Origin of the sequence: Nostoc spongiaeforme FACHB-130, assembly GCF_014698475.1 — a bacterium.
GTDB classification, from domain to species: domain Bacteria; phylum Cyanobacteriota; class Cyanobacteriia; order Cyanobacteriales; family Nostocaceae; genus Nostoc_B; species Nostoc_B spongiaeforme.
Map to the genome: position 1 here is coordinate 1 of NZ_JACJTB010000051.1, position 45,782 is coordinate 45,782.

Consider the following 45,782-nt stretch of genomic DNA (forward strand, 5'->3'; position numbering starts at 1 on the left):
TCAACAGGGTCGAACCGTCTACCATATTCATTGGGAGACCTCAAGCTTTGGTGTCGTTACCTTTATCTTGTGGTTTCCCCTTCTTTTTTGCTACCCCATCTCACATAAGGCGTAAATTAGAACCTTTTATCAATCTTTCTCCATTTCTTTGCTCCCGATCACTTGACTTTTAAGACAGTCGCTAGTGGTAGCAAGTTTTTGAGTCTCATTAGACACCAGCTTTATCTATGTTATTATCGGGTTTTAACTTTCAAGATTGAAGAATTAGCCATCATCAACTAAAGAAAAGCACTGGAAAACTTAGTATTTCTGACTCATTAACCAGCACTTTTTATACAAAGGCTAACAGGCTAGGGCGCTGCTATGGCAAAAGTAAAATCAAAAGTCCAGAAATCAAAAAACTCGAAAAAGCAGCCTAAAAAGGACGCACCGACTCTTAGCCTCCAAGAAAGGTTAGCCCAAAAGCGTCAAGCAAATAAAGCCCGCAAAGAATTTATGGATTTGCTGACTAAATCCTTATCTGGTGCGTTATTTTTAGGTTTTTTGCTGTTTTTATTTGCCGGTATTAAGGCTGCATTACCTGCTGTCTTGGGGGTATTGGTTATGTCTTTTTCTTATAAATACCCCCGTCAGGCGCTAATTGGCTTTATCATATATGTCCCCTTTGGCGGCACCATTACCTATTACATTGGTAATAGTCCGATTCTCCAATTGGCTAAAGATTCATTTTACATTCCAGCCGCGATCGCTCTTTGGCAAATCTGCCGCCAACAAAAGCTGCCATTTGTTATCCCCAAAGCAATTCAAATTCCTTTGTATTTTGTCTTGGCTTCCAGCTTACTAACGTTGGTATTTATTAATGGTGGACAGCAACTTAACCCCCCACCCGCAGGTTTATTCAAAACACCTGTTAAAGAAATACCCATCGGCTTAGGAATTTTAGGTTTAAAAGTATTTTTAGGTTATGTACCTTTAATCACTTGTGCCTATTATCTCATTCGTGATAAAAAAGATTTTCTGAGGATAACACGCTTACAAATTATTCTCATCATCATTTGCTGTGCATTAGGATTTCTGCAATACATACTATTAGTAGTTGGCATTTGTGAAGGTACAAGAAATTTAGAAGGTGCGGCTTTATTTAAAGCTACACTTGATGCCCGATGTTATTTTGGTGGAGCTTTAGTTTATAGTCCCAGCCAAGGAATTATTCGTCTACCTGGAACATTTGTTGCACCTTGGCAATGGGCATGGTTTTTAATTTCTAGTACCTTTTTTGCCTTTGCTACAGGTTTTTCTGATCCGTCAATTTTTTGGCGGTTAACAAGTTTAGGTTCTTTAGCTTTAATCTTCGTCAATGCAGTAATTTCGGGACAAAGAATCGCTTTAGCTTTAGTACCGACTTGCTTTGTGATGCTGCTATTACTTACTGGTCAAATTGCTAACTTTAAAAGGTTTATCCCTATTGGGGTAGGACTAGCATTAATTTTGGGAATTGCAGTTGTGACTAACCCGGTAGTTGTGCAAGAACGACTTGATAGTTTTCTGGTACGCTGGAATGCTTCACCGCCACAAGACTTTATTATTGCCCAATTTGCGGAAAACTGGAAAAATGTAGATACTCCCATAGGAAGTGGTTTAGGTCGAGCAACTAACTCGGCGAGGGCTTTGGGTGAGACTAAGTTAGTGGAGACATACTATCCCAAGGTTTTATATGAAGTTGGGATTTTTGGTGTATTGGGTTTTTTCGCTTTAGTTAATGTCCTGACATTTACGGCTTTTAAGACTTATCGTTCCATAAAAAACCGTAATTTCCGCAGTTACGGAGCATCTCTTTGGGTGTTTATATTGTTTATTAGTTATAACACCTACTACTATCCTTTAGATGTTGATCCGGTAGCTGTGTATTACTGGTTTGTTGCGGGAATACTATTTAAGTTACCCATACTGGATAAACAAGAAAAAGAAGATGCTGATCCTGAAAACACAAACAAAAAGAAACGTCTAAAAATCAAGTTTTAATTGATTTGATTTCTTTGAGATTTTACAAATATAACCACGGGTAATTCTACTATCAAAGTAACCAATTTATTTGAGAATTCAATTACATGAATGATTTGCCTTTAATTTCTGTAATCATCCCAACCTACGGACGAGAAGAACCACTAAAAGATAGTATTGTGGATGTTCTCAATCAAGACTATCCCCATTTTGAAGTTTTGGTAGTAGATCAATCGCCAAAACACCAACCAGAAGTACAAGCTTATCTAGAAGAAGTAGCTGCTTCCGGTAAAATTCAATGGTTTCGGTTGAATTGGGCTAGTTTACCTGGGGCGCGAAATTATGGTGTGCGGCGGTCATCTGGAGACATAATTTTATTTATTGATGATGATGTAAAATTAACGCCTGGGTTTTTAATGGCTCATGGGAGAAATTATCTACAAAACCCAGAAATTGGGGCTGTGGCTGGGCGAGTTTTTGACAGAATGAAGTTAAGCGAATCTGGAGGTAAATTACAGATTGAATACCTTCCTCCCCAAGCCATGAATCCTGGTCTTGCTTGGCATTATCTGGATTTAGTTCATACGATTAAACCCCAACAGGTGCTAACAGCGAGGGGTTGTAATATGTCATTCCGCCGTGAGATTTTTAGTAAGTATGGACTGAGATTTGATGAGAGATTTCGCGGGAGTGCTGTACGGGAAGAATCGGATTTTTGTTTACGAATCAGACAGACAGGATATAAGATTTGGTACGACCCAGAAGCACATTTAATTCATTTAGGTGAAGAAACAGGCGGGTGTCATGATATTAGTACGCGATCGCTAAAATATCAATTCACCTTCTATCACAATAATTTTTTGATGGCGTTGAAGAGCTTGACTTTTAGTGAATTTTTACAACTATCTGCTAGTTTATTTGATTGTCAGGTTTTAGGACATCCACCTTGTAATAAGAGTGGTTCTTTTGTGGCGATTTTGTCCCGTGGGATGTTCTATGTTTTAGGTTTTATGAATGCGTTATCTAGTGTAATTCAATCTATCTGGAATGATGGGCAGATTTATACTAGGTTGGATCAACAATCCCAAATGTTAGTTGTTGATAAACAACCTTCTATATCTGCTAATTGAAAATTGCTGTTGCAGTTTTTAGATCCTCGACTTCTTAAAGAAGTCGAGGATCTGAGCTTCTGAATAAAATTAAATTAAAATGCGTATACTACAAATTGTTCCATCGATTTCTTTAATTTATGGTGGCCCTAGCCAAATGGTACTAGGGTTAGCGCCTGCTTTAGCAAAAGAAGGTATAAAAGTTACTGTTCTGACAACTGATAGTAATGGTGATACTGGTCAACAGCCTTTAAATGTACCTTTAAATCGCCCAATTCAACAAGACGGTTATGAAATAATTTACTTTCGCTGTGCGCCATTTCGTCGCTATAAATTTTCGCTGGATTTACTCAATTGGCTAAAAAGTCATGCTAACGAATTTGATTTAGCACATATTCATGCTTTATTTTCGCCTATTAGTAGTGCAGCCGCGACGGTATGTCGTGAAAAAAAATTACCTTATATTTTGCGTCCTTTAGGTACTCTTGATCCGGCTGATTTACAGAAGAAAAAACAATTAAAAAAGCTGTATGTAGAGTTGATTGAACGCCAAAATTTAGCAGGTGCAGCAGCAATTCATTTCACTAGTCAACAAGAAGCAAAAATATCAGCAAGATTTGGAGTCAATACCAAAGATTTAGTAATTCCTTTGGGTGTAAAACCGACGCAAAGAATTTCATCAAGTGCAGTACGCAGTCAGTTAGGTATACCGGAAGATGTGCCTTTGGTGCTATTTATGTCGCGTATTGACCCCAAAAAAGGCTTGAATTTGTTGATTCCAGCTTTAGAAAAACTCTTGGCAAATGATTGCAAGTTTCATTTTGTTTTAGCTGGGACAAATCCTCAAGACCCAGACTATGAAAACAAAATCAAATTTCAAATCGAAAATTCACCATTGCGATCGCATACTACCATTACAGGCTTTGTCAGTGGTGAATTGAAAGCTGGGTTACTGCAAGCGGCTGATTTATTTGTTTTACCTTCTTACTACGAAAACTTTGGTATTGCGGTGGCTGAGGCTATGGTAGCTGGGATACCTGTAGTGATTTCTGACCAGGTGCATATTTGGCAGCAAGTAGGCGATAGTCAGTCGGGATGGGTGGGTCAAACTGATGTATCTTCGTTGTTGGAGTTATTGCAACAAGCTATGCAAAATCCCCAAGAACGCCAACGTCGGGGACAAAATGCTCAAAAATATGCCTTAGAAAATTTTAGCTGGGATGCGATCGCACGCCAAATGATTCAAGCTTATCAGCAATTGACTGTAAAAATTGGCGTTGCTGATTAAGGGTAGGACTTACGCAGACTCTATGAATTCTTGGCGTTCTTGGCGACTTGGCGGTTCGATAAATTAAGCTTTTTGGCAATTTTTGCGTAAGTCCTGAAGGGGATGAATTTTGTTTCGCGCATTCGCCGCTAGGCGTTCCGCTTGCGGTAGGCGCAAAGGCGCGAAAAATTAATCTTTCATTTTGCTTCGACATCTGAATTCATCCCGCATTTATGCAACACCTAAAAATTTAGTCATGAAATGTTTGGCGTTCTGTTTTCATCACTTTTCCGGCTTCATCAAAGTGTATTGTAAATTCAAACCACGCAAAATCACCAAATGGTGCTGCACCATCTTCACCATAACGCCAAGAAAGTCCATCATCTGATGAATACCTTGGTGCTGATAAAATTTTTGATACTTCAGCTTTGCTCATTCCTGGTTTGATACTGTCGAACTTTTGCAGGGTAAAACCTGGGGGTAATTTAGTATCAATTAAAGGATTGAAGATAAACACACTTTCTGTAAAACATTGTAAGTATATCCCTATAGGTAAAACAAAGATGACAAAAAATACTATCAATCCTTTGGTGAATTCCATTTTTTAACTCACATCCCGCAACTAAAAAAATTTAGGGGTTTAAGTCCCAGACTTCTATCAAGCCACCAGTGTTATGACTCTTTTTAAATTCCCGTTACAAGACGGAAAAAGCGAATTACGAATTGCGAATTGCGAATTGCTTTAATTCGCCCTTTCCCATTGGCGTTGAATTTCTGTAATTGTTTTACTATCGGGTGGTGGAAGAATTTTCACACTCGGCTTGACTTCTACACCAGGAATATTTTGATTCCACGGACTATTCGGTACAGTTTTTAAATCAACGTTATTATTCACCGGACGAAAACCATACTGAACAAATACAGCCTGTTGTTCTGGTTGGGTGAGAAAGTCTAAAAACTGCTTTGCGGCTTTTGCTGTACCTGCGCCTACATCTCGTCTGACAATTGCTGCGGTGGCGGTAGTTTCAATTGATGGGTCTAAATAATAAACTTGGTATGGTCTACCTTTACTGGCTGCTGATTGTTGCCAGCGATATAAAGCTACACTTTCATATACAGTAGCGACATCAGCATCATTAGCACCTCTAACAATAAATTCTTGTAGGAGAATATCTGTAGAACGAGGCGGTTGATAAACGGATTTTTTGATTAAACTAAATAGTTCTTGGACTGATGAATTATTAAAACTATCGGCGTTAATAACACCACCTAACTTTGATTGTGTCCACAGGTTCAAAGTTAACTGACCACTATTAGAACGAGTGGGGTCTGTGGTGACAAAATCAAAACTACCCCAGTTACTTGAACCGCCAACTTTTCCCCAGTTACCAGCTTGCATTGCTTGTTCTAGTTTTGACCATTGAAAGCGTCCATTGGGAAAAAGAACTTTACCCCGTTCTGGCCAAGCAATACCTACTAATAGAGTTTTTGCTAGTGGTTGAGGAGTTTCATAAAACGGTTCGGTTTGGGTGGTAGTGCGGAGGCGATCGCTCAATTCTGTTAAAATTTCCCCATTGGCTGGAATTAACACCGCAGGTTTAAAATCATTTTTCTGGTCAACATAATTGTTAACCATATCTTGAGAACCCTGAAACTTGAGTTCTAACTTGATATTGGGGTTTTCTTGCTCAAATTTTGCTTCTAGTTGTTGCAGTGGTTCTTGTAATTCTGTCCCGCTAACAATGACCACTGTTTGCTGTAAACCAGGAATTGGGGCGTAAGTTAAACCTAATGCAGCTGCGATAATGGCGACGGAGGTAAAAACTTGTTTTCTGCGCTTGAATTGAGATTTTTTGCTTTTCATATTATTTTGTTTTGCTAGAGAAGTGACTCACAGTAACTAGCACCAAGACAAACATAGTCAGAATAATTAAGGAGCATAAAGCTATCGAAAAGATAATAATAATGTTGAGACCTACTAAGGTTGTCAGAAAATCTAAAGCACTCAAATAAGTATCTTTAACTGTGATTTCTAATGATGATTGACCATTATTGCTTAGTAGGGTTTCCAGCCGTTGTTTATCTGCTAATGCCGTTTTTAAATTACTCCCGTAAAAATATAGTTCTTCCCCTTGATTATTGGTTCTGAGATAAATATAAGTACCTTCAGGTAAATCTTCTTTAAAGACATACTCTTCTACTTCCACACCAGTTAATCTAAATGATGTAGGTGCAGTTGACCATGAACCATATAAATGGCTAAACTGCTGCTGACATTTGACATAATTAGGTTCAATTCGTTGACATTTTAAGTTAACTGATTTACCCAGTGTCAATACCAACATAGGGATAACTATCAACGACTCAGCAAAGATGACAGCAAAGGTACAATTTTTGATATGGCTGATTTTTTTCTGCATATATAGGAATCCGCTTTGATTCCTGAAATTACAACTTCACTGTCTTACTACTAAATCCAGATTTTCTGCAAGGCTATTGAGTTCATCAGCAATTAATTGCAAAGCATTAATTTGCTCAGAATCAATTAAATCAGATGTACGTAATTTTGTTTGCAGTTTTTGCAATATACCAGCAAAATCTTGAATTAAAGTAGCAATATTGATGACTCTGGATAGACGGCTATCTTCACCTTCTTGTGCTAACTGTATATTACGTTTGAGACTTTCTGCTAACTGATTAAGATGTCGTTTAGCCACACCAGAACTATTTGGTAATTTGGTTTTGACTTCTGTAAGTTGCTGTTGTAAAGCTTCGATAGAAAGGAGTGAATTTGTGTGGTGTAGACTAACTTCTAATTTATCAAGTTTACTAGGAAGTTCTGCGGCGCGATCGCAACTGATTAAAACCGTTGTCAACAGTTCCATATGAAAGGTATCAGTTAATAGTTTCTGCACCTCTAACCGCATAGCCTGAGATTGGTTAGCTAAAGCCAAAGCCGATGATTTAACCGCTAATATTTCCCGTTCCAAAGCTGGATTATCTAACTCTAATACCTCACCTTCACGAGATTTGAAAAAACTCGCACCAGCCACCGTCACACCAGTCGCCACAGGTAGCATCACCAGACTAGATAAATTTCCCAACCGCACCCCAACAAACAGAGTCAAACCACCAACCAAAACAGCCACCGGATAATACAACGGATTGACTAACTTCACCATAAAAAACTCCGCGTACCTTTGCCTTTAAAACTCCACCTGTAAGTTTGACATAACCTGCGAAATCGTCTCAGGATTACCTTGAGAATAATATCCTCCATTTAACTCAGCAATTTTTTTCAAAACATCAGGTTTAAATTCGCCTTCTTTGCCATAACCAATCGTAAAAAATCCAATTCTTTGGTCAGTTGCAAAACCGCTTTTTTGCAATTCTTCTTCTAATTCATTCAATCTAATATTTGAACCAGCATCTTCACCATCAGTTAATATCAACACAGCGTTAATTGCATCTTGACGCAGATTTTGTTGTAACCAATTTCTTGCTTCTAAAGCTGCATCGTATAATTTTGTCCCGCCATCAGCCCGAAGACCATTGATAAATTGCCAACCGCGATCGCGTCCTTGGGGTGTACCATCGACTAATACAGGCGGACGAATTACCGAATCAAAATCAATCAAGGCAATTTTTTCTTTCGGCCCCAAATTCTTAATATAGTTTTGTAAAGTATTTTGTACAGCAGGCAATTTATCACCCGACATTGAACCAGAAGAATCAACAACCACCACCACTAAAGAAGGTTTTTTCGCTAATTCTTGCCAAGATTTCAACATTGCATCAACAACTTCTGGCTTTGGTGGACGCAGTGAATCATATTTAGCTTGGGCTTCTACACCAAATTCGGGACTAAACTTAGCACCTAATGCGACTCCTGGGGTTCCGGGACGTAAACCCAAATCAGTCGCAATTTTTTGAGTTTCTGGCGATCGCCAATAAGTGATAAACTTTTCCGCAGCAGCCTTTTCATCTGTGCTGACCCAAGGTGCATTCGGGATAATTGCCCGCATATTAGAGGTAAAAGTAGCTTTGGGATAAACTGCTTGATAACGCTGCTGTCCCGTTGCTAAACCGGAATTAGCTACAATTACACTTGATTCGTATACTGAACCAACCGAAGCCCAAAATGGCCCATTCTTGACCATTGCTTGGGCGAGAGAATTAGTCGAAACCCCGTAACGAGTAATTTTGCTTTGGATTTGTTGAATTTGGGGTTGAAACTTCTGTACATCCGCCATTGTAATTTCTTCAGGACGCTTACCTGAGACGCTGGCGTATTGGGCTACCAGAGTTTGCAACCCAGAATTAGAACGAGTCGGGGCAGAATGTACATAATGAACTGTCAAAGGTGGCGAAGTTGGGTCAATATCACGGTGAGTTTTAGCCGTTACCAAAGCTTTATAAGGATCTGCAACTTTCCGCAAACCACTGGCGATGTCAGCTTGCGCCATAAAAACCATTGGCGTGTTCGCAACCAGTGACGACTCTGTGATTTCTGGGATGTAATTTTTCCCCGGAAATAGTTGATTCATCCGGTAAATTAACTGACTGTGATATATATCTCCATCCAGAGAAATAATTGTGGGAAAATCTGCTGCGTCGGCTTGGACTGTACCCTTTTGCAATTGATTGGCTAAAGCAACTACCTCAGTCACAACATCACCACTACCCAAAGATTCACATTTCACTCGAAAAGCTGTACCATTATCTAGCTTTGGTTGGGTAGCATTAAAATTTTTCGCCGCTTGATTACAAAAGTCACCCAAAGCACTACCAACCAGTAACTTGACTGTTAACCCTGAAAAATTATTATCAGAAGTTGAATCAGTGTTACACCCCGTGACTAACACTAAAGTAGAGATTGCTACAAGATTGGTAACAAACCGAGACCTTTGAAAAACCATGCACTTCTCCCAAAATCATGAGTAATCTAGCAATCTCTGCAATCAAATAGTAAATTCTGCTTCTATTGTGCGATCAAAAAGTTAATTTTCAGTTAATTGGTTAAGTGTAAAAGATAAACATTATATCTGTATAATAATCAAGCCGCATCTAGTTACACTGCATCTCTCCCTGCCTCCGTGCTAAAGACTTAAAATTTTGTAACAAATAGCTAAAAGCCGATAGGGAAACCGATGTTTTATGGGATGATGGCAAAGTAGACTACATCTGCCTCTTTATCTACAGGGAATCTTATATGGCTCTCCGTCTTGGTGATACAGTACCCAACTTTACACAAGCCTCTACACATGGCGACATAGATTTTTACACATGGGCTGGTGATAGCTGGGTGGTGCTGTTTTCTCACCCTGCTGACTACACACCAGTTTGTACAACTGAATTAGGTACAGTTGCGAAACTTAAGCCAGAATTTGACAAGCGCAATGTGAAAGCGATCGCCCTCAGCGTTGATGATGTAGAATCTCACAACGGCTGGGTAGGTGACATTGAAGAAACTCAAAACACCACCCTTAATTACCCCATTTTGGCAGACGCAGATCGTAAAGTTTCTGACCTTTACGATATGATTCACCCCAACGCTAACGCAGCTGTCACAGTGCGTTCCGTATTTGTAATTGATCCCAACAAAAAACTGCGTCTTTCCTTCACCTACCCCCCCAGCACCGGACGCAACTTTGATGAACTGTTGCGGGTAATTGATTCACTACAACTCACCGATAACTACAGCGTAGCCACCCCTGCTGACTGGAAAGATGGCGATAAGGTTGTTATCGTCCCCTCCCTCAAAGACCCTGAAGTCTTGAAAGAAAAATTCCCCAAAGGTTACGAAGTAGTCAAACCCTATTTGCGGTTAACTCCTCAACCTAACAAATAATGATTGCTGAGTGAGAATAACTACTCAATATTGAGTAGATAAATTTTTAAGTCAATTTGTTTACAAGACGCAAAGCTTTATCTTTGCGTTTTTTTGTATTTACGTAAGAATGGAAAATAAAGTCAGATGTTGAACTATGATGCTGTCATCTTCCTTAGTGATTCAAATGCCGCCATCAATGCAAATGACAGATGAACAATTCTTTGATTTCTGTCAAGTTAATCGTGACTTACGCATTGAAATGAATCAATTTGGAGAAATTTCAATTATGCCGCCTACGGGTTCAGAAACAGGAAATCGTAACTTTAATGTAGCTTTACAGGTAGGAGTTTGGTCAGAAAAAGACGGTACAGGTATTTGTTTTGACTCCAGTACAGGCTTTACATTATCCACGGGTGCAAAACGCTCTCCTGATGCTTCCTGGATGAAATTAGAACGGTGGAATGCTTTATCATCGGAACAACAACAAAGATTTGCACCTATTTGTCCTGATTTTGTCATTGAATTGCGATCGCCTAGCGATAATCTCCAACCCCTCAAAGATAAAATGGCAGAGTATATGCAAGAGCCAGGGGTACAGTTAGGTTTTTTAATTGACCGCAAACACCGCCGAGTTTATATTTATCGTCCTCATCAACCAGAAGAATGTTTAGAAAGTCCTGAGACAGTTAGCGCAGATCCAGTTTTACCAGGATTTTCCTTGAATATGTCTAAAATTTGGTAGCTATATTACTATCCTAATCGATTAATAATTGTTGTGATATTGCAAGCAATATAACCAATTGCTAAAGGTGATTTATCATTTAAAAGTAATAGAATTTGCTGGAGATTTTGTACGAGATTTGCCCCATAAATCTGCCAGAGTTTTTCTTGTAGTTGATACAAAATGCGATCGCCGACAATATCATCACTACCCGGACGAAGTAACCAATGGGTTCGCAGAACTTTAAAATCAGCGATATCTTGACTCTGCATCACCTGAATTATCTCTTGAGTCCCACGTTCTACTAATTCATCAGTGACAATTTTCATCACCATTGGTTGCAAAGTAAAAGCTGGTGCATCACTACAAATCCATTTTTCTAAAAGCGATCGCCTCTCCAAGCTGACAATAGCATCTAACATTGTAGCTGGGTCAAGAGAAACGAGTAAATGAGTTTGCAAGCGGCTAAAAGAGATTGGTTGTTGCCAAATTGCTAACCAATAGAGAATATTTTGTTCTAAAGCACACAGTTGCTCAAACTGTTGCTTGAGGATAGCACGCAAGCGATCGCCAATTACTATCGTATTTTGACTGAGAAAAGCCGCAATATTCCCACCAAACACAGACTGAATCAATGGCGTAACTAGTTTGAGTGCCAAAGGATTGCCGCGATAAAGTTGAATCAGGGGTGATAATCCGATTTCCTTACCTGTGAATCCTCTCGCTTGCAATAGTTCCACTGCCGCAGCTTTTGGCAATCCTGTTAAAGTTAGACTGCGAACCGTTTTACTATTCGACTCAATAATATTTGGTTGTTCTCGACTGGTGAGGATAATGCAACTTTGATGATGAGTGCGGCTTAATTGCTGGATAAATTGATGATAGTGTTTCTCTGACTCATCCAACCCATCAAGTATTAATAAACACCGACGCTGTTGTAGATGGTGAATGAGTTTTGCGGTATCTTGGGAAAAATCATCAACCGGAGTTTGCTTAAAGGTGTGGAGAAGTCCATCTAACAGCGAAACTAGGGATGGTGCAAAATGAAGCGTTTTCCAGATTAAAGCATCAAATTTTAACTGAAGATAATCAGCCAAAGCCAGAGCCAGAGCCGTTTTGCCAATGCCAGCCATCCCTGTGATGATAATTAGTTTACAGCGATCGCTTACAATCCATTCTTCTAACTGAGTTAATTCTTGATTGCGTCCATAAAAACTTTCAACATCAGGTGCTTCATCCCAGTCGAGGTATTGTGTAGCGGTTTCCTCGAAGTCTGCGTTAGGGATTTCTGCGATACTTTGCCAATTATTAATGCCAACAGCCTGACAGATAGCGATAAAAATTTCTTGTTGAATGCGATCGCCCTGCCAAAATCGCCGTAAACTAGCTCTAGAAGTATGAGCATCTTGCCACCAACGCGCCGTACTAGTTTTCGTCCAACCAAGACGTTTTCGCGCCTTGTCTACAATTGCCAGTCCAGTTGTTGATGCTTTGAGCGAGTTTGACATATATCTGTTAACTGAGCAGATTTTTAAACATCTATTAAAGACCAATAAAGTTCAGTTAAGCATCAGGCAAATAAATTATAAATTATCCAATCTAGATAATTATGGGGAGTTGTATTTTGATTTACCATTTAGGCATAATTTAAACTTCTATCTTATAATTCAAATTTAATTCGTCTCCGGTTGTACCTCTAATACCCCAGTTAGATTTGGGAGTTTCAAAAATGGTGATTTCAATGTCGTTAACAGAGATACCAAAGGTTTCATAAATATCTTTAATTAACTTCCGAATTAGCTCTTTTTTGGTTTCAACTGAGCGTCCTTCAAACATAACAATTTCGATAACTAAATAATTATATGATCTGTCTTGAGGATAGTAAAAATTTTCTGCGTCTAAAGGGAAAAATCGCTGAAATTTCTTTTCATGGGCAATTTTTAAAATTTCAACTAGTGAGGTATGAATAATGTGAGATAAATCTGATTTAATAGGATTTAGTTGATCAGCTAAACCATATACTTTAACTTGTACCATAGCTTTTAAGATTAGTGTTTATATACTGTTTTAAGTGAGTAATTACTCTTTGGATATGAATTACATCGTCGTATAATTTGCTCATCATTATTGCACCTTCTAAAGTAGCAATAATAATAGTGGCGACTTCATCAGGATTCACATCAAAACGAATTTCACCCCGATTAATTCCCTTGGTAATAATTTGAGAAATTAAATTAAGCCAAGAGTTCATTGCTTGTTGCGCCCGATCGCGCAATGCTGGATGAGCATCATCACTTTCAATTGCTGTATTTAACAGTGGACAACCACCTTTAATGGGCGGATACTCAACAAAGCTGCTAAATACTTCCATAATCGCTTCTAGACGTTCTATTGCATGATGTTTACTCCTAATTGCGGCTTTTGTTCGCTGACTGACCAGGGCGATCGCAAAATCAAAGGCTTGGAGTGCTAGTTCATCTTTACTAGAAAAGTGATTGTAAATTCCGCCTTTCTGCAATCCGGTAACACGCATAATATCTGAAATCGACGAACCCGCATATCCTTGTTGGTTAAACAGTTCCGCCGCTTGTTGGAGAATGCGAGTTTTTGTTTCTTCGCCTTTGGACATATAGTAATCCGATTTGATTTCTGAATCTAGTTGTGCAGGCAGGAAGTAGGGAATAGGGAGTAGGGAGTAGGAAAGAAGCTTGATTTGGGTGTACTGATTTTTTTCATAAATCAAATATGAGTCCTATATAGAAAAGTGCTGAGTGGTGAGTGTATATTCAGCATTTTTAAGTCTTTATGTCAATTTTACAGACCGATTGGTCTGATTAAAAATAACATAATAAAAAATTATAAATCAATCATGACAGAGATGATTAACAATAAATACAGTCATGGTGATGAATTATGCTTCCCAACCGTTACCAAAACTTAAATCGGATTCAGCAACTTGACCCAGTAACCGACCATAGCCAGATATATTATCTGATGTCGGGTTATGAATTTTCGTGGGAAATGCAGCGATCGCTCGAAATGGCCTTAATGCGAACTTACTGTGTTCCCAGCATATCTAAATTACTCGATCAGACCAAAGAATTTCATCAGCGTCCACAAAAACGCTATGACGACACATCGATTTTGTTGGTAGAAATTGTTAAATGGGGTTATGAGAGCGATCGCGGTCAACAAGCATTGCAACGGATGAACGCCATCCACGGACGCTTTAAAATTGACAACGCCGATTTTTTATATGTGCTTTCGACCTTTATTTATGATCCTATCGACTGGAATGCTAATTTTGGTTGGCGGTTGATGTGCGAACAAGAAAAATTAGCGTCTTTTTACTTTTGGCGAGAAGTCGGTAAGAAGATGCACATTGAAAAAATTCCCGAAACCTACGCAGAGTTTGAACGCTATAAACTCGACTACGAAAAGGAAAATTTTCGCTATTCTGAAACAAACCACCGTATTGGAGAATCAACACTTGCTTTATTTTTAAGTTGGTTTCCTTGGTGGATGCGACAACCTTTGAAACCAATCATCTATGCCTTACTTGATGAGACAATGCTGGATGCCTTTGGTTTTGAACATCCTTCTCCGTGGCTGCGTTCTGTTATGGTCAAAATCCTCAAATTCCGCGCCAAATTCATCCACTGGCTTCCACCCCGGACTCAGACTAATTTTTATATTGATTCTCCTATCCGCAGTTACCCGAATGGTTACGAGATAGCTAATGTGGGGTCAGAGGTAGGCTTTTGATTCTGTAGCTTTTGTGAGGTGTGGTTCATACACTTATACCCCACACCCTTTCATATCATGTCCGACAAATCAGTTATGAAGGACGCATATCTGTTCTGTGCAGAAAGACGAAACTCTTTCTCCCCCCTGCTCCCTGCTCCCTGCGGTCTATATGATAAGTCTTTTACCGGACAAGATATCACTCTTTTACCTACCCAGTCTCTACAGAAAATCTTTGTGCGTAAGTACTGAGACCATCTATAACCGTAATTTTCCTGAGATACTGAGCTTTATGAATTTAATCTTGAAGAAGACTTCAGTAAATTCATCAAAACTCATTCAAAAAATTACCTTATCTTTGAAAAATTGATTGATACTGATGACTGTCACAGGTAATCTAATAAATAATAGATACATTAACTTCATTGGTCTTGAGAACTTCCATGACCACTCACAGCCTGTTTACTGATTTAGAAGAAGCAAATTTTGTTAAACCCAATCTTCAGCCATTAAATCTCCAACTTGGGCAAGAGAAAATTTATAGCTTCTTCATGGAAATTGTAAATGAAAAGTCTCCAGAAGAAGTCTTGCGAGAATTTAAAAGATTATTTTTTGACTTTCTAGAATCAGGTAGTTTAAATACAGTACCTCTAATTCGGAAAATCCTCTCAACCAACAATGAGCAGGAATTTCGGAATACTATTAAGCGTTGTTGCTATATCATAGTTAATAACTGGGCATCTAAAAGAAAATATGAAGCTATTCAAGAATTAATTAACTTATTAGTTAATTATGATGTTCCCTGCAAAAAAAGCAGTTATACCAGTTTGTATACATATAAAAGCTGGCTCAAAAATTTTGTTAAGAGTGAAGATTATCAAGAATTAAAACTATTTGCTCATAAACACGATCATAAAGGTAAATCTCACTGGAGTAATCGCTATGCAGCTTATTTACTAGTTGCCCAATCTTTAGATGTTAATAACCCAAAAGAGCAACAAGAAGCAGCTAGGCAACTTTCTAAGCAGATGAAGGACAATTTTAAATTTGAACTAGCAATGTATATTGCGCGTTCTCAGTCCTCGGCTTCCAATTCTACACGCTATGTCAATCCTAGCATCCTGGGCGATAATGTTTTACGTTTGATTAAAATGATTATCCTAAAAAAAGGATTATTCAGTTATGAAAATTTAGCCAATATATTTATTAAACAAACACATGAGCAAACATTTAAAGAATTTAAAGAAAGTATACGCAAGTACTTATTTTTCTCTGTTAAAAATCTGGAATTGGTCAAAATATTAAATCAAGACTTAAAAGAAAATTTAGCTAATTGGAAACCAGAACATGATGAAGAAGTTTTAGATAAAAACTTATTTCTGCGAAGCTGTAATCGGTTGATTGATTGTCTAACCACAGAAAATGGTCGAGAACCTTCACAGTTATTTATTTTATTACTTTCTCAAGGTCATCCATTAACTTTAGTAATTATTCTCCTCAAAATCATTTTAATTTGTCAGAATTCTCGTAGCCATTTGGAAATTAGAATTGCTCATTTAATTCACTATTACGAAAAATTACCCAAAGATGAGTGCAAATGGGTTATTAATTTTCTAGAAATTTTTAACATCACTTTTGCAATCTACGCTGAAAACATTGAATATAACTTGATTAAAATTGAAGAAGCCAAACAAAATTCTCAAGGTAAGTATAAGATAGATACTTACCATGTGTTTTCCCAATTAAGGGAGAATATTTATCAATAATTGCTAAACAGATTGTTGGTGGACGCAACTTAGTATTATTGGGAAAATATAGTGTTTTTTTGCTTAACTCATATCTTGCACCAGGCGACTGAAGTCGCGGCTACACAGGCAAAACCCCTTCGGGTTCGGGGGTTCGCAATCGACGGGAACCGCCAAGACTGCGACCCCCTCACCGCCTGCGCGGGTTCCAAACCCTTGATTTCTCGTCAGTCCGCGTAGGCGGACTTCGTTTGTATAGCCGCGAATTCCATTCGCTGGGGCTAGGTGCAAGATGTGAGTTAACCAATAAAGACAATCTGCCGCCATTATTTTTTAATATCTTTTGTTGGGTTTTGCTATCGCTACACCCAACTTTGTATATTGATGCAAGTGATAGGATGAGCGATTGTTCTCATACCAAGTTGCAATCAAAGATAATAATTTGGGACGGGAGTGGAGATTAGGAATACTATTTCTAAACGCAACTTAGTATCAGAACTCATAAATCTACCCTAAGTCTTCAAACAAACACTAATGAGTCTATGTAAATATTTTGACTGTGTGAAGTTTGCCAGCAAACCTCTACAATTTGCTTGACACAAATTTTGGCGATAGTACAATCGACACTAGTTAACGGAAAATCAGGGTAATCAATAGTGTACTTGTACTGAATATCACATAATTAGTACATAGTTACTGAAAATTGATCAGATCGCACTATTCCAAGTTAGGATGATCAGTTAGCGATGCCTTGATTTGGCAATCGATATTGAGTTGTTGAGATTTTATGGACAAAAGTCCACAAGACGGCAGTACGAACCTCCTCTAAGCTGGTGAGCGTGTCTCTCGGCGCGGGGGAGGCACATAGGAGGTATTCATGCTCATACAGGACATTCGTGATTCACTGTTCAATGTCTCTGATTTAAATCAGTTGAAATGCGATTTAAATGGGTTACAACCCGTAGATGTCGGTGAATATATTACACAATTACCAGAAAAACAACGAGCGATCGCTTTTCGGCTGTTAAATAAAGCCCAGGCAATTGACGTGTTTGAATATCTACCCACAGATGTGCAGGAAGAATTAATTAATTCCCTGCATGATGTCCAGGTAGTACAAATTATGGAGGCGATGAGTCCTGATGAACGGGCAGAATTATTTGATGAATTACCGGCTGGGGTAGTTAAACGCTTAATACAACAGCTAAGTCCCGAACAAAGACAAGCAACCGCCACAATTCTGGGTTATCCCGAAGGTACTGCTGGGCGGGTGATGACTACAGAATATGTGCGTTTACAAGAAGGTTTAACCGTTGGTGAAGCCTTAAGCAAAATTCGCCGTCAAGACGAAGATAAGGAAACAATTTACTACGCCTACGTTACAGACAATAACCGTAAACTTGTCAGAGTCGTTTCATTGCGTCAGTTATTGTTTACTTTTCCTGATGTCTATATTCGTGATATATCTAGCGATCGCGTCATCAAAGTTAAAACCGAAACGCCGCAAGAAGAAGTCGCCCAAATCATGAAGCGTTACGACTTAATCGCTATCCCAGTAGTAGACAGGGAAGATAGATTAGTCGGCATCATCACTATTGATGATGTGATTGATATTTTAGAAGAAGAAGCCACCGAAGACATCCAAAAACTAGCCGGGGTGAGTGGTGATGAAGAAGCTTTATCAGCGCCCTTAGTTACCATTCGCAAGCGCCTACCGTGGTTGTTGGCAATTATGGCATTGTACATTGGTGCGGCAAGTGCGATCGCACCTTTTCAATCGGTAATTGCGGCTGTACCAGTATTAGCTGTAATTATGCCGATTTTCTCCAACACAGGCGGGACTGTAGGAATTCAAGCCTTAACTGTAACAATTAGAGGCTTGGGTGTTGGCGAAGTCACACCTAGAGATACTTTCAAAATTCTCCGTAAAGAAGTGCTGGCAGGCTTAGGCACAGCCGTAGTTTTAGCTATCACCATGATGGCACTATCGATGATTTGGGCGAAACCCCAAGAACGCTGGGTTGGTGTGGTTGCAGGTACAGTGATGGCGACGAATACACTAGTGGCTGTGACTCTTGGTACTCTCTTACCAATGGGTTTAAAACGGCTGAAGCTTGACCCTGCATTAGTGAGTGGGCCATTAGTCACCACAATGCTAGATACTATCGGCTTTTTAACTTTCCTGACTTTAATTTCTCTGGCTTTGCATATTTTTCACTTACCCCAGTGATTAAACGCAATTTTACTTAATGTAAAGTTTAATTTCATCACCAAAGAAGTTTGGTATGATATTTTATCGTTAGGACTTAAGTAAACAGCATTTTCAACTCTATTCCCTCCTTTGGATCTGTGTCTTCTATCAAACTCTAGTTATTGGCTACTACTGTAGAGTAAGCGAAGCCTCTAGCGCATCTAAGGTTTTCCTTACTCTGTATATCAGTCCTAATTGTCAATATATTGATGACTCTGACATCTATAGTTTTGGGGTAAACAGCAAATATTTAACACCCCACAGCCATTGCATCAATATTATTAACGCAACCATTCCAGTTTAAATCTTTCAAGAGTGTGAGAGCATCTGTCATCTCATACTACAGAAATTTGTTTGACAATATAGCAATCCTAAATGATTTACCAACATCTCCCTTGTTTACCTTGTCTCCCTTACCCCTGTTGTTCATCCATCAAATAGAACTGCTATATGTGCAACTTATTTGTAAATCTCTATCCTTACAGACGCAATCTAGGAAAGATTTGGCTTTAGTAGGTTTTCCGCAAATTAGTTCTTGAGAATTTTTATTAACATCAATTATTGATGAATATTAGCAGTGAAATTTTGTTAAATCTATTTACTAGTTGGAAGTTATGTGCTGTTTTGCCAAGCAATTATGTATCCGTAAAATGTATCAATTTTGATAACACATAATATTGATTGCGAGTCAACCTAAATAGATACAAAATTTGAATATTGATACTGAGTATATGAGCATTATTGTGTGCTTATATTGCTTGAACAAATCTACAAACAATTAGGGATAGAGTATCTCTAGCTCTGTTGCGTTATGTACTGAGGTAATTCATTTAATTTTGATAAAACTATTGTCTGACAGGTCATATAGTTGACTTAATGAATTTATGTAAAGGAGAGAAATGTCATCCCAAAGCCTTGATTTTGCAGCATTATAGCCTAATGCTCCTGGGTAAATGTCAAGCATATAAGCATTTACTTTGTAACTGCATAATTCTCTCTTGATGATGCCTTATTTAAAGATTTTTTTAACTTCATAATGAAAATAACTGGATTTTAAAGATTACATAAACTGGACTTTAGCGTCACATTAACTTCATAGTATCTTGATTTATTTGAGACAGTTTATGTAGAAATATTTAACAGTATATACTTAATAAAAATTTCCTTTTGCTTTGAAGTTGTAGTAATATACAGTGTAATTAGTTACTCAACTATTTGCGAACTTAAGTTCTAAAGTATTGGGATCAATACTTTGCTTGATTTCTTCGTACTCGTGACGAAAAAGCTACAATTCCTCTACGGAATCGGTAGCCCGGAAATTGTATTACTCCTAATGCGAAATAGACAGCCTTGAGTTTGTATTACTCAAATATTAAATAAGCTTGGAACTTAGTTAATGCGAAAACAACGAAGATTTCTTTTATTAATAGTGGGTTTATCTTTAGGCCTGTCTGTACTGATGGGCTATATCAACCCACAAAAGGTCTTCGGTCAGATTGCCTTACCTGACGAAGAAACCTTATTTGCACGCCGACGAGCCGAAGTTGCAACTAACTTTGTAGTTGAGCCTCCTAATGGGCGTACCCTGCGTCCAGCCGAGCGTGTACGTCGTGATAACTTTGGCGATGTCGGGATTAGCCCAATCACTACCGTGGCTCAATTGGATAAATTAGTTTATCCTTCTCTACCCAACTCAATCAAAGAAAGAGAACTCGAAGGGGCGGAATTCTTTACTACCCCCAACAGAGTTGAGAATGGTTTCGGTTCGATGGCTATGCAAACACGATGTGCAGGTTGTCACCTGAATAACCTGGAGTCAGTTCCCAACGAAGGACTGCTGACAGGTACTTCTACTGTGAGTAGAGCCAACAGAACAACTCCTACTAACTTCAGTTTTGTATCTGGTGATACACAAGTTAATGGTGGTAGAGCGCCTGGTAGACGCTTAGATCCAGTCAATCCAGATGGTTCTGTTGACTTAAATCGTCGGAGTTTAAATACCAGTAACGAACTAGATGCGGTCAATAGTACAGGCAGAACCGCAGCCTTTACAGTATTTGGAGACTTTAACGCTACAGCAACACCTGTCATTTTTGATGCGTTAAATGCTACTAGTCCCAGTGGTCAAGATTTTGGTGGCTTCTTACAGCACGTACGCCCTCCTAGTGAAGAACTGAGAGCGACTTTTGGTCTAGATTGTAAACCAGATGCAATCCCCAGCGTTGCAGAAGATAGAAACCTCGATAATTTTAATCGCACCACCGGACGGAGTGCCAGTGGATTTAGACGTGCGATTACTGAACTCGCAGGGCCTCCATATATTGGTCGTGGTTTGATAGAAGCGATTCCTAACGTGGATATTACAGGCGCTTCTGACCCCAATGATGTAAGAGGTGACAATTCTTCCCTCAGAACTACTTTGTTCCAATGTACCGGTGATTGCGTCACAGGTGTCACCAATACAATTCCTCCAAACGTAAGTCCTCCTACCCGCGAGGATTTACTCGCCCAAGGACTAGGACGTTTTGGTCTACGTGCCAATGGCACAGAAATGATGCAGTTTATTGTGGGAGGTATGTTTGGTAGTCTGAGTATGACTAACCGCATCTCTCCTTTTGAGCAAAATATTGCTAACCCCGCTATTGCTCCTTACAATCGCAACTGCCGCAACGAAGTAGCTGATCCAGAACTTCCTGTCAGCAGACCATTTAGCGAACGTAACTTCATCCGTTCCCTTGCTCCCCCAGAATTCGGTAGAGACTTGTTAGCTGTTCTGAGAGCTAAAGATCCTTCTAGAGATTTACCTGGTAACAATCCAGCCGCTAGAGTGCAAAGAGGAGCAGAGTTGTTTGGTATCGACTTGGTTGCCTTTGCTAACCGGACTATTGCTGGTAAGATGCCTAGAGGCGGCGATGGTTTAGATCCCAATGCGATTAACCAGAGCGATCGCATGGTTGGTTGCGTTAACTGCCACATTCCAATTCAAAGAACTGGTCAGTCTCCAGCTACTGGCGACCCATCCTTGGGGCCTGATGCACAAGGACTTATCGATGCTCTCAGCTATCGTTGGGCTCCTATATTCTCTGATATCAACATCCACAGAGGCCCAGTTATTGATGCTGAAAGAAATTCGCCAATTCCCCGCGATCCATTCCTTGTAACCCGTGCTGACGCATTTGGTCAAAGAGGTAATAGTAACGTAGCTACCTTTGCAACCTACGATTTAATGCGTAACTTTGCCAGCGATTCCTTCTCCAACGTGAGAGGTACTGCTACTGGTGATCGCTTCCGTACACCACCTCTAATGGGTATTGGTAGAGTTGGCCCTCCATTCATGCACGATGCGCGTGTCTTCTTAAGTATCCTCAACCGTGACACCACACCTGCGGGTACTGTAACAACTAACAGAGACGTAACCAACGAACCATTAGTTGTTCGCAATGTAGACGAAGCACTGCTGGCTGCAATTGAGCTACATGACCTACCTGCACCCGACGACTCTAAGACCTCTAGACTACCTGGTGCTGGATGTCCTGTACCTCCAAATGTAGGTGGTAAATACTTCAACAAACTTAATTATGACGGTACAGTGAACGGCAGTGATCCCATTGTTATCGACTACGGTGCAAGACCTCAAGATGTCATTTGCCCACCATATAACAGTGAGCTTTCCAACACTCGCCGAAGTGAAGCAAAAGAAGTTATGGCTCGCTTCCGTTCTTTAACACGCGATGATCAAAGAGCAATTATCGCTTTCTTGAGACAGTTGTAAAACCTCTTGGTTTGATCAGACATTGAGTGTTTAAAAATTGAATTGCAGGGACGTTTTCAAAACGTCCCTTCTTTTTTGTCTTTGACAGGTTGCAAGTGTTCAAATCCCCGACTTTTTGAAAAGTTGCGGATTTGTGACCTTTCATAATTGGTTTACCGTACTCAGCACTCAGCACTCTTCATTTTTGCCTTGTTGTACTAGTTAAAACTCGCTTCCTGTATACCCTGTAATTAGCCAGAGAAGGGAACGGACAACATCACGCAAAATCAGGTCTATTGGTTCTAATTCCGTGAGTTGAGAGGGTACTGAGACAGGAGTAAAAGCAATACCTCGACTACCAAGGACTACAGTAGCGATCGCTTTTGCTCTGGGCATGTGCAACTGAGAAGTAATTAAGAATATATGGTGTATCTGCTGTTGCTGGAAAACTTCTACTAAAGTGGTAAAGTTAGTTACCGTATCCGTAGCACGGTAGTCAAGGTGAAATCGCTGATCACTGATCCCTGCGGTATGAAAAATGGCTTTTGCTTCGCGGGGAGGAAGACCAGAAGAAACCCAAATTTTTAGACCTGGATAAAATTGAGCAAACGAAGCTGTAAACTCTTGTCGATTTGCGCCACCACCAAGGGTTAGAATAGCTTGAGGTTGAGGAGTTTGGTAATAAGCAATTGCCAGTCTGACAGGAATAGTCAGTAGTAAAGCGAGAATTAAACCCGCTAGTAACAACATCCATTTTTTTCTCAGTCGGTATATGAGCAATTTCATAACTCCTGGCCAGTTTTGTTGTCAGAATTCAGTCCTCAGAAGTCAGAATCCAGAATGATTGTTAAATCAAGATTTTGCTAGGCAGAAATTTTAATTAGTCCATAACTATGAGCCATTAATCTGTGATCAACACTGACTTCTGTATTCTGTATACTGAGTCCTATTCGATATTAGTCTCGATGTTGAAAGCAAGTGCTATTATTACCTCTGCATACTAAAAGTAAATATTGGTAGAGAAGCAATTTATTGCATCTTGATACCACAACGCACATATTTATGCCTACTACCACCTGGAATCGCCATCACGTAATTTCTTTAGCTGACTTCACTACGGCTGAATACAATACCGTTTTGCAAACGGCTGCAAGTTTTCAAGAAGTGCTATCACGGCGGACGAAGAAAGTACCAACTTTGCAAGGACAGGTGGTGGCGAATTTATTTTTTGAACCTTCTACTCGCACACGTAGCAGTTTTGAACTAGCAGCAAAACGTTTAAGCGCAGATACTTTAAATTTTGCGGCTTCCACTTCTTCGATGACCAAAGGCGAGACAATACTCGATACAGCTAAGACTTATTTGGCGATGGGGACTGATATTATGGTCATCCGTCATCAAGAAGCAGGTGTCCCAGATGCGATCGCTCAAGAAATGGATCGGTTGGGTGTGCGAGTCAGTATACTAAATGCTGGCGATGGTCAACATGAACATCCTTCCCAAGCATTGCTCGATTTATTTACGATTTGTACTTTATTTGACCGCGATCATCCGAATATAGAAACTCTGGCTGGGAAAAAAATTGCGATTGTTGGAGATATTTTACATTCTCGCGTAGCGCGATCGAATATTTGGAGTTTAGTTGCCAGTGGCGCACAAGTGCATTTAGCTGCACCACCGACTTTGTTACCAAAATTATTTGCTGAGTATATGTATAGTGAGAAAAAAGATACACTCAACGGGCGACTATTTTTACATTGGCAATTAGAACCAGCCTTACAAGACGCAGACTTTGTGATGACTCTGCGACTGCAAAAAGAACGAATGACAGCACATTTACTCCCCAGTTTGCGAGAATATCATCAGTTATTTGGCATTACCCGACAAAAATTACAACTGTGCAAGCCTGATGTGAAAGTTCTGCACCCCGGCCCTGTAAATCGTGGTGTAGAAATTAGTTCTGATTTAATGGATGACCCAGAATTTAGCTTGATTCAATCGCAAGTTACCAGTGGTGTAGCAGTCAGAATGGCATTGTTGTATTTGATTGGTAGTGGGAAGACTTAGTGCAGGGGTGTAAGGGTGTAGGCAATAAATGATTAACTACCTTCGTTGAGAATTTCTTGTAAACTGCGTAACAATTCATTCACAGTGTAGGGTTTAGCCAAGAATTTCTTCACACCCATTTTCATGATTTCCCCTAGTTTCTCTTTTGCCATGAGTCCACTGGTGGCAATAATTTTGACTTGGGGGTTTATTTTTTGTAAGGTACGGATGGCTGTTATCCCATCCAATGAGGGCAACATAATGTCCATCAGCACGACACTAATTTTATGAGCATTTTTGGCGTATTGGGCGATCGCTTCAATGCCATCACTAGCAATTAAAGTATCATAATGATGAGTTTCTAGGGATGTTCTGGTAATTTCTTGAATCGAAGGTTCATCATCTACAATCAAAATCAATTCTCCGTGACCGACTTGCGGTGTGATTTCGTCTGGGCTAAAAATTTCCTGTTCACCCACACTAGGCAAATAAACCCGAAAGCAAGTTTCGTTCCCGACTTGGCTTTCTACACTCACAAAACCGCCGTGACTTTTCACAATTCCCAAAACTGTAGAAAGTCCTAATCCTGTGCCTTGTCCTACTGGTTTAGTTGTGAAAAATGGCTCAAAAATTCGATCTAAAATTTCCTCTGGAATGCCAATCCCAGTATCACAGACACTCATTACTGTGTAGGGGCCGACTTTGGCATCTAAATTCATCCGGGCGTAATTTTCATCAATTAATAAATTTTCCGCAGTGATCGTTAAAGTACCACCATCGGGCATCGCATCACGAGCATTAACGCAGAGATTCATTAACACTTGATGGAGTTGGGTACTATCTCCCGAAACCATCCATAACTCAGGTGATAAATCAAGGCGAACTTCAATAAATTTGGGTAGGGTTTCTTTCAAAATTTTGGCAACTTCAACAATTAAGTGTCGAGGTTGCAAATTGATGCGTTGACCTTCCACACCCCGCGCAAAAGATAAGACTTGTTTAACTAAGTCTGCACCGCGCTTGGCATTAATTTCTAAAATTTCTAATAAATGCTGGGTTCGTTCATCAGCATCAGGGAACTTCAGTGGTAATAGTTGCGCTCCCGCTAAAATTGGTGTGAGGATATTGTTGAGGTCGTGGGCGATACCACTGGCTAAAGTGCCGATACTTTCCATCCGTTGGGCGCGAAACAGTTGCGCTTCTAGGCGTTTTTTCTCCGTAATATCCGTATCTACTGTTAAAATTGATTGGGGTCTACCTTGGCGATCGCACACCAAACTCCAGCGACTCGCTACTAATACCTCTTTAAGAGCTTTCGTTCTTTTCCTTAATTCACCTTGCCACTTACCTTTGCTGACGACGTTTAACCAAGCTGCTTCCAATTCCGGGCAAGAGTCATCAAATAATAATTCACTAACATTTTTTCCCCAAGCTTCTGATGCTTGCCAGCCATAAAGTTTTTCTGCACCTTTGTTCCAAAACAAAATTTTATTATCTAAATCGCGCACAAAAATTGCATCTGTGGTGATGTCTAATAATGCTGCTTGTTCGCGGATTTTTGCTTCGGCTTGTTTGTTTTCAGTGATATCGATACTGGCGCAAGTTATCCCCACAATATCTTGTGACTCATTGCGTAATGGCTCAACAGTCAAATCATAATAGCGAATTCCTTGGGGAGTAGTCAGCAATACTTCTGCTCTTGTACCTATCCCTGTAATCAGAACACCTTGTTTAATAGTGGTTAAATTTTGAGCATCTGCATCTGGGAGCAGTTCTGAGTCATGCTTACCCAGCATATCTTCATTTGTCCAGCCAGAAATAGAGTTATAAACCCAGGTGTAACGTAACTCTCTATCTTGATTGAACACAAAAATCGGCGAATTTTTCAGTGCTACGCGAAATCTTTCCTCACTCTGACGTAGTGCATCTTCAATCCGTTGACGCTCAATCGCATAGCGCATCGAACGCACTAGCAAATCACCAGTTACTTGCCCCTTAACTAAATAATCTTGCGCTCCTTCTTGCATGGCGCGGAGTGCTAAAGTTTCGTCATCTAAACCTGTTAGCACAATAATCGGTGTAGCTTTTGCTTGATGGGTAGCAGTCACAAAGGTGCCAATACCTTGACTGTCAGGTAGAGACAGGTCTAATAACATCAAATCAAAACTATTGTCCGCTAATAAGTTGAGTGCTGCTGATAATTGCTCAACAGGATGCAACTCTATATTGACGGTCTTGACTTCTTTTAATAACTCCTGTAGAAGAAAAACATCGCCAGGATTATCTTCGACTAATAGGACTTTGATTAATTTTCCTGCCATTTCCATTACTCCGGCGGCAGTTTTACGATCGCAAACCAGAAATTCTCTATGGATTGTACAATTTTAACGAATTGATCAAAATCTACCGGCTTGGTGATATAACAATTAGCGGCCAAATTATAAGCTTTAAGAATATCTTCTTCCGATTGGGAAGTAGTCAGAACAACGACGGGAATCCGTTTGAGACTGTCGTCAGATTTAATTTCTGCCAATACCTCCCGTCCATCTTTGCGCGGTAAATTTAAATCTAACAATACAATATCAGGATGAGGTTTTCTGGCATAGCTATCCTGCTTGCGTAAAAATGCCATCGCCTCTACACCATCTTCCACAACATTGAGGTTAATTGAGATTTTGCTATCTTGTAGGGCAATGCGTGTCAGTTCCGCATCACCAGGATTATCTTCAACTAACAAAACCTCAATTGGCATAATTGATTGTGGGTTATTCACGATAGTTGACCTGCTTGATCTGGAATTGTGAAATAGAAGTTCGAGCCTTGGCCCGGTTCTGACTCAACCCAGATACGTCCGCCGTGGCGTTCTATGATTTTCTTACAAATTGCCAAACCAATACCAGTACCCGGATACTTACTTCTACCATGCAAACGCTGAAAAATTACAAAAATACGTTCAGCGTAATGTGTCTCTAAACCAATTCCATTATCACTCACGGAGAATAACCATTCGTGGGGAGTGGGGAGTGGGGAGTGGGGAATGGGGAGGGAAGAGGGAGACAAGGGTGAGGGGGGAGACAAGGGAGAAGAAACATCTTTGTCTACGTTTCCACCTTGTCCACCTTGTCCCCCTTGTCTCCCATCTCCCTCATCTGCTCTCAATGCACTAACATGAATGCGTGGTGGGATGTCTCGGCGGAATTTGATGGCGTTGGCAATGAGGTTTTGAAAGACTTGTGTGAGTTGTATGGGATCGGCTGTAATTGTGGGGAGATGGTCGTAGGTAATTTCTGCGCTACTATCTTCTATAGCAAATTTTAGGTTAGCGATCGCCTGCTCTAAAATCTGTCCACAATCAACTTCCACAAAAGGTTGTCCCCTGGTTGTTACCCGTGAATAATTCAACAAGTCGTTAATCAAGTTTTGCATTCGCCGCGCTCCATCCACGGCATAGTTGATAAACTGATCGGCAGTGGCATCAAGTTGGCTACTATATTTCCGCTCTAGTAGCTGCAAGTAACTTGTCACCATCCGCAATGGTTCTTGCAAATCATGGGAAGCGACATAAGCAAACTGTTCCAATTCCGAATTAGAACGCGCTAACTCTTGAACATGGCGGGTTTCTTGTTCTAAAAGTTGTGCTTGGGATAAAGCAATACCAATTTGATTAGCTAACTGGAGTAATAATTCCGTTTCAAAGTTGTTCCAATGACGGGGATGAGCGCACTGATGGGCAATTAATAAGCCCCAAATCCCATCACGGATGAAAATTGGGACTACGAGGTTAGCTTGGACACCAAACTGCTGCAAAAATTCTTTATGACAGTCTTGAATGTCAGCTGTTGCAATATCAAAAATTGTACTGATGCGTCCTTGACGATATTTTTCTACGTAATTTTGTTGGAAACAAGGATCAAGAATATTTTGTCCTAAAACCACAGGCCAACCTGATAGGACTGCTTCTTGCACCACTGTACCGGAACCATCAGGACACAGGCGAAAAATTAACACTCTGTCAGCTTGCAGGAGTTTTTGGACTTCTTTAACTGTGGTTTGGAGGATTTCTTCTAATTGTAGAGATTCTCGAATTTTGAGTGTGATTTCGGCGAATAATTGCGATCGCAAGTGCTGTTTTTTGAGTTCTTCTTCGGCTTGTTTGCGCTCAGTCACATCTAAGGTGACACCAATCATCCGTATGGGTTGATTATCCCCATCATAAATAACAGTACCCCTAGCTAATATCCAATGAATGCTGTTATCTGGCCAAATACAGCGATATTCTGCCTCGTAATCACCATGATGTTCTATAGCTTCTCTAACACACTCTTGCATATAAGAGCGATCGTCAGGATGAATACATTCAAGAAGCTTACTATAGGTAAACTCAACTTCTGGCGACAGACCAAAGTTGACATAGCACTGACTAGAGGTAGATAATTCACTTGTTTTCAGGTCAAGTTGCCAAGAACCTAGTTTAGCCGCCTGTAGTGCTAACTTCAATCTTTGGTCACTTTCGCGCAAAAACTCTTCTGTTTGCTGTTTTTTGACTAAATGCCGCCTGAGTTCTAATTGACTAACTACCTGACTACCTAAAGCTGATAATGCCTCTATTTGCTGTTGGTTCAACTCCCTGGGTTTTGGGTCAATTGCACAAAGCGTTCCTAATATCTGTCCGTCGGGAGAAACCAGAGGTACGCCAGCATAAAACCGGATATATGGATAACCCGTCACTGCCGGATTTGCTGCATATTGCTCGTCTTGTAACGTATCATTAATAACTACAATATTCTGGCGTTCTAAGCAAAGATACGATAAACCAACATTCCGGGGCATTTCTGCCACATCTATACCAAGTTTCGCTTTAAACCACTGACGATTTTCATCAATGAAATTAACCAAAGCAATGGAAGTACCACAAATAAAAGCTGCCAACTGGGCAAGATGATCGTAGGCTGGTTCTGGTTCAGTATCTAAAATCTGATATCGGCGCAGAGCTTCTAGCCTCGCCTGTTCTTGATGATAAGATTCAGGTTGCATTAATTTTTGGGAAAAAACTCAAAAAAGGTTTGATTAAAAGTCGGAAAAAATTAGATTTTTAATTAATATTTTTTTACTTTAGTTAATAATTTAACTAGCTGTGAGTTTTTAGAGGAGTTTTTTTAGATTTTGAGTTAATTCGCATCTTGCACCAAGCAACTGAAGTCGCGGCTACAAAGACAAAACCCTTAATTTTAGCTTACTCAGCACTCGGTAAATGCCCCGACGACAGTCGCACGAGACTGGCTTATCCTTGTAGACGTTTTTTTAACTCAACACTCTTCATGTTAGTCCGCGTAGGCGGACTTTGTTTTTATAGCCGCAAATTCTATTCGTCGGGGCTAAGATGTAAGCGATCGCCCTAAACTTGAATATTGGGCGTAACTCCAGTGAATTAAGGAAGTAGGAAGTAGGGAAAATCCTACACCTCTACACCCTTACACCCCTATACCCCCACCAAAACCGCCTCGCGCAACTTAGCACTCAACTCGCACATATTACCTGTATTAATTCGGTAACTTAACGGATGTCCAATTAACCGCGCCGTACTGTGATACAAAGTCTCTAGTTCAATTAAGCCATTTTCGCGCAAAGTCCGCCCTGTAGAAACCAAATCCACAATAGCTTCTGACATTCCTGTAATTGGGCCAAGTTCCACAGAACCAGATAACGGTACTATTTCTACTGGTAAATCTAAACTTTGAAAATATTCCCTAGCACAATTGACATACTTAGAAGCAATGCGGCTGTGGGGCGGAAAATCTAAAGGTGATTTGTAAGGACTGGCTGCTTTAACTGCCACCGACATGCGACAATAGCCAAATTGTAAATCAACTAAATGGGCTACCTGTGGCTGTTTTTCTCGCAACACATCATAACCAACAATACCCAACTGTGCCTGACCATATTCTACATAGACAGGTACATCCTGTGCGCGTACTAACAAACCCCTAGCTTGTCCACTCGCATCAAGAATCTGAAGTTGGCGATTTCCAGAATCTAAAAAAGCACTAAAATCTAGTCCTACAGATTGCAACAGGCGGATGCTATTTTTTAGTAGTTCCCCTTTCGGTAGTGCGACAGTCAACATTCTTTTTCTTGATATCCTTAGCGTGTAGACAGTTCATTTATTATTGAGAATATCTCGATTGCTTACCATAAGCAGCATGAGAATTTTATTAGTTGACGATGAAGTAGAATTAACAGACCCCTTAAGTCGCGTGTTAACTCGTGAAGGTTACACCGTAGATGCGGCTTATGATGGGGCTAATGGTAGTCATCTGGCCGCAGCCAGTCATTATGACTTACTAATTTTAGATTGGATGTTGCCAGGAAAAACCGGATTAGAAATTTGCCAAGAATTGCGACGACAAGGCAAAAATACACCTGTGTTGTTTCTTACCGCCAAAGATACCTTAGACGATCGCGTGCAAGGTTTAGACGCTGGTGCAGATGATTATTTAGTTAAACCCTTTGAATTACGGGAATTGTTAGCCAGAGTCCGCGCTTTATTGCGTCGTGGAAGTTCCCAAATTTATGAAACTACTCCCGAAAGATTAGTTGTTGCTGATTTAGAACTTGATTGCGACAACCAAGTAGCTTACCGCCAAGGACGCATTATTGAACTCTCCCAAAAAGAAAGTCAACTGTTGCAATACTTTATGGAACACACAGGACAGTTGCTAACTCACGCCCAAATTATGGAGCATCTCTGGCAAGATGAAGAACAACCAAGTAGCAACGTCATCGCAGCATTAATTCGCCTGTTGCGCCGCAAGATTGAGGTAGGTAAAGAAACCACGTTGATTCACACAGTGTATGGTAAAGGCTATCGCTTCGGTAGTGCGTTTGTTGAGTAAAGCGATCGCACTTTGATGACTAGTTTAGGCGATCATAAAATCAACAAATTTTCCCACCCACCTACTTTAGGAATGAAGAGTGCTGAGTACTCTTTTCCTTACTCAGCACTCAGTACTGAGCATGGTAAAAGATCCTCATCTCTAGCCCCTAGCCCCTTTTTTACTCAAGTTCCACAATCACTGGTGTATGATCGCTGGGTTGGGGTAATGTTCTGGGGTTCACGTCAATAATGCAACTTTTGGCACGCTCATACAAAACTGGTGTGAGATAGTGATGATCAATCCGCCAACCCAAGTTGCGGCGAAAGGCGGCTGTGCGATAATCCCACCAACTGTAATGTCCGCCTTCAGTAGTAAACTTGCGGAAAGCATCAGCAAAGCCTAATTCCAGAATATCTCTCAAGGCTTGGCGTTCTGCTGGTGACGACATAATATGGTTATCTGCATTTACTTTGTCGTGAATATCTATTGATTCCAGAGCAATATTAAAGTCACCGCAAATGCAAATGGCTGACTTTGACTTGAGCAGAAATTGTAAATACTCTCGTAACACAGTCAACCAGCGTAACTTAAATTCATATTTTTCACTGCCAATGGCAGAACCATTAGGTACATATAAATTTACAATCCGAATATCATCAATCACACCTGTAATTACGCGTTTCTGCTCATCCCATTCTGGTTCTAGGTGAGGCAATATAGCGGTGAATCCAGCAGAAACATCTTTGAGTGGTTGACGGGAGATGAGGGCAACACCGTTATAAGCTTTTTGTCCTGAGATGTAGAGATGATAGCCTAATTCGACAAAAGGCGATCGCGGAAAATCGGCATCTATGACTTTTGTTTCTTGCAAACAAAGCACATCCACAGGATTCTCACGTAACCAATAGATCACCTGTTCTAGACGAGTGCGAATTGAATTAACATTCCAAGTTACAATTTTCATTTAGTTATTTATCGAAATTAATGCCTAAAATTCCCAATTAACAAAATTTTAGTATTATTTAATCTTTATGTTAATGATCCTCGTAAATGCCGATTTTTAAACAGATTATTCTTCTAAGAAAATTGATCCCGGATGGGATTTTTAGTATTTATGGCTACAAAATCTAGCTTTTTGTAAGTTCTGCTACAAAATATTCAGACTAATTCTGATTCTCAAGGTAGATGAAAATCAAGGAAGGTGAGCTATATTTTAAAGGTGTAGACACTTAGTGACTACAACCTGTAAATAGTCTTAAATTTAGCGGTAGACAGAGACGTTAGTGTTAACTAATGTTGCACTCTTGCAAGCCAGTCAAGTTAATTGAAATCTTAAAAGAGTCAGTAAAAATGCTTTGTCTTCGAGAAAAGATTTTAATAATCTTTATAACAAGACTTTCTGACAGTCCGAACCAAAACAACTTATGACAATCGCTCAGGTGCCCCTTTATGGGAACGAGTTCCGCCTTCAAATCATGGAGGAATTGAACTATTAGTGAGTTGCTTGACCGATGAATTAATGCGCCTTGGTTATGAAGTAACTTTGTTTGCTTCTGGTGATTCACAAACTCTGGCTCGTTTAGTAGCAATTCATCCACAGGCATTACCCTTAGATAGCAATGTCCAAGAGTATGCAGTGTGTGAAATGTTGGAAAAGAGCCAAACTGATCAACAAGCTGCAGAATTCGGCATCATTCATTCTCATGTAGAAATTGGGGCATTACCTTTAGCAAGTTTGGTTACAACTCCCAGTGTGCATAATCTGCACAGCAATTTTACAAAAGATAATGTTAACGTCTACAGTCGCCACCAAAAGCAAGCTTACATCAGCATTAGTCACACTCAACGGCAAATTAATTTAAATTATCTTGCCATAGTTGGTAACGGAATTTTGCTTGCAGATTATCCGTTAATGCCACAAAATTGAGCGTTACTCAAATGGTTGACAGCTACGAAACAGCCTACAAAAAAATTATAAAAAATCGCATCAACCTCAATGGTTACATCCATACCGCTCAAGTGCGGCAATAATTTACAACCTTTTTACCTGCATTTAACACCAATCTTATTTTTAAGGAGGACATTGGAATGAGTATGCGAGCCAACACTTGCCCGTGTTGCGGTGGTTCCCTACTGCGTCATGTCCGTCATGGTGAACTATATTGGTTTTGCCTGTCGTGCCGACAAGAAGTACCACTGTTGACAATTAATCGCTTAAATAATGGAGAAACCCGGAATACAGGAGTGCTGACTCAGCCAAAGATTAATACTTAAGTCTTTAGGGGTTAAGCACAAAGGTTTTTTAGGGAGACTGGGTGTAAGGGTATAGGGATGTACTTATTCAAAACCCTTACATCAAATCTCAACAGATAATCTTTGTGTTTAAAAACCTTGATTTTCTGTTAGGGACTTCCAGAAAATAAATTATTCAATTTCCGAGAGAAGACATAGAATATTTTCCCCCTGCTTTCTGCCCTTTGCCTACATAGTGATAGTATATTTTTTAAGCTGGGAGTCCCTTAGTCTGCCCAAGGAGACTTTGTTTGTATGGCTGCGACTTCTAGTCTCTAGGGGTAGATGGGAAATGTGAACATACCCATAGAATAAAATATGAATTTCTCTTCATAAAAATTCATACTTTAGACTTCACACTTCATACTTCATTAAAATACTCAAAGAGATTTTTAAGCAACCAAAGATAATCTATAAATGACAAGCTCTACAGATATTGCAACCTTAGCAAGATGGATGGCTGCTGATTTTAGTAACCAAGCCCAGGCTTTTGAAAATCCGCCATTTTATGCACATATTCGCGTGTGTATGCGTCCCTTACCTTTGGAATTGTTATCAGGGGTCAGTTTTTTTGTGGAACAAGCTTATGACTATATGTTGAATGACCCTTATCGTTTGCGGGTGTTAAAGTTGTTGAACGTAGGCGATCGCATCCACATCGAAAACTACACTGTTAAACAAGAAGAAAAATTCTACGGTGCATCTCGTGACTTAGAACGCCTCAAAACCCTCACAGCCGATGACTTAGAGAAACTACCAGGCTGTAACATGATAGTCGAGTGGACAGGTAACAGCTTTAAAGGTCATGTAGAACCAGGAAAAGGCTGTATTGTGTTCCGCAAAGGTCAAAGAACTTACCTAGACAGTGAATTTGAAATTGACGACGAAAAATTCATCAGTCTTGACAGGGGACGCGACTTAGAAACCGATGAACATATATGGGGTTCCGTCGCCGGGCCATTTTACTTCGTGCGGTGGGCGAGTTTTGCTGATGAAGTGAAGTGCTGAGTGCTGAGTATTGAGTTGGGAGGATAAGGGGAACAAGGGAGATAGGGGAGACAAGATATTAATTTTTAACTTGTCTAGTATCCCGTTGCAGCTAACTCCAGTGGGTGAAAATAGGGAACTCTTTCTATTGACGTTTCCCAAACACCACTGGGGTATAGTTTTAACAGCCGAAATCCTGGTGATTTTTCGTCAATAGCAAAAGTGGGACTATTGGAACGAAATTGAATGCAAGTTGAGGGAGTTCCCAAATACTCGACGTTGTGGCGCTGGTGTTGGAATTTTTGATGAATATGACCGAATAAAACTAACTTAACTTGTGGGTGACGGTCAATCACTGCAAAAAATTCTTCAGGATTTTGGAGGCTACTGCTATCTAACCATAGAGAATTTATCAAAAAAGGTGGATGATGTAACGCTATTAATGTGGGTTTATCACCTAGTTTTGTTAATTCCGACTCCAGCCAACTTAGAGTATTAGCAGAAATATGACCATGTACACACTCAGGTACAGCCGAGTTTAGTAAGATAAAATTCCAATTACCACGCTGAAAAGACTTGCGCCGCGAAATCATTCCCAAGTTAAGAATTTCATTCATTGCGATCGCACAGTCATGATTTCCTGGTAGCCAGTAAGTAGGTATCTGTAATTGATTAACTAAACTTTGCAGATGTTCATAAGACTCAGAAGTTCCATCCCCAGATAAATCTCCCGTCAACAATAGTAAATCAATTTCCGATTTTAACTCCTGCAATCGTGCCAAAACTACCTTAAAAGACTCACTTGTAGGCATTCCCAGCAGTTGATGATTTTCTGAGGCAAACAGATGTATATCCGTTACCTGAGCAATTGATAAGGGAGGTATATAATTTATCTTCACTGCTCACACTCTATTTGTATCTGTACCCTGATTTGTATTATCGGTAGAACACTGAACTTTCACTCAAGTAGCAAAACTAGCTTGATATTAAGTGCGTGCCTAATAATTATTTTGGCAACTTACCTTGGAAATTCAAAGCTTCTGCTCAAAATGTGTTACCAGTCTTTAAGTAATTGTTATACTCAAGGCTGTACATAAAAATACAATTTTAAATAAAAAAATTTCGCATCTACCCTAAGATAGAAAAAAGTAACCGGACTTACGCACAGAGATTGGGTGCGGAATGTGGACTATAAGGTTAACTATCGATGTTTCGCGCCTTTGCGCCTACTCTTCTCCTGACGGAGACGCTGCGCGAACGAGAAGCCGCTACCGCGTCTATGCGCGAAACAAAAAACATCTCTCTAATCAGCCCTTAGTTTCTTCCTGTCTCTCGCAGACTTCCCGCCCGACAATCTCGCAACCAAGCTTTTATCCCTTGGGCGACTGTACCATTACTACTATCACGCGGTGGTGTTGGTGGTTGTTGATTTCTAGAAGTACCAGTTTGTGTCAACATCGTTACCAAATACCAGCCATTTTGATTTTTAGTCAAAAACAACCAATGAAATTCTTGTAATTCAATAGCTTTATTTTCTATATACTGTCGTTCTAAGGTAGTAAAAAATACCTGCTCAACTTTTGAGTTAGCACTTTTCTGCTCATTGATATCATCACTAGCAGGATTTAGTGGTAGAGGTTGAAATTCTGGTCTACCCGCTAACAGCATATAACTGAACAAATCACTACTTCTTGCTCGCCGACGAGCGCGTTGACTGGCACGATTACTATAACTAGGTAAATCACGCAAAAGTTGAGTAGTTAATGTTTCGATATTTTTTTCTCTGCAAACAGAGTTTACATTTATCCCTGCGGTTTGAGAAAATGCAGTGTTATCAACAGTATGGGCAATTATTAGACAGAAAGTAGAAGTGATGAGGGGGAGTAGGGATGTAGGGGTGTAGGGAAACGACTTTTTCATACTTTTGTGTGAGTAAAGCTTAAATTTTAGGATGCGTTATATCAACGCTGAACACACCGGAAAAGATGGTACGTTACGGCTAATTCTCACTCTCTTAAGTTCCAAAATTCTTGCATAGCCGTAACACACTCTACTTACTAGTCCCTAGCCTCCAGCCTCTAGTTCAATTCCTCAGAAATTCGCTTCCAGGCTAACTCAGGATCAGGCGCAGCAGTGATAGGACGACCAATTACTAAATAGTTTGCACCAGCGAGTATGGCTTGGGAAGGGGTGAGCGATCGCTTTTGATCTCCTTTATCAGCCCAAGTTGGACGCACCCCCGGACAAACGAATAAAAATTCATCCCCACAGGTTTGGCGCAATTGTGCCACTTCTTGGGGTGAACATACCGCCCCATCTAACCCTGACTCTTGCGCCATTAATGCCATTTCTAGGGCAAATTCGGGCAACTCTAGGGGAATTTTTAAATCAAACGCCAATTGTCGCGCCGAAATACTCGTCAGCAGCGTAATAGCAATTAATTTTGGCGGTTGCACACCTGCTTGGGCTGCGCCTGTTTGGGCTGCTTCTGTGGCAGCTTTGAGGGCATCTCTACCTGCGGTTGCATGAATTGTCAACAAATCTACCCCATAACGCGCCGCACTGCGACAAGCCCCAGCCACAGTATTCGGAATATCGTGAAACTTTAAATCTAGAAAGATGCGCTTTTGCCGAGACTTTAAGATTTCTAAAATTTCCGGCCCAGTGCTGGTAAACAACTCTAACCCAACCTTCCAGAAACTCACTGATTCTAGCTTGTCAATTAAAGCGATCGCACCCTCCAAATCCGGCACATCCAAAGCCACAATTATTTTGTCATTTGTCATTCGTCATTTGTCCTTGGTGATTTCCCCCACTCCCCACACTTCCCACACTTCCCACACTTCCCACACTCCCTAAATCTACGGAACTAAACGCACAAACTTGTTCTTACCCACTTGCAGCACTCGTCCGTGTAATTCACGAGGTTCGGCAAAAGTGGTATCAACATCAGTAATGCGATCGCCATCCAAGCGTACACCACCTTCTTGAATTTTCCGCCGTCCTTCGCCTGTACTTTTACACAAGCCACAAGCACCAAGTATAAAAGCCAACTTTGCTGGAAATTGGGGTACATTAGCAAGGGCAAATTCCGGAACAGCACCTTCCTTACCGCCACTTTTTGCTGCTTCTTTCGCTTCATTTGCAGCTTGTTCGCCGTGATATTGTTTAACTACTTCCCAAGCTAAAAGCATCTGGCGATCGCGCGGGTTTTCTGGCAATTTATCTAAAGGTAAATCTGTCAGCAGTTCAAAATACTGTGCCAGCAAATTATCAGGAACCCCTTGTAACTTCTGATATTTTTGTCCTGGGTGTTCCGACAACCCAACATAATTGCCCAGAGACTTCGACATTTTCTGTACGCCATCTGTACCAATTAAAATTGGTAACAGCACCCCAAATTGTGGCTTCTGTCCAAAATAACGTTGTAAATCTCGTCCTACAGCAATGTTAAACTTTTGGTCAGTTCCCCCAAGTTCTACATCAGCCTCAACAGCAACAGAATCATAGCCTTGCATCAACGGATAAAGGAACTCATGCAAGAAAATCGGATTCTCTTTTTTATAACGTTCAGCAAACCCTTCCTTGGCTAACATCTGTCCCACGGTCATCGTAGACAGTAACTCCAAAATCTTTCCTAAATTAAGCTGGGAAAGCCATTCGGAGTTATAACGCACCTCTAACCGTCCTGGTGTGTCAAAATCCAAAATAGGACGCACTTGGTCTAAGTAAGTCTGGGCATTTTGCGCCACATCAGCCTCTGTTAGCTGGCGACGCACCTCAGATTTCCCAGTCGGATCACCAATGCGAGCCGTAAAATCACCAATAATCAGGACTGCCGTATGACCAGCATCTTGAAACGCTCGCAGTTTTCTCACTGGTATGCTATGACCAAAGTGAATATCAGCACCCGTAGGGTCGATTCCCAATTTCACCCTCAAAGGTCTGTTACTATTTGCTAGACGCTGTTCTAAACTTTCAATTTCGCTATTAATATCAGTCGGTTGGGGGAATACTTCTACTATTCCACGATGCAGCCAAGAAAAATCTTGCGCCATAATAGGAGATTCGCTATTAACTACACTTTTTATCTGAGAAGTTAGGTTGGTTACATTCACTGGCAACTTGTCCGTTTTTTCATCTGCCAAACTAATATAATTGCAAAAAATTAACCACCTTGCTGCATTTCGATGAATTACAGTTAAATTTACAAGTGAGGAAGTGATATCACCGTGTCGTCTAGGACTCTTGAAAATAAGCAGCCACAACGTCGGCCTTCACCGGGTTTTGAGTTCTTGAAAGGCGTTGGTCAGATAACTGGCGGTACTTTGTTATCTATCACCATGCTGACAAGCTCTATTGTAGCTGGAGGGCTGGTAGGTTTAGCGATTAGTTTCCGCAATTTGCCCGATGTCAGACAACTGCGTAACTTTTTGCCTTCAGAAACAACTTATATTTATGACATTAAAGGTAAACTCCTGGCCAGCGTCCACGGGGAGGCTAACCGCGAAGTTGTACCATTAGATAGAATTTCACCTAATTTAAAACGAGCTGTACTCGCCAGTGAAGATGGACATTTTTACTATCATCACGGGATTAATCCTACAGGTATTGGGCGTGCCATTGTAGTTAACGCCGTTGCAGGTGGTGTTAAAGAAGGTGGTTCTACCATCACCATGCAGTTGGTGAAAAATTTGTTTTTGTCGCAAAAACGCGCCATTACTCGAAAATTAGCCGAGGCTGTCTTAGCAATTCGTTTAGAACAAATTCTTACCAAAGACCAAATTTTAGAAATGTACCTCAATCAAGTGTATTGGGGTCACAATAATTACGGTGTCCAAACAGCCGCCCGCAGTTACTTTGATAAGTCCGCCGAAACCTTAACCTTGGCAGAGTCGGCTATGATGGCGGGTTTAATTCAAGCCCCAGAAGAATTTAGCCCCTTTGCTAGTATGAAGCTGGCAAAACAAAAGCAAAAAGAAGTATTAGGGCGGATGCTGGATTTGAAGTGGATCACCCAGCAAGAATATGATGATGCGTTAAAGCAAGAAATTAAACTTGGTAGAATCAGGTCTTTCCAAGGTAGCGCCTTACCCTATGTTTCTAATACTGTATCTCAGGAATTAGCGAAAAAGTTTGGGCGTGACGCATTACTCAAAGGCGGGATGCGCGTCCAAACTACAGTTGATGCTAAATTCCAAATGATGGCAGAAGACACTGTTAAAAAATGGCATCAAACTCTTTTAAGCCAAGGGTTGTATAAGAATCAAATTGCTTTAGTAGCTATTGACCCACGTACCCATTTTATTAAAGCATTGGTGGGTGGTGTAGATCCCAAGGTGAGTGAGTTTAATCGCGCAACTCAAGCACTACGTCAACCAGGTTCTTCTTTTAAACCGTTTGTTTACTATGCTGCTTTTGCCACTGGTAAGTTTGGGCCAGACTCAACTGTCATTGATGCGCCAGTGAGTTACCGTGATGGTAATGGTTGGTATTATCCCAGGAACTATGATGGAACCTTTGGCGGGGCGATGTCGATTCGCAAGGCTTTATCAGTATCTCGGAATATCCCGGTGATTAAGCTGGGTAAGACTGTGGGGATGTCAAAAGTTATAGAAGTTTGCCGGACTTTGGGAATTATGAGTCCAATGGAACCTGTAACTTCCTTACCTTTAGGTGCAATTGGTGTGACACCTTTGGAAATGACTAGTGCTTATGCGACTTTTGCTAACTACGGTTGGCAATCTCCGCCAACAATTATTGCGCGGATTACTGATAGTAGTGGCAATGTATTGCTAGATAATACGCCTAAGCCTCAGCTAGTGCTTGACCCTTGGGCTTCAGCAGCAATCATCGATACTATGCGTTCAGTAATTACTGAAGGTACGGGGAAAAACGCCGCCATTGATCGCCCTGCGGCTGGCAAAACAGGGACAACATCTTCCGAAAAAGATATTTGGTTTGTCGGTACTGTACCCCAGCTAACTACTGCTGTTTGGGTAGGGAGAGACGATAACAGACAATTAGCTCATGGTGCTACTGGTGGTGTCATGGTAGCTCCCATCTGGAAGGACTTTATGACTAAAGCCCTCAAAGGCGTACCAGTAGAAAATTTCAAACCACCTTCCCAGTTCCCTCGTCCAAAAGGAAACTAGATTGCTACGCAGAAGTCAAAAGTCAAAAGTCAAAAAGCTTATATTAAAAGCTTTTTACTTGAAATGGTGTCTTGATTTCCGCCCTGTTGTACTAGCTTGAGAGTTTGGATTTTGGATGACTCAATCAGTCCAAAATCTAAAATCTCAAATCCAAAATCTTTAGGGTTGTTTTTCCAGTTCGGCTTTCATCCGTTCTAAAGTGAAGTTCATTTGATCAAACATCTGTTGCGGAGTGATGCCAAACTGACCAAGCTGAGTTTTTAATTGTTCTACTGTCATTTGTGCCATGAAATCCTCTGATAGCTCAAATCGCTTCATAAAGATGCGATAGCGATCCATCATGGCTTCCATTTGTTCAATAAACAGTTTTTTACCTTCGCGGTCAAACTTGCCATAACTATTACCAAGTTTAATGAGGGCTTGGTAATCTTCAAAAAGCTCTTTTGCTTCTTGCTGCACTATCTCAGAATCAAAGAATCCCATGTTGCTTATCTTTAACTGAGTACTGACACTCAGCAGCTTATAGTGATGCTTATATTTTTATTCTAGTCTAGGGGATGATTAGAGAAAAGAAACTTCGGTTAAAGTACGGTTTTTCACAGAGATTCCAACACTTGACTTTAGCGACTTTCTGTTAATGTGATGGTGTCATTAATCAGAGAGAAAAAACTTATGGGACTGTTTGACCAAATCCTCAGTGCGGTAGGTAATACCAATCAACTGGGGGGGATTATCAATACTGTACAACAACTGAGCGATCGCACTGGTGCCGATGCCTCGACTATCCAATCTGTTTTGGGCATTGTGGGAAATTATGTCCGCTCTTCTTTACAAGAAAAGCAAGCTACCAATGGCGAAGGCGAAGTCCAAGCTTTGGTAAACCAATATGCTGGTACTTCTCCTAATCCCCAAGCTGTAGATTCGCTGTTTTCTGGGGTGATGCAGCAGCAAGTGGCTGAGGCGGTTGCTCAACGTACTGGTTTAGATGCTGGGACTATTCAACAATTACTACCTTCAATAGTGCCAGTAGTGCTGAATTTTCTCCAATCGAGTGGGAGTGGTAGTAATTCTGTGTTAAATGCTTTTTTAGATGCAGATAAAGATGGCGATGTTGACATTGCTGATGCGATTCGCTTGGCTAGTCAGTATCTCGGTAGATAATCAAGTTAATTTGCGAATGTAATTTACCAATTTGGTTTTGCTTGTCAATATCCAAAACTAATCTTGTTTCAGACAATACTTTAGAGCTGTTGCCAAATACTCATACTGCTCTAAAGTATTGTAAATCTGTGCGGAAATCCTGATCAGCATTCCTGGTGATTCAGTCCAAGGAACCACTTGTACTTGAATACCAAATTGATCAAATAATTGATCATGTAGCCAAATATAACTTTGATTTGCCAAACTCACAGGCATTGGTACAACAGCCATTGAACCAATCATTTCTTCTGGACAAGGTGGTTGTACTTGTAGGGTTGTACAAAGTAACTGTCTCGCTTGGATAACTAGCTGATGATTGCGCTGCATTAATTCTATCCAACCACCAGGTAACAGCGAACCCATCAAAGCGATCGCTTCTGGTACACACATATAAGCTGTGGGATCATCTGTACCTGTCCAGTCAAATTCCAACTGAAAGCGGCTTTTATCTATGCGTGGTGAGTTAGCACCGTGGCTAATTGTCAGGGGATGAATTTCTGCTTGTTTATCCCGCCGCACATACAAAAATGCGGCTCCCTTGGGTGCAGAAAGCCATTTATGACAGTTCCCAGTATAGTAAGTTGCCCCAATTTCTTGCATATTTAAGGAAATCATTCCTGGTGCATGAGCGCCATCAATTAATGTCTCAACACTCCGCGCCTGTAATTCCTTGACTAGCTGCGCTATGGGAAAAATTAACCCTGTCTGGCTAGTTATATGGTCTAGTAATGCTAAACGAGTTTTAGGCGAAATTTGCTCTAATACGGCAGTAATTATTTGTTGTGGTGACTCCACAGGGAAAGGAATCTGCGCTACAACTACCCGCGCTCCCGTCCGACTCGTAATAAAGTTTAAAGCATTGCGACAAGCGTTGTATTCATGGTTAGTCGTCAGAATTTCGTCATCGGGGGCAAAATGCAAAGAACGCAACACTGAATTTACTCCAGTTGTCGCATTTGGAACAAATACTAAATCTTGCACATCAGCATGAATGAAAGCTGCCAACTGGCTGCGAGCATTGTCTAATAAAGGTTCCCACTTTCTGCCAAAAAAATTTACCGGGTCTTGTTCCAACTGCGATCGCAAACTCTGTTGCATTGCCAACACCACTTTTGGACAAGCACCATAAGAACCATGATTAAGAAAAACTACACTAGGGTCAAGAGTCCAAAGCTCTTGGTAAGATGAAGATTGAAGTTTGAAACCTAACTCTTCACACTTCATACTTTACCCTTCATACTTTTAAAACTCCCCAGACTGGATTCGAACCAGTGACCAATCGATTAACAGTCGATCGCTCTACCGCTGAGCTACTGAGGAACGCTGTCGCTCACAATTTCTAATAGTAGCGTAATCACTAAGAAATGGCAAGTACTTTCGCTAATTTTTTCTCAAGTCTCATTTTGTCCAATATTGTCACCCAAAACCCTGCCTGAAGGAAGATTAGAGACTTATGGATGTTGCGTTACTGTAATCCCATACGCAATGCAGCCAACTTCTGCCGAGCTTTATCATCAATGGCACTAGCCAAAAACCTGCTGTTAGATTTTTTGCGAGTTTGATATTTTTGACGGACTCGGCAAACTGTGGTTTCGACAGCACTACACAGTTGTTGTGCTGATAACCATTCCGCCCCGTATCCTTGTACTACTAATTGTTGCGCTCTGTCTGAGGTAGCCACAATCATCCGCGAAATTCGAGATGCAGTTATCTGCGATCGCAAGGAAGCACAAATTTTTTCGATGTAAGTATCTGCCGTTTGCCCAAAATCAGTGTAGTAAACAGAAACTAACTCTGTAATCACTTCTTTATTGCTAGAGGCGTTATGATATTGAGCATCGAAAACTACTTGAGTTTCGTAACCTTGAAAAGCACTGTAACCGATCATGGCTTCGACCAGTTCCCAACGTGCTGCTTCTAAACCAGCACTATCACGGGTTTTTTTCAGACAAGGCCAAGCGCCAATTATGTTGTAACCGTCCACCAACAGAACGGCTGGGACTGAGGAACGGGGCATGGTTTTTAATCACAATTTTCTAGAGTTAACACAATCCATTCATAACTTTTATAGTAATTGAAGCATTCGCTGTAACACTATGTTACAAAAGACCAAATAATGCGAAGAGATGGCAAAATTTATCTCGAAAAAGTTCTCAATCTCAGAAGTCAGTTACCAACAAAGAGAATTACTTAAATCAATTTAGAGGTGAAAAACCCCGTATTTGTAAGCATTTTGTCTGCTGATTGGTTGCTATACTAATTGCCTACAAATGTAAACGCGCCTCATTAAAGGCGCGTTAGAGATGTTAAAAATTATTGATGAATTAGGTTGAGCATTTAAGGTGATTCATCATTCACTTTCATCAATCGTTGTTTGAGGCGTTGAGGTTCACCCCAATCAACTAAAGAACCTTTATCGAGTAAAAAAGCCCCATCACAGTAATTCAACTCATCAAGGCGGTGAGTTACCCACAAGGCTGTAATACCGCGACTTTTGACTAGGCGGTGGACACCAGCCACTAAATCTAATTGGCTATCAGGGTCAAGTAAAGCTGTGGGTTCATCTAATAATAAGACTTCACAACAACGAGCGATCGCACCAGCAATCGCCACACGCTGTTTTTGTCCCCCACTCAAAGCATATATCGGGCGTAATTGCAGTTGCAGCAAATTCACCGCCCCTAAAGCTTCTTCAACCCTTGCTCTCACCATAGCAGGCGGCAATTTTTCTTCCACTAGTCCAAAAGCCACATCTGCGCCCACCGTTGGCATAACTAATTGATGATCAGGATTTTGGAACACAAAACCGACAGGAGGTAAAACACCAATTTCACCAGACTGGGGCTTTAATAGTCCCGCCAAGAGTCGGAGTAGAGTTGATTTGCCACTACCATTAGTACCCAAAAGCATCCAAAATTCACCTTTGGGAACCGCTAGAGAACAAGACTTGATAGCCGCCTCACCACTAGGCCAATTGAAATTTAAGTCTTTGACTTGAATGCCCACTTCCGCCATTGCTACACCTTACTCGCCTGCTAAGGCAAAAAAGCCAGGTGGTCTGCCACTGCTAGTGCTAACACCATCTTTCTGAATAATCTGTACCCCAGAAATTTCACTAGCACGAACAGCGATTTTTTTCTCTGTCTTACCTTCACACTTGAGTTCCACAATATCAGGATTGCCAGAACGCATCGCTGCCAAAATGAGTTGATAGACAGCCTCAGCATCTTCTGTTGACTTACGTTGAACTGATATGGGAAAGGCGGTGTTTCTTACACTTATGTCAATGGTAAACATTTAGGATTAATCAAACATATCTGTGGACTCATTTTAGCGTCCAAGAATGAGGGAGTGGGGAATAGGGAGTGGGGAGTGGGGAAAAATGTTTTTTTCATTCATACTCGGCGGCACACTGCCTATCGTCGGTATTAAATGAGAGTTGTTTAGAAAGTCAAAAATCTCCCCAAACCCTAATCACAACTCCCTAATCACCACTGACTCTTCCCCAAAAGATTAAATTTTACTGAGAATCCCCTGGAAAAATTAACGATTTTCACCTAGAATTATTAAAGTCAGTAAAAAATTGTAAACTGGATTGACAAACCAGTTAAAAATCTGCATTGAAGAGGCTGCTACAAAAGAGCCTGCAAGCAGAACTGTACTTATAAGAAAATATTTGGAGTTTCACTCTCATGACCATCGCAGTTGGACGCGCCCCAAGTAGAAGAGGGTGGTTTGACGTACTAGACGACTGGTTAAAGCGCGATCGCTTCGTATTCGTAGGTTGGTCAGGAATATTACTATT

The 45,782-nt window shown here is 40.5% G+C and carries 39 protein-coding genes, 1 tRNA gene and 2 pseudogenes; 17 read left to right on the forward strand and 25 right to left on the reverse strand.

Translation table 11 applies throughout. The features are described from left to right. The first annotated feature begins 363 nt into the window (after window positions 1–363). The 3 genes from hpsL to hpsP all read left to right on the forward strand — a co-directional run bounded on the left by hpsL (window position 364) and on the right by hpsP (window position 4,398). The gene (hpsL, locus tag H6G74_RS26185; RefSeq protein ID WP_190970433.1) at window positions 364–2,022 is read left to right on the forward strand and encodes a hormogonium polysaccharide biosynthesis protein HpsL; all 1,659 of its coding nucleotides are present in this window, start codon (window positions 364–366) and stop codon (window positions 2,020–2,022) included. An 86-nt stretch (window positions 2,023–2,108) separates the two neighbouring features. Then, on the forward strand, window positions 2,109–3,131 hold the full coding sequence (hpsN, locus tag H6G74_RS26190; RefSeq protein WP_190970434.1) for a hormogonium polysaccharide biosynthesis glycosyltransferase HpsN: 1,023 nt from the start codon (window positions 2,109–2,111) through the stop codon (window positions 3,129–3,131). Window positions 3,132–3,210: 79 nt separating this feature from the next. Then, on the forward strand, window positions 3,211–4,398 hold the full coding sequence (hpsP, locus tag H6G74_RS26195; RefSeq protein WP_190970435.1) for a hormogonium polysaccharide biosynthesis glycosyltransferase HpsP: 1,188 nt from the start codon (window positions 3,211–3,213) through the stop codon (window positions 4,396–4,398). A 229-nt stretch (window positions 4,399–4,627) separates the two neighbouring features. Here the strand turns inward: hpsP and H6G74_RS26200 are convergent, their stop codons facing one another. The 5 genes from H6G74_RS26200 to H6G74_RS26220 form a co-directional block, all read right to left on the reverse strand. Next, complete coding sequence (locus tag H6G74_RS26200; protein ID WP_190970436.1) at window positions 4,628–4,978, reverse strand: hypothetical protein; 351 nt, start codon at window positions 4,976–4,978, stop codon at window positions 4,628–4,630. Between the two features lie 141 nt (window positions 4,979–5,119). Further along, a complete protein-coding gene (locus tag H6G74_RS26205; RefSeq protein WP_190970437.1) occupies window positions 5,120–6,241 on the reverse strand; it encodes a substrate-binding domain-containing protein in 1,122 nt (373 codons plus the stop codon). 1 nt (window position 6,242) lies between these two features. After that, window positions 6,243–6,797 (reverse strand): hypothetical protein, encoded by a 555-nt coding sequence (locus H6G74_RS26210; protein ID WP_190970438.1) that lies wholly within the window; start codon window positions 6,795–6,797, stop codon window positions 6,243–6,245. A gap of 36 nt (window positions 6,798–6,833) precedes the next feature. Then, window positions 6,834–7,559, reverse strand: coding sequence for a hypothetical protein (locus H6G74_RS26215; RefSeq protein ID WP_190970439.1), 726 nt, complete (start codon window positions 7,557–7,559; stop codon window positions 6,834–6,836). Between the two features lie 24 nt (window positions 7,560–7,583). Further along, on the reverse strand, window positions 7,584–9,296 hold the full coding sequence (locus H6G74_RS26220; RefSeq protein WP_190970440.1) for a VWA domain-containing protein: 1,713 nt from the start codon (window positions 9,294–9,296) through the stop codon (window positions 7,584–7,586). A gap of 293 nt (window positions 9,297–9,589) precedes the next feature. Here H6G74_RS26220 and H6G74_RS26225 point away from each other — a divergent pair, with 293 nt between their 5' ends. Both H6G74_RS26225 and H6G74_RS26230 read left to right on the forward strand, forming a co-directional pair. After that, window positions 9,590–10,228: a peroxiredoxin gene (locus H6G74_RS26225; protein WP_190970441.1), complete on the forward strand. Its 639-nt coding sequence runs from the start codon at window positions 9,590–9,592 to the stop codon at window positions 10,226–10,228. Window positions 10,229–10,367: 139 nt separating this feature from the next. Then, window positions 10,368–10,952, forward strand: a complete 585-nt coding sequence (locus tag H6G74_RS26230) for a Uma2 family endonuclease (protein ID WP_190970463.1) — start codon at window positions 10,368–10,370, stop codon at window positions 10,950–10,952. Between the two features lie 8 nt (window positions 10,953–10,960). Here the strand turns inward: H6G74_RS26230 and H6G74_RS26235 are convergent, their stop codons facing one another. The 3 genes from H6G74_RS26235 to H6G74_RS26245 all read right to left on the reverse strand — a co-directional run bounded on the left by H6G74_RS26235 (window position 10,961) and on the right by H6G74_RS26245 (window position 13,560). Then, window positions 10,961–12,439, reverse strand: coding sequence for an NB-ARC domain-containing protein (locus H6G74_RS26235; RefSeq protein WP_190970442.1), 1,479 nt, complete (start codon window positions 12,437–12,439; stop codon window positions 10,961–10,963). Window positions 12,440–12,578: 139 nt separating this feature from the next. Further along, the gene (locus H6G74_RS26240) at window positions 12,579–12,968 is read right to left on the reverse strand and encodes a tautomerase family protein (RefSeq protein ID WP_190970443.1); all 390 of its coding nucleotides are present in this window, start codon (window positions 12,966–12,968) and stop codon (window positions 12,579–12,581) included. Continuing rightward, window positions 12,955–13,560: a TetR/AcrR family transcriptional regulator gene (locus tag H6G74_RS26245; protein WP_190970444.1), complete on the reverse strand. Its 606-nt coding sequence runs from the start codon at window positions 13,558–13,560 to the stop codon at window positions 12,955–12,957. Before H6G74_RS26245 ends, H6G74_RS26240 begins: the two co-directional genes overlap by 14 nt. Window positions 13,561–13,844: 284 nt before the next feature. Here H6G74_RS26245 and H6G74_RS26250 point away from each other — a divergent pair, with 284 nt between their 5' ends. Beyond that, the gene (locus H6G74_RS26250; protein ID WP_190970445.1) at window positions 13,845–14,696 is read left to right on the forward strand and encodes an oxygenase MpaB family protein; all 852 of its coding nucleotides are present in this window, start codon (window positions 13,845–13,847) and stop codon (window positions 14,694–14,696) included. 422 nt (window positions 14,697–15,118) lie between these two features. Then, entirely contained in the window at window positions 15,119–16,441 is a 1,323-nt protein-coding gene (locus H6G74_RS26255) for a hypothetical protein (protein ID WP_190970446.1), read from the forward strand. Window positions 16,442–16,504: 63 nt separating this feature from the next. Here H6G74_RS26255 and H6G74_RS26260 read toward each other — a convergent pair whose 3' ends face one another. Further along, a complete protein-coding gene (locus H6G74_RS26260; RefSeq protein ID WP_190970447.1) occupies window positions 16,505–16,747 on the reverse strand; it encodes a hypothetical protein in 243 nt (80 codons plus the stop codon). A 550-nt stretch (window positions 16,748–17,297) separates the two neighbouring features. On the opposite strand from H6G74_RS26260, the gene mgtE reads away from it, so the two are divergent. Both mgtE and H6G74_RS26270 read left to right on the forward strand, forming a co-directional pair. Continuing rightward, the gene (gene mgtE / locus H6G74_RS26265; protein ID WP_190970448.1) at window positions 17,298–18,650 is read left to right on the forward strand and encodes a magnesium transporter; all 1,353 of its coding nucleotides are present in this window, start codon (window positions 17,298–17,300) and stop codon (window positions 18,648–18,650) included. Window positions 18,651–20,067: 1,417 nt separating this feature from the next. Next, window positions 20,068–22,443, forward strand: a complete 2,376-nt coding sequence (locus H6G74_RS26270; protein WP_190970449.1) for a di-heme oxidoredictase family protein — start codon at window positions 20,068–20,070, stop codon at window positions 22,441–22,443. 201 nt (window positions 22,444–22,644) lie between these two features. On the opposite strand, the gene H6G74_RS26275 is transcribed toward H6G74_RS26270, so the two are convergent. Beyond that, on the reverse strand, window positions 22,645–23,172 hold the full coding sequence (locus H6G74_RS26275) for a YdcF family protein (protein ID WP_190970464.1): 528 nt from the start codon (window positions 23,170–23,172) through the stop codon (window positions 22,645–22,647). A 312-nt stretch (window positions 23,173–23,484) separates the two neighbouring features. Here H6G74_RS26275 and H6G74_RS26280 point away from each other — a divergent pair, with 312 nt between their 5' ends. Next, a complete protein-coding gene (locus H6G74_RS26280; protein ID WP_190970450.1) occupies window positions 23,485–24,489 on the forward strand; it encodes an aspartate carbamoyltransferase catalytic subunit in 1,005 nt (334 codons plus the stop codon). A 32-nt stretch (window positions 24,490–24,521) separates the two neighbouring features. Here the strand turns inward: H6G74_RS26280 and H6G74_RS26285 are convergent, their stop codons facing one another. From H6G74_RS26285 to hisG, 4 genes are all read right to left on the reverse strand, one after another. Then, window positions 24,522–26,789 carry a hybrid sensor histidine kinase/response regulator gene (locus tag H6G74_RS26285; protein ID WP_190970451.1) on the reverse strand — a complete coding sequence of 756 codons (2,268 nt, stop codon included), beginning with the start codon at window positions 26,787–26,789 and terminating at the stop codon, window positions 24,522–24,524. Between the two features lie 5 nt (window positions 26,790–26,794). Next, window positions 26,795–27,220 carry a response regulator gene (locus H6G74_RS26290; protein ID WP_190970465.1) on the reverse strand — a complete coding sequence of 142 codons (426 nt, stop codon included), beginning with the start codon at window positions 27,218–27,220 and terminating at the stop codon, window positions 26,795–26,797. Window positions 27,221–27,237: 17 nt separating this feature from the next. Further along, complete coding sequence (locus H6G74_RS26295; protein WP_190970452.1) at window positions 27,238–29,502, reverse strand: GAF domain-containing protein; 2,265 nt, start codon at window positions 29,500–29,502, stop codon at window positions 27,238–27,240. A 445-nt stretch (window positions 29,503–29,947) separates the two neighbouring features. Further along, window positions 29,948–30,592, reverse strand: a complete 645-nt coding sequence (gene hisG / locus H6G74_RS26300) for an ATP phosphoribosyltransferase (RefSeq protein WP_190970453.1) — start codon at window positions 30,590–30,592, stop codon at window positions 29,948–29,950. 76 nt (window positions 30,593–30,668) lie between these two features. Here hisG and rppA point away from each other — a divergent pair, with 76 nt between their 5' ends. Next, window positions 30,669–31,361 (forward strand): two-component system response regulator RppA, encoded by a 693-nt coding sequence (gene rppA / locus H6G74_RS26305; RefSeq protein ID WP_190970454.1) that lies wholly within the window; start codon window positions 30,669–30,671, stop codon window positions 31,359–31,361. Window positions 31,362–31,521: 160 nt separating this feature from the next. On the opposite strand, the gene xth is transcribed toward rppA, so the two are convergent. Continuing rightward, on the reverse strand, window positions 31,522–32,307 hold the full coding sequence (gene xth, locus H6G74_RS26310; RefSeq protein WP_190970455.1) for an exodeoxyribonuclease III: 786 nt from the start codon (window positions 32,305–32,307) through the stop codon (window positions 31,522–31,524). Between the two features lie 435 nt (window positions 32,308–32,742). Here xth and H6G74_RS26315 point away from each other — a divergent pair. From H6G74_RS26315 to H6G74_RS26325, 3 genes and pseudogenes are all read left to right on the forward strand, one after another. Further along, a pseudogene (locus H6G74_RS26315) lies at window positions 32,743–33,264 on the forward strand (glycosyltransferase); the annotation flags it as partial. A 167-nt stretch (window positions 33,265–33,431) separates the two neighbouring features. Continuing rightward, window positions 33,432–33,617 carry a hypothetical protein gene (locus H6G74_RS26320; RefSeq protein ID WP_083468729.1) on the forward strand — a complete coding sequence of 62 codons (186 nt, stop codon included), beginning with the start codon at window positions 33,432–33,434 and terminating at the stop codon, window positions 33,615–33,617. A gap of 435 nt (window positions 33,618–34,052) precedes the next feature. After that, window positions 34,053–34,643 carry a chromophore lyase CpcT/CpeT gene (locus H6G74_RS26325; protein WP_190970456.1) on the forward strand — a complete coding sequence of 197 codons (591 nt, stop codon included), beginning with the start codon at window positions 34,053–34,055 and terminating at the stop codon, window positions 34,641–34,643. A 74-nt stretch (window positions 34,644–34,717) separates the two neighbouring features. Here the strand turns inward: H6G74_RS26325 and cpdA are convergent, their stop codons facing one another. The 4 genes from cpdA to tyrS all read right to left on the reverse strand — a co-directional run bounded on the left by cpdA (window position 34,718) and on the right by tyrS (window position 38,680). Then, window positions 34,718–35,515 (reverse strand): 3',5'-cyclic-AMP phosphodiesterase, encoded by a 798-nt coding sequence (gene cpdA / locus H6G74_RS26330; RefSeq protein ID WP_190970467.1) that lies wholly within the window; start codon window positions 35,513–35,515, stop codon window positions 34,718–34,720. A gap of 421 nt (window positions 35,516–35,936) precedes the next feature. Continuing rightward, a complete protein-coding gene (locus tag H6G74_RS26335) occupies window positions 35,937–36,542 on the reverse strand; it encodes a hypothetical protein (RefSeq protein ID WP_190970457.1) in 606 nt (201 codons plus the stop codon). A gap of 158 nt (window positions 36,543–36,700) precedes the next feature. Continuing rightward, window positions 36,701–37,408 carry an orotidine-5'-phosphate decarboxylase gene (gene pyrF, locus H6G74_RS26340; protein ID WP_190970458.1) on the reverse strand — a complete coding sequence of 236 codons (708 nt, stop codon included), beginning with the start codon at window positions 37,406–37,408 and terminating at the stop codon, window positions 36,701–36,703. A 75-nt stretch (window positions 37,409–37,483) separates the two neighbouring features. Continuing rightward, complete coding sequence (gene tyrS, locus H6G74_RS26345; protein WP_190970468.1) at window positions 37,484–38,680, reverse strand: tyrosine--tRNA ligase; 1,197 nt, start codon at window positions 38,678–38,680, stop codon at window positions 37,484–37,486. 174 nt (window positions 38,681–38,854) lie between these two features. Here tyrS and H6G74_RS26350 point away from each other — a divergent pair, with 174 nt between their 5' ends. Further along, window positions 38,855–40,777, forward strand: a complete 1,923-nt coding sequence (locus H6G74_RS26350; protein WP_190591673.1) for a transglycosylase domain-containing protein — start codon at window positions 38,855–38,857, stop codon at window positions 40,775–40,777. A 159-nt stretch (window positions 40,778–40,936) separates the two neighbouring features. Here H6G74_RS26350 and H6G74_RS26355 read toward each other — a convergent pair whose 3' ends face one another. Next, entirely contained in the window at window positions 40,937–41,260 is a 324-nt protein-coding gene (locus H6G74_RS26355; RefSeq protein WP_062292641.1) for a DUF1825 family protein, read from the reverse strand. A 189-nt stretch (window positions 41,261–41,449) separates the two neighbouring features. Between H6G74_RS26355 and H6G74_RS26360 the strand changes: the two genes are divergently transcribed. Further along, window positions 41,450–41,938 carry a DUF937 domain-containing protein gene (locus H6G74_RS26360; RefSeq protein ID WP_190970459.1) on the forward strand — a complete coding sequence of 163 codons (489 nt, stop codon included), beginning with the start codon at window positions 41,450–41,452 and terminating at the stop codon, window positions 41,936–41,938. A 57-nt stretch (window positions 41,939–41,995) separates the two neighbouring features. Here the strand turns inward: H6G74_RS26360 and H6G74_RS26365 are convergent, their stop codons facing one another. The 5 genes from H6G74_RS26365 to H6G74_RS26385 form a co-directional block, all read right to left on the reverse strand. Continuing rightward, on the reverse strand, window positions 41,996–43,201 hold the full coding sequence (locus tag H6G74_RS26365; protein WP_190970460.1) for an aminotransferase class V-fold PLP-dependent enzyme: 1,206 nt from the start codon (window positions 43,199–43,201) through the stop codon (window positions 41,996–41,998). 24 nt (window positions 43,202–43,225) lie between these two features. After that, window positions 43,226–43,297, reverse strand: a tRNA-Asn gene (locus H6G74_RS26370). A gap of 145 nt (window positions 43,298–43,442) precedes the next feature. Next, complete coding sequence (locus tag H6G74_RS26375; RefSeq protein ID WP_190970461.1) at window positions 43,443–43,994, reverse strand: NYN domain-containing protein; 552 nt, start codon at window positions 43,992–43,994, stop codon at window positions 43,443–43,445. Window positions 43,995–44,314: 320 nt separating this feature from the next. Next, window positions 44,315–44,992 carry an ABC transporter ATP-binding protein gene (locus H6G74_RS26380; RefSeq protein ID WP_190970462.1) on the reverse strand — a complete coding sequence of 226 codons (678 nt, stop codon included), beginning with the start codon at window positions 44,990–44,992 and terminating at the stop codon, window positions 44,315–44,317. Between the two features lie 9 nt (window positions 44,993–45,001). Continuing rightward, window positions 45,002–45,274, reverse strand: coding sequence for a hypothetical protein (locus H6G74_RS26385; protein WP_190591678.1), 273 nt, complete (start codon window positions 45,272–45,274; stop codon window positions 45,002–45,004). Window positions 45,275–45,669: 395 nt separating this feature from the next. On the opposite strand from H6G74_RS26385, the pseudogene H6G74_RS26390 reads away from it, so the two are divergent. Next, a pseudogene (locus H6G74_RS26390) lies at window positions 45,670–45,782 on the forward strand (photosystem II D2 protein (photosystem q(a) protein)); the annotation flags it as partial.

Bases quoted from the DNA above. Each gene is read 5' to 3' on its own strand.
- hpsL (WP_190970433.1), top strand. From the start codon at position 364: ATGGCAAAAGTAAAATCAAAAGTCCAGAAATCAAAAAACTCGAAAAAG.
- hpsN (WP_190970434.1), top strand. From the start codon at position 2,109: ATGAATGATTTGCCTTTAATTTCTGTAATCATCCCAACCTACGGACGA.
- hpsP (WP_190970435.1), top strand. From the start codon at position 3,211: ATGCGTATACTACAAATTGTTCCATCGATTTCTTTAATTTATGGTGGC.
- H6G74_RS26200 (WP_190970436.1), bottom strand. From the start codon at position 4,978: ATGGAATTCACCAAAGGATTGATAGTATTTTTTGTCATCTTTGTTTTA.
- H6G74_RS26205 (WP_190970437.1), bottom strand. From the start codon at position 6,241: ATGAAAAGCAAAAAATCTCAATTCAAGCGCAGAAAACAAGTTTTTACC.
- H6G74_RS26210 (WP_190970438.1), bottom strand. From the start codon at position 6,797: ATGCAGAAAAAAATCAGCCATATCAAAAATTGTACCTTTGCTGTCATC.
- H6G74_RS26215 (WP_190970439.1), bottom strand. From the start codon at position 7,559: ATGGTGAAGTTAGTCAATCCGTTGTATTATCCGGTGGCTGTTTTGGTT.
- H6G74_RS26220 (WP_190970440.1), bottom strand. From the start codon at position 9,296: ATGGTTTTTCAAAGGTCTCGGTTTGTTACCAATCTTGTAGCAATCTCT.
- H6G74_RS26225 (WP_190970441.1), top strand. From the start codon at position 9,590: ATGGCTCTCCGTCTTGGTGATACAGTACCCAACTTTACACAAGCCTCT.
- H6G74_RS26230 (WP_190970463.1), top strand. From the start codon at position 10,368: ATGCTGTCATCTTCCTTAGTGATTCAAATGCCGCCATCAATGCAAATG.
- H6G74_RS26235 (WP_190970442.1), bottom strand. From the start codon at position 12,439: ATGTCAAACTCGCTCAAAGCATCAACAACTGGACTGGCAATTGTAGAC.
- H6G74_RS26240 (WP_190970443.1), bottom strand. From the start codon at position 12,968: ATGGTACAAGTTAAAGTATATGGTTTAGCTGATCAACTAAATCCTATT.
- H6G74_RS26245 (WP_190970444.1), bottom strand. From the start codon at position 13,560: ATGTCCAAAGGCGAAGAAACAAAAACTCGCATTCTCCAACAAGCGGCG.
- H6G74_RS26250 (WP_190970445.1), top strand. From the start codon at position 13,845: ATGCTTCCCAACCGTTACCAAAACTTAAATCGGATTCAGCAACTTGAC.
- H6G74_RS26255 (WP_190970446.1), top strand. From the start codon at position 15,119: ATGACCACTCACAGCCTGTTTACTGATTTAGAAGAAGCAAATTTTGTT.
- H6G74_RS26260 (WP_190970447.1), bottom strand. From the start codon at position 16,747: ATGGCGGCAGATTGTCTTTATTGGTTAACTCACATCTTGCACCTAGCC.
- mgtE (WP_190970448.1), top strand. From the start codon at position 17,298: ATGCTCATACAGGACATTCGTGATTCACTGTTCAATGTCTCTGATTTA.
- H6G74_RS26270 (WP_190970449.1), top strand. From the start codon at position 20,068: ATGCGAAAACAACGAAGATTTCTTTTATTAATAGTGGGTTTATCTTTA.
- H6G74_RS26275 (WP_190970464.1), bottom strand. From the start codon at position 23,172: ATGTTGTTACTAGCGGGTTTAATTCTCGCTTTACTACTGACTATTCCT.
- H6G74_RS26280 (WP_190970450.1), top strand. From the start codon at position 23,485: ATGCCTACTACCACCTGGAATCGCCATCACGTAATTTCTTTAGCTGAC.
- H6G74_RS26285 (WP_190970451.1), bottom strand. From the start codon at position 26,789: ATGGCAGGAAAATTAATCAAAGTCCTATTAGTCGAAGATAATCCTGGC.
- H6G74_RS26290 (WP_190970465.1), bottom strand. From the start codon at position 27,220: ATGCCAATTGAGGTTTTGTTAGTTGAAGATAATCCTGGTGATGCGGAA.
- H6G74_RS26295 (WP_190970452.1), bottom strand. From the start codon at position 29,502: ATGCAACCTGAATCTTATCATCAAGAACAGGCGAGGCTAGAAGCTCTG.
- hisG (WP_190970453.1), bottom strand. From the start codon at position 30,592: ATGTTGACTGTCGCACTACCGAAAGGGGAACTACTAAAAAATAGCATC.
- rppA (WP_190970454.1), top strand. From the start codon at position 30,669: ATGAGAATTTTATTAGTTGACGATGAAGTAGAATTAACAGACCCCTTA.
- xth (WP_190970455.1), bottom strand. From the start codon at position 32,307: ATGAAAATTGTAACTTGGAATGTTAATTCAATTCGCACTCGTCTAGAA.
- H6G74_RS26320 (WP_083468729.1), top strand. From the start codon at position 33,432: ATGAGTATGCGAGCCAACACTTGCCCGTGTTGCGGTGGTTCCCTACTG.
- H6G74_RS26325 (WP_190970456.1), top strand. From the start codon at position 34,053: ATGACAAGCTCTACAGATATTGCAACCTTAGCAAGATGGATGGCTGCT.
- H6G74_RS26335 (WP_190970457.1), bottom strand. From the start codon at position 36,542: ATGAAAAAGTCGTTTCCCTACACCCCTACATCCCTACTCCCCCTCATC.
- pyrF (WP_190970458.1), bottom strand. From the start codon at position 37,408: ATGACAAATGACAAAATAATTGTGGCTTTGGATGTGCCGGATTTGGAG.
- tyrS (WP_190970468.1), bottom strand. From the start codon at position 38,680: ATGGCGCAAGATTTTTCTTGGCTGCATCGTGGAATAGTAGAAGTATTC.
- H6G74_RS26355 (WP_062292641.1), bottom strand. From the start codon at position 41,260: ATGGGATTCTTTGATTCTGAGATAGTGCAGCAAGAAGCAAAAGAGCTT.
- H6G74_RS26360 (WP_190970459.1), top strand. From the start codon at position 41,450: ATGGGACTGTTTGACCAAATCCTCAGTGCGGTAGGTAATACCAATCAA.
- H6G74_RS26365 (WP_190970460.1), bottom strand. From the start codon at position 43,201: ATGAAGTGTGAAGAGTTAGGTTTCAAACTTCAATCTTCATCTTACCAA.
- H6G74_RS26375 (WP_190970461.1), bottom strand. From the start codon at position 43,994: ATGCCCCGTTCCTCAGTCCCAGCCGTTCTGTTGGTGGACGGTTACAAC.
- H6G74_RS26380 (WP_190970462.1), bottom strand. From the start codon at position 44,992: ATGGCGGAAGTGGGCATTCAAGTCAAAGACTTAAATTTCAATTGGCCT.
- H6G74_RS26385 (WP_190591678.1), bottom strand. From the start codon at position 45,274: ATGTTTACCATTGACATAAGTGTAAGAAACACCGCCTTTCCCATATCA.